At 61.9% G+C, this 56,580-nt stretch carries 52 protein-coding genes and 2 tRNA genes (2 of these 54 cut by a window edge); 40 read left to right on the forward strand and 14 right to left on the reverse strand.

Annotated features, from left to right (window positions below; genetic code table 11):
• Both ACZ3GY_RS15650 and ACZ3GY_RS15655 read right to left on the reverse strand, forming a co-directional pair.
• Positions 1-174 carry the start of a circularly permuted type 2 ATP-grasp protein gene (locus ACZ3GY_RS15650; RefSeq protein ID WP_463562136.1) on the reverse strand. It extends 2,319 nt beyond the left edge of the window, so 174 of the gene's 2,493 nt are visible here — the first part of the coding sequence; its start codon is at positions 172-174; its stop codon lies beyond the left edge, outside the window.
• 133 nt (positions 175-307) lie between these two features.
• On the reverse strand, positions 308-3,598 hold the full coding sequence (locus tag ACZ3GY_RS15655) for a transglutaminase family protein (protein WP_465910915.1): 3,291 nt from the start codon (positions 3,596-3,598) through the stop codon (positions 308-310).
• Between the two features lie 210 nt (positions 3,599-3,808).
• Here ACZ3GY_RS15655 and ACZ3GY_RS15660 point away from each other — a divergent pair, with 210 nt between their 5' ends.
• The 14 genes from ACZ3GY_RS15660 (at position 3,809) to ACZ3GY_RS15725 (ending at position 22,572) form a co-directional block, all read left to right on the forward strand.
• A complete protein-coding gene (locus ACZ3GY_RS15660; protein WP_042556252.1) occupies positions 3,809-3,985 on the forward strand; it encodes a hypothetical protein in 177 nt (58 codons plus the stop codon).
• Positions 3,969-6,923: a sensor histidine kinase gene (locus tag ACZ3GY_RS15665; protein WP_465910916.1), complete on the forward strand. Its 2,955-nt coding sequence runs from the start codon at positions 3,969-3,971 to the stop codon at positions 6,921-6,923. The genes ACZ3GY_RS15660 and ACZ3GY_RS15665 overlap by 17 nt, the downstream gene beginning before the upstream one ends.
• Positions 6,924-7,019: 96 nt before the next feature.
• Positions 7,020-8,444 (forward strand): sigma-54-dependent transcriptional regulator, encoded by a 1,425-nt coding sequence (locus ACZ3GY_RS15670; protein ID WP_463562139.1) that lies wholly within the window; start codon positions 7,020-7,022, stop codon positions 8,442-8,444.
• A gap of 660 nt (positions 8,445-9,104) precedes the next feature.
• A complete protein-coding gene (locus tag ACZ3GY_RS15675; protein ID WP_465910917.1) occupies positions 9,105-10,502 on the forward strand; it encodes a polynucleotide adenylyltransferase PcnB in 1,398 nt (465 codons plus the stop codon).
• A gap of 2 nt (positions 10,503-10,504) precedes the next feature.
• Positions 10,505-10,984, forward strand: a complete 480-nt coding sequence (gene folK / locus ACZ3GY_RS15680; protein ID WP_465910919.1) for a 2-amino-4-hydroxy-6-hydroxymethyldihydropteridine diphosphokinase — start codon at positions 10,505-10,507, stop codon at positions 10,982-10,984.
• Positions 10,985-11,217: 233 nt separating this feature from the next.
• Entirely contained in the window at positions 11,218-12,018 is an 801-nt protein-coding gene (panB, locus tag ACZ3GY_RS15685) for a 3-methyl-2-oxobutanoate hydroxymethyltransferase (protein WP_225838728.1), read from the forward strand.
• On the forward strand, positions 12,015-12,875 hold the full coding sequence (panC, locus tag ACZ3GY_RS15690; protein ID WP_465910920.1) for a pantoate--beta-alanine ligase: 861 nt from the start codon (positions 12,015-12,017) through the stop codon (positions 12,873-12,875). The genes panB and panC overlap by 4 nt, the downstream gene beginning before the upstream one ends.
• 121 nt (positions 12,876-12,996) lie before the next feature.
• Positions 12,997-14,661 (forward strand): glucose-6-phosphate isomerase, encoded by a 1,665-nt coding sequence (pgi, locus tag ACZ3GY_RS15695; RefSeq protein WP_465910922.1) that lies wholly within the window; start codon positions 12,997-12,999, stop codon positions 14,659-14,661.
• A 279-nt stretch (positions 14,662-14,940) separates the two neighbouring features.
• Positions 14,941-16,878: an acetate--CoA ligase gene (acs, locus tag ACZ3GY_RS15700; RefSeq protein ID WP_463562144.1), complete on the forward strand. Its 1,938-nt coding sequence runs from the start codon at positions 14,941-14,943 to the stop codon at positions 16,876-16,878.
• Between the two features lie 141 nt (positions 16,879-17,019).
• Positions 17,020-17,895 carry an oxygenase MpaB family protein gene (locus ACZ3GY_RS15705; RefSeq protein WP_465910923.1) on the forward strand — a complete coding sequence of 292 codons (876 nt, stop codon included), beginning with the start codon at positions 17,020-17,022 and terminating at the stop codon, positions 17,893-17,895.
• Between the two features lie 40 nt (positions 17,896-17,935).
• Positions 17,936-18,952 (forward strand): class I SAM-dependent rRNA methyltransferase, encoded by a 1,017-nt coding sequence (locus ACZ3GY_RS15710; protein WP_465910925.1) that lies wholly within the window; start codon positions 17,936-17,938, stop codon positions 18,950-18,952.
• 77 nt (positions 18,953-19,029) lie between these two features.
• Positions 19,030-21,972, forward strand: a complete 2,943-nt coding sequence (locus ACZ3GY_RS15715; protein ID WP_465910926.1) for a DUF748 domain-containing protein — start codon at positions 19,030-19,032, stop codon at positions 21,970-21,972.
• Positions 21,973-21,976: 4 nt separating this feature from the next.
• Positions 21,977-22,267, forward strand: coding sequence for a DUF2845 domain-containing protein (locus tag ACZ3GY_RS15720; protein ID WP_042556240.1), 291 nt, complete (start codon positions 21,977-21,979; stop codon positions 22,265-22,267).
• Positions 22,268-22,272: 5 nt separating this feature from the next.
• Positions 22,273-22,572: a DUF2845 domain-containing protein gene (locus ACZ3GY_RS15725; RefSeq protein WP_465910927.1), complete on the forward strand. Its 300-nt coding sequence runs from the start codon at positions 22,273-22,275 to the stop codon at positions 22,570-22,572.
• Between the two features lie 51 nt (positions 22,573-22,623).
• Here the strand turns inward: ACZ3GY_RS15725 and ACZ3GY_RS15730 are convergent, their stop codons facing one another.
• Complete coding sequence (locus ACZ3GY_RS15730) at positions 22,624-22,911, reverse strand: PA4642 family protein (protein WP_465910929.1); 288 nt, start codon at positions 22,909-22,911, stop codon at positions 22,624-22,626.
• Between the two features lie 196 nt (positions 22,912-23,107).
• Here ACZ3GY_RS15730 and dauA point away from each other — a divergent pair, with 196 nt between their 5' ends.
• Entirely contained in the window at positions 23,108-24,829 is a 1,722-nt protein-coding gene (gene dauA, locus ACZ3GY_RS15735) for a C4-dicarboxylic acid transporter DauA (RefSeq protein WP_465910930.1), read from the forward strand.
• On the opposite strand, the gene ACZ3GY_RS15740 is transcribed toward dauA, so the two are convergent.
• Positions 24,826-25,383 (reverse strand): hypoxanthine-guanine phosphoribosyltransferase, encoded by a 558-nt coding sequence (locus ACZ3GY_RS15740; protein WP_465910932.1) that lies wholly within the window; start codon positions 25,381-25,383, stop codon positions 24,826-24,828. The genes dauA and ACZ3GY_RS15740 overlap by 4 nt on opposite strands.
• Positions 25,384-25,663: 280 nt before the next feature.
• Between ACZ3GY_RS15740 and upp the strand changes: the two genes are divergently transcribed.
• Together upp and ACZ3GY_RS15750 are read left to right on the forward strand one after the other, a co-directional pair.
• On the forward strand, positions 25,664-26,302 hold the full coding sequence (gene upp, locus ACZ3GY_RS15745; RefSeq protein ID WP_225838701.1) for a uracil phosphoribosyltransferase: 639 nt from the start codon (positions 25,664-25,666) through the stop codon (positions 26,300-26,302).
• Positions 26,303-26,305: 3 nt separating this feature from the next.
• Positions 26,306-27,583: a uracil-xanthine permease family protein gene (locus tag ACZ3GY_RS15750; RefSeq protein WP_463562151.1), complete on the forward strand. Its 1,278-nt coding sequence runs from the start codon at positions 26,306-26,308 to the stop codon at positions 27,581-27,583.
• A 57-nt stretch (positions 27,584-27,640) separates the two neighbouring features.
• Here the strand turns inward: ACZ3GY_RS15750 and hemH are convergent, their stop codons facing one another.
• Together hemH and ACZ3GY_RS15760 are read right to left on the reverse strand one after the other, a co-directional pair.
• Entirely contained in the window at positions 27,641-28,666 is a 1,026-nt protein-coding gene (gene hemH / locus ACZ3GY_RS15755) for a ferrochelatase (RefSeq protein WP_465910934.1), read from the reverse strand.
• A gap of 14 nt (positions 28,667-28,680) precedes the next feature.
• On the reverse strand, positions 28,681-29,580 hold the full coding sequence (locus tag ACZ3GY_RS15760; protein ID WP_463570011.1) for a TIGR01777 family oxidoreductase: 900 nt from the start codon (positions 29,578-29,580) through the stop codon (positions 28,681-28,683).
• Between the two features lie 283 nt (positions 29,581-29,863).
• On the opposite strand from ACZ3GY_RS15760, the gene ACZ3GY_RS15765 reads away from it, so the two are divergent.
• The 12 genes from ACZ3GY_RS15765 (at position 29,864) to ACZ3GY_RS15820 (ending at position 39,926) form a co-directional block, all read left to right on the forward strand.
• Positions 29,864-30,856 carry an NAD(P)/FAD-dependent oxidoreductase gene (locus ACZ3GY_RS15765; RefSeq protein WP_465910936.1) on the forward strand — a complete coding sequence of 331 codons (993 nt, stop codon included), beginning with the start codon at positions 29,864-29,866 and terminating at the stop codon, positions 30,854-30,856.
• Positions 30,853-31,080: a TIGR02450 family Trp-rich protein gene (locus tag ACZ3GY_RS15770; protein WP_465910937.1), complete on the forward strand. Its 228-nt coding sequence runs from the start codon at positions 30,853-30,855 to the stop codon at positions 31,078-31,080. The genes ACZ3GY_RS15765 and ACZ3GY_RS15770 overlap by 4 nt, the downstream gene beginning before the upstream one ends.
• A gap of 131 nt (positions 31,081-31,211) precedes the next feature.
• Complete coding sequence (locus ACZ3GY_RS15775) at positions 31,212-32,180, forward strand: YbgA family protein (RefSeq protein WP_465910939.1); 969 nt, start codon at positions 31,212-31,214, stop codon at positions 32,178-32,180.
• Positions 32,177-33,121 carry a MerR family transcriptional regulator gene (locus ACZ3GY_RS15780; protein ID WP_465910940.1) on the forward strand — a complete coding sequence of 315 codons (945 nt, stop codon included), beginning with the start codon at positions 32,177-32,179 and terminating at the stop codon, positions 33,119-33,121. The genes ACZ3GY_RS15775 and ACZ3GY_RS15780 overlap by 4 nt, the downstream gene beginning before the upstream one ends.
• A gap of 8 nt (positions 33,122-33,129) precedes the next feature.
• Complete coding sequence (gene phrB / locus ACZ3GY_RS15785) at positions 33,130-34,581, forward strand: deoxyribodipyrimidine photo-lyase (RefSeq protein ID WP_465910942.1); 1,452 nt, start codon at positions 33,130-33,132, stop codon at positions 34,579-34,581.
• Positions 34,578-35,003: a nuclear transport factor 2 family protein gene (locus tag ACZ3GY_RS15790; protein ID WP_465910943.1), complete on the forward strand. Its 426-nt coding sequence runs from the start codon at positions 34,578-34,580 to the stop codon at positions 35,001-35,003. Before phrB ends, ACZ3GY_RS15790 begins: the two co-directional genes overlap by 4 nt.
• The gene (locus ACZ3GY_RS15795; protein WP_465910944.1) at positions 35,000-35,770 is read left to right on the forward strand and encodes an SDR family NAD(P)-dependent oxidoreductase; all 771 of its coding nucleotides are present in this window, start codon (positions 35,000-35,002) and stop codon (positions 35,768-35,770) included. The genes ACZ3GY_RS15790 and ACZ3GY_RS15795 overlap by 4 nt, the downstream gene beginning before the upstream one ends.
• Positions 35,767-37,014 carry an NAD(P)/FAD-dependent oxidoreductase gene (locus ACZ3GY_RS15800; RefSeq protein WP_465910945.1) on the forward strand — a complete coding sequence of 416 codons (1,248 nt, stop codon included), beginning with the start codon at positions 35,767-35,769 and terminating at the stop codon, positions 37,012-37,014. Before ACZ3GY_RS15795 ends, ACZ3GY_RS15800 begins: the two co-directional genes overlap by 4 nt.
• On the forward strand, positions 37,014-37,811 hold the full coding sequence (locus tag ACZ3GY_RS15805) for a DUF1365 domain-containing protein (protein WP_465910947.1): 798 nt from the start codon (positions 37,014-37,016) through the stop codon (positions 37,809-37,811). The genes ACZ3GY_RS15800 and ACZ3GY_RS15805 overlap by 1 nt, the downstream gene beginning before the upstream one ends.
• Positions 37,798-39,072 (forward strand): class I SAM-dependent methyltransferase, encoded by a 1,275-nt coding sequence (locus tag ACZ3GY_RS15810; protein WP_463562161.1) that lies wholly within the window; start codon positions 37,798-37,800, stop codon positions 39,070-39,072. Before ACZ3GY_RS15805 ends, ACZ3GY_RS15810 begins: the two co-directional genes overlap by 14 nt.
• On the forward strand, positions 39,065-39,568 hold the full coding sequence (locus ACZ3GY_RS15815) for a DUF2878 domain-containing protein (RefSeq protein ID WP_465910949.1): 504 nt from the start codon (positions 39,065-39,067) through the stop codon (positions 39,566-39,568). The genes ACZ3GY_RS15810 and ACZ3GY_RS15815 overlap by 8 nt, the downstream gene beginning before the upstream one ends.
• 40 nt (positions 39,569-39,608) lie before the next feature.
• On the forward strand, positions 39,609-39,926 hold the full coding sequence (locus tag ACZ3GY_RS15820) for a YkgJ family cysteine cluster protein (RefSeq protein ID WP_465910951.1): 318 nt from the start codon (positions 39,609-39,611) through the stop codon (positions 39,924-39,926).
• An 87-nt stretch (positions 39,927-40,013) separates the two neighbouring features.
• Here ACZ3GY_RS15820 and ACZ3GY_RS15825 read toward each other — a convergent pair whose 3' ends face one another.
• From ACZ3GY_RS15825 to hemA, 6 genes are all read right to left on the reverse strand, one after another.
• Positions 40,014-40,532 carry an acyloxyacyl hydrolase gene (locus ACZ3GY_RS15825; protein ID WP_465910952.1) on the reverse strand — a complete coding sequence of 173 codons (519 nt, stop codon included), beginning with the start codon at positions 40,530-40,532 and terminating at the stop codon, positions 40,014-40,016.
• A gap of 118 nt (positions 40,533-40,650) precedes the next feature.
• Positions 40,651-41,448 carry a glutamate racemase gene (murI, locus tag ACZ3GY_RS15830; protein WP_465910953.1) on the reverse strand — a complete coding sequence of 266 codons (798 nt, stop codon included), beginning with the start codon at positions 41,446-41,448 and terminating at the stop codon, positions 40,651-40,653.
• Positions 41,441-42,208 (reverse strand): molybdopterin-synthase adenylyltransferase MoeB, encoded by a 768-nt coding sequence (locus ACZ3GY_RS15835; RefSeq protein ID WP_465910954.1) that lies wholly within the window; start codon positions 42,206-42,208, stop codon positions 41,441-41,443. The genes murI and ACZ3GY_RS15835 overlap by 8 nt, the downstream gene beginning before the upstream one ends.
• Positions 42,201-43,034 (reverse strand): peptide chain release factor N(5)-glutamine methyltransferase, encoded by an 834-nt coding sequence (gene prmC, locus ACZ3GY_RS15840; protein WP_465911054.1) that lies wholly within the window; start codon positions 43,032-43,034, stop codon positions 42,201-42,203. The genes ACZ3GY_RS15835 and prmC overlap by 8 nt, the downstream gene beginning before the upstream one ends.
• Before the next feature lie 166 nt (positions 43,035-43,200).
• Complete coding sequence (gene prfA / locus ACZ3GY_RS15845) at positions 43,201-44,283, reverse strand: peptide chain release factor 1 (RefSeq protein WP_465910955.1); 1,083 nt, start codon at positions 44,281-44,283, stop codon at positions 43,201-43,203.
• A 10-nt stretch (positions 44,284-44,293) separates the two neighbouring features.
• Positions 44,294-45,574 (reverse strand): glutamyl-tRNA reductase, encoded by a 1,281-nt coding sequence (gene hemA / locus ACZ3GY_RS15850; RefSeq protein WP_463562167.1) that lies wholly within the window; start codon positions 45,572-45,574, stop codon positions 44,294-44,296.
• A 296-nt stretch (positions 45,575-45,870) separates the two neighbouring features.
• On the opposite strand from hemA, the gene ACZ3GY_RS15855 reads away from it, so the two are divergent.
• The 10 genes from ACZ3GY_RS15855 to ACZ3GY_RS15900 all read left to right on the forward strand — a co-directional run bounded on the left by ACZ3GY_RS15855 (position 45,871) and on the right by ACZ3GY_RS15900 (position 55,043).
• Positions 45,871-47,601 carry a tetratricopeptide repeat protein gene (locus tag ACZ3GY_RS15855; RefSeq protein WP_465910956.1) on the forward strand — a complete coding sequence of 577 codons (1,731 nt, stop codon included), beginning with the start codon at positions 45,871-45,873 and terminating at the stop codon, positions 47,599-47,601.
• Positions 47,601-48,221, forward strand: a complete 621-nt coding sequence (gene lolB / locus ACZ3GY_RS15860; protein WP_463562169.1) for a lipoprotein insertase outer membrane protein LolB — start codon at positions 47,601-47,603, stop codon at positions 48,219-48,221. Before ACZ3GY_RS15855 ends, lolB begins: the two co-directional genes overlap by 1 nt.
• Positions 48,222-48,369: 148 nt before the next feature.
• Positions 48,370-49,245 (forward strand): 4-(cytidine 5'-diphospho)-2-C-methyl-D-erythritol kinase, encoded by an 876-nt coding sequence (ispE, locus tag ACZ3GY_RS15865; protein ID WP_463565932.1) that lies wholly within the window; start codon positions 48,370-48,372, stop codon positions 49,243-49,245.
• Between the two features lie 25 nt (positions 49,246-49,270).
• Positions 49,271-49,345: transfer RNA gene (locus tag ACZ3GY_RS15870), tRNA-Gln, on the forward strand.
• Positions 49,346-49,387: 42 nt separating this feature from the next.
• Complete coding sequence (locus ACZ3GY_RS15875) at positions 49,388-50,329, forward strand: ribose-phosphate pyrophosphokinase (RefSeq protein WP_463562170.1); 942 nt, start codon at positions 49,388-49,390, stop codon at positions 50,327-50,329.
• Between the two features lie 112 nt (positions 50,330-50,441).
• A complete protein-coding gene (locus ACZ3GY_RS15880; RefSeq protein ID WP_463562171.1) occupies positions 50,442-51,062 on the forward strand; it encodes a 50S ribosomal protein L25/general stress protein Ctc in 621 nt (206 codons plus the stop codon).
• A 53-nt stretch (positions 51,063-51,115) separates the two neighbouring features.
• Entirely contained in the window at positions 51,116-51,706 is a 591-nt protein-coding gene (pth, locus tag ACZ3GY_RS15885; protein WP_465910957.1) for an aminoacyl-tRNA hydrolase, read from the forward strand.
• A 34-nt stretch (positions 51,707-51,740) separates the two neighbouring features.
• On the forward strand, positions 51,741-52,841 hold the full coding sequence (gene ychF / locus ACZ3GY_RS15890; RefSeq protein ID WP_463562173.1) for a redox-regulated ATPase YchF: 1,101 nt from the start codon (positions 51,741-51,743) through the stop codon (positions 52,839-52,841).
• A 243-nt stretch (positions 52,842-53,084) separates the two neighbouring features.
• Complete coding sequence (locus tag ACZ3GY_RS15895) at positions 53,085-54,839, forward strand: sensor domain-containing diguanylate cyclase (protein WP_465910958.1); 1,755 nt, start codon at positions 53,085-53,087, stop codon at positions 54,837-54,839.
• A 127-nt stretch (positions 54,840-54,966) separates the two neighbouring features.
• Positions 54,967-55,043, forward strand: a tRNA-Met gene (locus tag ACZ3GY_RS15900).
• Positions 55,044-55,117: 74 nt separating this feature from the next.
• On the opposite strand, the gene ACZ3GY_RS15905 is transcribed toward ACZ3GY_RS15900, so the two are convergent.
• Both ACZ3GY_RS15905 and ACZ3GY_RS15910 read right to left on the reverse strand, forming a co-directional pair.
• Positions 55,118-55,510, reverse strand: coding sequence for a hypothetical protein (locus ACZ3GY_RS15905; protein WP_465910959.1), 393 nt, complete (start codon positions 55,508-55,510; stop codon positions 55,118-55,120).
• A gap of 128 nt (positions 55,511-55,638) precedes the next feature.
• Positions 55,639-56,010: an excalibur calcium-binding domain-containing protein gene (locus ACZ3GY_RS15910; protein WP_465910961.1), complete on the reverse strand. Its 372-nt coding sequence runs from the start codon at positions 56,008-56,010 to the stop codon at positions 55,639-55,641.
• Between the two features lie 384 nt (positions 56,011-56,394).
• Here ACZ3GY_RS15910 and ACZ3GY_RS15915 point away from each other — a divergent pair, with 384 nt between their 5' ends.
• Positions 56,395-56,580, forward strand: the beginning of a protein-coding gene (locus ACZ3GY_RS15915) for a DUF6864 domain-containing function (RefSeq protein WP_465910964.1). It continues 189 nt past the right edge of the window; only the first 186 of its 375 coding nucleotides appear in the window; its start codon is at positions 56,395-56,397; its stop codon lies off the right edge, out of view.

Here is a 56,580-nt window from a genome sequence, read left to right on the forward strand (position 1 = left end):
GTTTTCCTGGATCTGCCGGGTCAGCATGGCCTGGCGCTGCTGCAGCTGCGCCGGGCGGCTGCGTTGCAGTTGGGCCAGCAGTTTGCGCCAGTGCGGACGCACCTCTCCCTTGGCATCGAGCAGCTCATGGTAAGCCGCATCAGTCAGCGGATAATCGGCAAGCAGGTCTGGCATCAAGATCTCGACAGTGTCTTCTCATACCCACAGGCCAGGGGCTGTTCCCGTTTCCAGCTCAGTCATGCCGAAACGGGAACACACCTTAGGCATCGCGGCGTTACAGAATAGCCGCTGCCAACCCGCGCTGTCGTCAGACTCGACGCAAATCCAGAGTCATGGGCAGTTCGTTATTACTGATGGGTACCAGCAGCGGTCTTTTACCCGGGCTGTGGCCCAGGCGGAAGAAGCGTGCCAGGCGCCGACTTTCAGCTTCATAGGCATTCACCGGCAGGCTTTCATAGCTGCGCCCGCCCGGGTGGGTGACATGATACTGGCATCCGCCGATGGAGCGATTCATCCAGGTATCCACCAAGTCGAATATCAAAGGCGCGTGTACGCCTATCGTTGGCTGCAGGCAGGCCGCCGGCTGCCAGGCACGAAAGCGTACACCGGCAACGAACTCGCCGACCTTGCCCGTACTGCGCAATGGTACCGGCACACCATTGCAGGTCAGTACGTAGCGATCCGGTGTCAGGCCATTGAGCTTGACCTGCATGCGTTCGAGAGACGAATCGACATAACGCACCGCGCCGCCAGCCGCGCCCTCCTCACCCAGTACATGCCAGGGCTCCAGCGCCTGACGCAGCTCCAGTTCGATGCCTTTGACGTTGAGATCCCCGGCACGCGGGAAGCGAAACTCGAAGTGCGCGGCAAACCATTCAGCACCCAGGCGGTAGCCGCTCTGCGCCAGTTCCTGAAGCACGTCGGCGAAATCCTGCTCGACAAAATGCGCCAGCAAAAACCGGTCATGCAACTCGGTGCCCCAGCGCACCAGGCGCGCCGGCTTGTAGGGTTCTTTCCAGAAACGCGCGATCAGCGCCCGCAACAGCAGTTGCTGGGCAAGGCTCATGCGCGCATTGGGCGGCATCTCGAAAGCACGCAACTCGAGCAGACCAAGGCGCCCCGAGGCCGAATCCGGCGAATACAGTTTGTCGATACAGAACTCGGCGCGGTGGGTATTGCCGGTGACATCGATCAGCAGGTTGCGCAACAACCGGTCAACCAGCCAGGGCGGACACTCGCGCCCCGCTTCGGGCATCTGCGCGAAGGCGATTTCCAGCTCGTAGAGCGAATCGTTACGGGCCTCGTCGACCCTCGGCGCCTGGGAAGTCGGGCCGATAAACAGACCGGAGAACAGATAGGACAATGAGGGGTGGTTGTGCCAATAGCTGATCAGGCTACGCAGCAGATCCGGACGGCGCAGAAACGGTGAGTCGGCCGGCGTGGCCCCGCCAAGGACGAAGTGGTTACCGCCCCCCGTGCCGGTGTGACGGCCGTCGATCATGAACTTCTCGCTGCTCAGGCGACACTGGCGGGCCTGCTCATAAAGGAACTCGGTGCGTTCGACCAACTCGTCCCAACTCGCTGCCGGGTGGATGTTCACCTCAATCACACCGGGATCCGGGGTGACGCGAAAGAATTGCAGGCGCGGGTCATTCGGCGGCTCGCAGCCTTCAAGCAGCACCGGGCACTGCAACTCGGCAGCGGTTTCCTCGATGGCGGCGGCCAGTGCCAGGTAGTCTTCGAGATCGCTCAGCGGCGGCATGAACACGTAAAGGCGACCGCCACGAGGCTCAGCGCACAGCGCCGTGCGCACGACATCCACAGCTGACTGACCACGCTTGGGTTTGCCTGATCCATTCCCCCGGCCACCATTCCAAACGCCACGTTCCTGGTACTGAAGCTCAGCAGAGGACGGTAGCGGCGCGAATACCTGAGAAGGGTCTGCCGGTGTCACGTAGGGGTATTCCTCAGCCTTGACCCAGGGCAACGAATCCAGTGGCAAGCGGTAACCCAGCGCCGAGTCGCCAGGCACCAGGCGGCAATATTCATCGCGCAGGTACCAGGAACCACTGCGCCAGCCGGCCCGGCGCGTATCGCGCGCCAACGGTAGAACATGCCCGATCACTCGGTCCAGCCCCTGATCGAACACCTGGCGCAGGCGTTCACGCTCAAGCGGGTCTTTCAGCCGCGCATCTTCAGGCGAGACGTTGTCGGGCAAACGCCCTTCGCGCCACAGGTAGTAGAGACCGTCCTCATAAGCCGGGAAGCAGTGTTGAGCCTCCACACCCAGGCGCTCGGCCAGGTTGGCGAGAAAACGTGCGGCCATTTCCGCATCGGCGCCGTAGTCGCGCCCTTCGTCAGCCAGTAGCTCGGCGTTGCGCCAGACCGGCTGGCCATCGCGGCGCCAGAAGGCATTCAGCGACCAGCGTGGCAACTGCTCACCCGGGTACCACTTGCCCTGGCCGAAATGCACCAGAGCAGCCGGCGCATAATGCTCACGCAGGCGCAGGAACAGATCCGTGGCCAAGCGGCGCTTGTTGGGCCCGAGGGCCGCGGTGTTCCATTCGGCGTCATCGGGGTAATCAAGGGCGACGAAGGTCGGCTCACCGCCCATCGTCAGGCGCACGTCAGCGGCCTGCAGGTCTTGATCTACGCGCTGGCCCAATGCGACGATATCGCGCCACTGGTCGTCGCTGTAGGGTTTGGTCACTCGCGGCGCTTCCCAAATGCGCTCCACACGCATTTCGTGGCTGAACTCGCTTTCGCAATCCTCCACCGCCCCGCTGATCGGCGCGGCTGAGGAAGGTTCCGGGCTACAGGCCAAAGGGATGTGGCCCTCGCCGGCGAACAGCCCGCTGGTAGGGTCAAGCCCGATCCAGCCCGCGCCCGGCAGGTAAACCTCGCACCAGGCGTGCAGGTCGGTGAAATCCACCTCGGTACCCGAAGGCCCATCCAGGGATTTGACGTCGGCACTGAGCTGGATCAAGTACCCGGAGACAAACCGTGCGGCCAGCCCCAAATGACGGAACAGTTGTACCAGCAGCCAGGATGAATCGCGGCACGAGCCGGAGGCATTGAGCAGGGTTTGCTCGGGCGTCTGCACGCCCGGCTCCATACGAATCAAGTAATTGATATCGGCAGCCAAGCGCTGATTCAGGGCCACGAGGAAATCCACACTGGGCCGTGGCGTGCGATCAATGCTCGCCAGGTACTCGGCAAAACGCGGTTCGCTCGGCAGTTTGACCAGATAGGGCGCCAGCTCGCGCTGCTCGCCTGCCGTATAGGTCAGGGGGATTTGCTCGGCATAGGGTTCCAGGAAGAAGTCGAACGGGTTGAACACCGCCATCTCGGCGACCAGATCCACCTCGACGCGCAACTCGCGGGTCTTCTCCGGGAATACCAGGCGCGCCAGGTAGTTGCCCTGGGGATCCTGCTGCCAATTGATGAAGTGATCGCCCGGTTCGACGCTCAAAGAGTAGGAAAGAATCCGTGTGCGACTGTGCGGTGCCGGGCGCAAGCGAATGATCTGCGGCCCCAGATTGATGGCACGGTCATAGCGATAATGGGTGACATGGTGCAGCGCGACATGAATCGACACGGCGGCCTCCTACAAGCCTGGGCGATAGAGATGCAAGCGCAAGACTTGTGCCAGCGCCAGCCTGCAGCAGCGAGCCGAACGCTTTGACGAAGACCCTGCCCCAGCAAAGGGCAGGTCATGCCCCACGACGAACATCACGCACCATAACAGCACCTTAGCCAGCGCACTGCGCTTCCGTTACCATCGCCATACTCAGTAGCGAGACGCGGCATGTATATCTATCGATTGGTTCTGATCCTGGTAGTGGGCATCTACCTGTTCTCGCCCGCCATCATGGACTGGTGGATCGACCCCAACGGCGCCTGGTATCGGCCTTATATGCTCTGGCTGATTCTCATCGTAGTGACCTTCATTCTGCAGAGTCAGCGTGATGCCGATGAGCTTTAGCCTTACCCAGCTGATGCTGGTCAGCGCCGCGTACCTGCTTGTCCTGTTCAGCGTCGCCTGGTGCGCTGACCGTGGCCTGATTCCGCGCCAACTCATTCGCCACCCACTGACCTACACCTTGTCGCTTGGCGTGTATGCCAGTGCCTGGGCCTTCTATGGCACTGTCGGCCTGGCTTACCAGTACGGCTACGGTTTTCTCGCCAGTTACCTGGGCGTGACAGGGGCATTTCTCCTTGCGCCGGTGCTGCTCTACCCGATTCTGCGCATCACCCGCACCTATCAGCTGTCGTCACTGGCCGATCTGTTCGCCTTTCGCTTTCGCAGTACCTGGGCCGGCGCGCTTAGCACAATTTGCATGCTCGTCGCGGTGCTGCCACTGCTGGCACTGCAAATCCAGGCCGTTACCGACGCCATCAGTATTCTCACCCGCGAACCGGTACAACCGCAGATCGCGCTGGCGTTTTGTGGCTTGTTCATCCTGATCACCATCCTGTTTGGCGCCCGCCACTTGGCCACACGGGAAAAGCACGAAGGGCTGGTGCTCGCTATCGCCTTTGAGTCGATGGTCAAGCTGCTTGCCATGGGCGCTATCGGCCTCTATGCGCTGTATGCGGTATTCGATGGCCCGCGCGATCTGGAACAGTGGCTGGTACTCAACCAGGCAGCCCTGGCCAGCCTGCATACACCGCTACAGGAAGGCCCGTGGCGCACCTTGCTGCTGGTGTTCTTCGCCTCGGCTATTGTCATGCCGCACATGTACCACATGACCTTCACCGAGAACCTCAATCCCCGCGCCCTGGTCAGCGCCAGTTGGGGCCTGCCGCTGTTCCTACTGTTGATGAGCCTGGCGGTACCGCTGATTCTCTGGGCCGGCCTGCGCCTGGGCTCGACCACCAGCCCGGAGTATTTCACCCTGGGCCTGGGTATTGCGGTGGACAGCCCCACGTTGGCACTGATCGCTTACGTCGGCGGGCTTTCGGCCTCCAGCGGTTTGATCATCGTCACCACCCTGGCACTGTCTGGCATGCTGCTCAACCACGTGGTGCTGCCGCTGTACCAGCCACCGGCCGAGGGTAACATCTACCGCTGGTTGAAATGGACGCGCCGCGCACTGATCGTCGCCATCATCCTCGCCAGCTACGCGTTCTATACCCTGCTCGACGCCGAGCAGAACCTGGCCAACCTGGGCATCGTCTCCTTCGTCGCCACCCTGCAGTTTCTTCCGGGCGTGCTATCGGTACTGTACTGGCCGACCGCTAACCGGCGCGGCTTTATCGCCGGGTTGCTGGCCGGTATCGCAGTGTGGGCCGTGAGCATGCTGCTGCCACTGCTGGGCACCCTGCCTGGCCTTTATGTACCGATCCTCGATCTGGTCTACGTACTGGATGACAGCAGCTGGCACCTGGCGGCCATCGCTTCCCTGGCAACCAACGTGCTGGTGTTCACCCTGGTCTCGGTATTCACCGACTCAAGCCCAGAAGAAGACAGCGCCGCCGAAGCCTGCGCCGTGGACAACGTGCGCCGCCCGCAGCGCCGTGAATTGCTGGCCCTGTCGCCCCAGGAGTTCGCCACTCAACTGGCCAAGCCACTGGGCGCCAAGACCGCCCAGCGTGAGATCGAGCAAGCCCTGCGCGATCTGCAACTGCCGTTCGACGAGAGACGCCCTTACGCTCTACGCCGTCTGCGCGACCGCCTGGAGGCCAACCTCTCCGGCCTGATGGGCCCGAGCGTTGCCCAGGACATCGTGGAATCCTTCCTGCCTTATAAGTCCGGCAGCGAGAGCTACGTGGCCGAAGATATCCACTTCATCGAGAGCCGCCTGGAGGACTATCACTCGCGCCTCACCGGCCTTGCCGCCGAACTCGACACCCTGCGCCGCTACCACCGCCAAACGCTGCAGGAATTGCCCATGGGCGTCTGCTCCCTGGCCAAGGACCACGAGATCCTGATGTGGAACAAGGCCATGGAAGAACTTACCGAAATCCCAGCGCAGCATATCGTCGGCTCACGCCTGTCGACCCTCGGCGAGCCCTGGCGTGACCTGCTACAGCGCTTCATCGAGATACCCGACGAACATTTGCACAAACAACGTCTGCCGCTGGACGGCCAGATCCGCTGGCTCAATCTGCACAAGGCAGCGATCGCCGAACCCCTTGCACCGGGCAACAGCGGGCTGGTGCTGCTGGTCGAAGACCTGACCGAAACGCAGATGCTCGAAGACAAACTGGTGCACTCCGAGCGCCTGGCCAGCATCGGCCGTCTCGCCGCTGGCGTCGCTCACGAAATCGGCAACCCGATCACCGGCATCGCCTGCCTGGCGCAGAACCTTCGCGAAGAGCGCGAAGGTGATCCCGAACTGACCGAAATCAGCGGACAGATTCTCGAACAGACCAAACGGGTGACGCGCATCGTCCACTCGCTGATGAACTTTGCTCACTCAGGCAGTCATCAACAGGCCGACGAGCCGGTATGCCTGGCCGAGGTGGCCCAGGAAGCCATTGGTCTGCTGGCGCTTAACCGGCGCAGTGTGGACGTGCAATTCTTCAACCTGTGCAGCCCTGAACACTGGGCAGAAGGCGACCCACAGCGCCTCGCACAAGTGCTGATCAACCTGCTGAGCAACGCTCGCGACGCCTCGCCAGACGGCGGCGCCATTCGGGTGCGCAGCGAAGTCTCGGAGCACACCGTCGACCTGATTGTCGAGGACGAAGGCAGCGGAATCCCCAAGGGCGTGATGGATCAGCTCTTCGAACCGTTCTTCACCACCAAGGATCCCGGTAAAGGAACCGGACTCGGCCTCGCGCTGGTCTATTCCATCGTGGAAGAGCATTATGGCCAGATAATAATCGACAGCCCGATTGACCTTGAGCAGCAACGTGGCACCCGTATCAGGGTGACGCTGCCCAGGCATATCGAGGCAATGCCACTGGCAACCTAAACACCGAAGAACCGCATTCCCGACGACGCGCGTGGCCCGGCTTGGCTGCAGGCACCGTGGAAGCAGGTTCCGAGACCGTCGAGAGAATTCGATTAAATGCCTCATATCCTGATCGTCGAAGACGAAACCATCATCCGCTCTGCTCTGCGTCGCCTGTTAGAACGCAACCAGTACCAGGTCAGCGAGGCCGGTTCGGTGCAGGAAGCCCAGGAGCGTTTCGATATCCCTGGGTTCGACCTGGTGGTCAGTGACCTGCGCCTGCCTGGCGCACCGGGCACCGAGCTGATCAAACTGGCCCAAGGCGCTCCGGTGCTGATCATGACCAGCTACGCCAGCCTGCGCTCGGCGGTCGACTCGATGAAAATGGGCGCGGTGGATTACATCGCCAAACCCTTCGATCATGACGAAATGTTGCAAGCCGTGGCGCGCATCCTGCGTGACCGCCAGGCGGTGCGCAGCCACTCGGGCGACGCCCCCGCAGCAGCCCGTGCGGCGGAAAAAAGCGACAAAGCTGCCAACGGAGAAATCGGCATTATCGGAACCAGCCCTGCGATGCTGGAGCTGTACAGCAAGATCCGCAAAGTCGCCCCGACCGACTCCAACGTACTGGTGCAAGGCGAGTCCGGCACCGGCAAGGAACTGGTCGCACGTGCACTGCACAACCTGTCGAAGCGCGCCAAGGCGCCGATGATTTCAGTCAACTGTGCGGCAATCCCGGAATCGCTGATCGAGTCGGAACTGTTCGGCCATGAAAAGGGCGCCTTCACCGGCGCCAGCGCGAGCCGCGCCGGTCTGGTGGAAGCCGCGGACGGCGGCACGCTGTTTCTCGATGAAATCGGCGAACTGCCCCTCGAAGCCCAAGCGCGTCTATTGCGGGTACTGCAGGAAGGTGAAATCCGCAGAGTTGGCTCGGTGCAATCGCAGAAGGTCGACGTACGCCTGATCGCGGCCACCCACCGCGACCTGAAAACCCTGTCGAAAATAGGCCAGTTCCGCGAAGACCTTTACTACCGCTTGCATGTCATCGCTCTGAAATTACCACCACTGCGTGAGCGCGACGGCGATGTGCTGGAAATTGCCCGCGCCTTCCTACTGCGTCAATCCACACGCATGGGCCGTACTGACCTGCGTTTCGCCCCAGACGCCGAGCAAGCGATCCATCATTACAGCTGGCCGGGCAACGTGCGGGAGCTGGAGAACGCCATCGAGCGTTCGGTAATCCTTTGCGAAGGCAGCGTCATCAATGCCGAACTGCTCGGCATCGACATCGAACTGGAAGATCTGGACGACCACGCCTTTATCGGCCTGCCGCCGCATAGCGGGACAGTCAACGCTACCAGCCAGGATCCCAGTGAAGATCTGTCACTGGAGGACTACTTCCAGCACTTCGTACTCGAGCACCAGGATCACATGACCGAGACCGAGCTGGCCCGCAAGCTGGGCATCAGCCGCAAGTGCCTGTGGGAACGCCGCCAGCGCCTGGGCATTCCACGCCGCAAATCGAGTGTCACCAGCGAATAGTGTGCGAAGGCTCTAGGGCGGCTGTTACCGCACCGAGCGAAGCACGTAACAAAGCCGGGGTTTACGGTAACGTAACCCCGGCTTTTTTCTGCTCATAACAAATACTAAAATCACCAAGCCCTTGTTTTTAAAGTAAAAATAAAAACTGGCACGCAGAATGCTTTATCTCTTGCACAACAACAATAACAAGCATGACCAAAGACAATAAAAATAAGACGAAGCGACTCCAGCACAATAAGAACAAGACGGCAGGAGACGTAGCTAACTGATTCTTTTGGAGAGGATTTCCTCATAGGGCCTTGCCCTGTAACCAGATAGAGAACAATAAAACTGTCGATAGACAGCACCGGTTCTGGTTGGGTCGAAGACCCGAGGTAGCGTCAGCATCCAAAGTAATCCGTTTGCTCTTGCTCCCGATGACGGGAGGTTTTCCGGACAGCTGGATTCCGGGACGGGTGATCAAACAAAAACAACAAGCCCGCATAACAAGAAAAACGCATAGCAACATTTATGGGGGAGCTTCGGCTCCCCCAGTAGCTTGTGCCCCGATCTGCCTTCCCCTCCCCCGCTTACACCCATCTGCGACTCAATGCTAGAATCCGCGCTATTTCTGCGCCTTTACATTATTCTGGCCATTCATTTCGTCATACAGTGCCCTCCATGCTGAAAAAGCTGTTCAAGTCCCTTCGTTCGCCGTTGCGCCGCGCTCACCAGCCTCACAGTACGCCGCACGTGCTGAACAACAACCAGCACCCCATCCAGCGCGGGCAGATAAGCCGCTACGCCATCAGCGTGGTCGAGCGTTTGCAGAACGCCGGCTACGAGGCCTATCTGGTCGGTGGCTGTGTACGCGATCTGCTGCTGGGCATCGAGCCCAAGGACTTCGACGTCGCCACCAGTGCCACACCCGAGCAGGTCAGGGGCGAGTTCCGCAATGCCCGGGTAATCGGTCGCCGCTTCAAGCTGGTTCACGTGCACTTCGGCCGCGAGATCATCGAGACCGCCACCTTCCGCGCCAATCACCCGCAAGGTGAAGAGGAGGAGGACACCAATCAGTCCTCGCGCAACGAGAGCGGCCGCATTCTGCGTGACAACGTGTACGGAACGCTGGAAGACGACGCCCAGCGCCGCGACTTCACCATCAATGCGCTGTACTACGATCCTGTATCCGAGCGGATTCTCGACTACGCCAATGGCATGCACGACATCCGCAACAACCTGGTGCGACTGATCGGCAATCCCACGCAGCGTTATCAGGAAGATCCGGTGCGCATGCTGCGTGCCGTGCGCTTCGCCGCCAAGCTGGACTTCGATATCGAGAAGCACAGCGCCGATCCTATCTTCGACCTGGCCCCTCTGCTCGGCGGCATTCCTGCGGCGCGTCTGTTCGATGAAGTGCTCAAGCTGTTTCTCAGCGGCTACGCCATCTACACCTATGACCTGCTGGTGGACTACGGCCTGTTCGGCCAACTGTTCCCGGCCAGCGCCGCAGCGCTGAGACAGAACCCGGAATACACCGACACGCTGATCCGCAACGCCCTGGACAACACCGATCTGCGCATTCACCAAGGCAAGCCGGTCACCCCCGCTTTCCTGTTCGCGGCGCTGCTCTGGCCAGCGCTGCCGGCTCGGGTGATCCGCCTCCAGGAACGCGGCATGCCGGCCATTCCGGCCATGCAGGAAGCGGCTCACGAACTGATCGCCGAACAGTGCCAGCGCATCGCCGTGCCGAAACGCTTCACCCTGCCGATCCGCGAGATCTGGGACATGCAGGAGCGCCTGCCACGGCGCAGCGGCAAGCGCGCCGATTTGCTGCTGGAAAACCCACGCTTCCGTGCCGGTTACGACTTCCTGCTGCTGCGCGAGAGCGCGGGCGAGGAAACTGGCGGCCTCGGCGACTGGTGGACGGATTACCAGGACGCCAGCGACAGCGACCGCCGGGTGATGATCCGCGACCTGTCCAGCAAGGACGACGTACCTGGCGCCCCCCGCAAGCGCCGCCGCAGTGGCGGCAGCAAGCGCAAGCGTAGCCCTCAGGGCGGCGGCACAGCCGAGTAAGCATGGAACGCGTCCACATTGGCCTGGGCAGCAACCTCGCCGAGCCGGCCGAGCAACTGCGCCAGGCGCTCGCCGCGCTCCAGCACCTGCCAGGCACTCGTCTCGCGGCAGTTTCCTCCTTCTATGTCAGCGATTCGCTGTTGCCAGGCCAGCCGCGCTACACCAATGCGGTCGCGGCTCTGGAGACCGATCTGCAACCGCTGCAGCTGCTCGATGCGCTGCAGGCCATCGAACGGGGTCAGGGCCGCGAACGCCACGAACGCTGGGGCCCGCGTACGCTCGACCTGGATATCCTGCTGTTCGGCGAACGCCTGATCGACGAGCCACGACTGCGCGTCCCGCACTACCACATGCACGCGCGAGCCTTCGTGCTCTACCCGCTCGCGGAAATCGCTGCTGGCCTGGAGTTGCCCGATGGACGCAGCCTCGGCGCACTGCTGGCGGCCTGCCCGTTCGAGGGCCTGGAACGCCTGACACCCTGAAGCGGGTGGTTCTGCCGCTGGCGGTAACGACGTAACAGCGCGGTAACACATTCGATTGACTTGCCCCCCCGCCATCGGGACTATAGCCACCCATTGCCCCATGCCGGAGCAAAAAGGGCCGCTAAACAGGCCGAATCGAGGTAGCCCCGCTGCCTCTTGAATGCCAGAAAGAACCTGCTCCACGAGAGCCTGCATTCAACAGGCCCGCACAGGTTCCGAGTGAGGATACGTTCATGCCTGATGTAACCCTGACCACCCTGCGAGCGCTCAAGCAGAAGGGTGAGAAGATCACCATGCTGACCTGCTACGACGCCACTTTTGCCAGCGCCTGCTGCAAAGCCGGTGTGGAAGTGCTGCTGATTGGCGATTCGCTGGGCATGGTGCTACAGGGGCATGACAGCACCCTGCCGGTAAGCATGGCCGACACGGTCTATCACACTGCCAGCGTGAAGCGCGGCAACGAGGGTGCGCTGATCGTCGCCGACCTGCCATTCATGGCCAACGCCACGCTCGAGCTAACGCTGCACAACGCCGGCCTGCTGATGCAGGCGGGTGCGCATATGATCAAGGTCGAAGGCACTGCCTGGCTGGCCGAATCCATCACTCGCCTGGCCGAGCGCGGTGTACCGGTGTGTGCGCACATGGGGCTGACCCCGCAGGCAGTGAACATTCTCGGCGGTTATAAAGTGCAGGGCCGTGAACAGGCCCAGGCCCGCCAGATGGTGGCGGACGCTATCGCCCTGGAGCAGGCCGGCGCAGCCATGCTGTTGCTCGAATGCGTTCCGAGCGAACTGGCTGGGGAAATCAGCCGCGCGGTGAAGGTTCCAGTGATCGGCATTGGTGCCGGCCCGCAAACCGACGGCCAGGTGCTTGTGCTGCATGACATGCTGGGCCTGTCGCTGAGCGGCCGCGTGCCCAAGTTCGTGAAGAACTTCCTGGCCGGCCAGGCCAGCATTCAGGACGCCCTCGCCGCCTATGTGAGTGAGGTCAAGGCTGTCAGCTTCCCGGCCGCCGAACACGGATTCTCCGCATGAACACCGTGAAGACCGTGCGCGAGCTGCGCGCTGCTGTTGCTCAGGCCCGTGCCGAAGGCAAGCAGATCGGCCTGGTGCCGACCATGGGTAACCTGCACGCCGGCCACGCCGCACTGGTGGAAAAGGCCGCGCAACGCAGCGACTTCGTGGTCGCCAGCATCTTCGTCAACCCGATGCAGTTCGGGCCCTCCGAAGATCTCGACAAGTACCCTCGCACCCTCCAGGCAGACCAGCAGCGCCTGGTCGACGCAGGCTGCCATCTGCTTTTCCACCCGGACGCCCTCGAGATGTACCCGGGCGGCATGGGCGAGCAGACTCGCATCAGCGTGCCTGGCGTGTCCGAGGGGCTTTGCGGTGCCAGCCGTCCTGGTCACTTCGAAGGCGTCGCCACCGTGGTGACCAAACTGTTCAACATGGTGCAGCCTGATCTGGCGGTGTTCGGCCAGAAGGACTTCCAGCAACTGGCGGTGATCCGCACCATGGTGCGCGACCTCAACATGCCGATCCAGATCATCGGCGAGCCCACCGTGCGCGCCGAGAGCGGCCTGGCCCTGTCGTCGCGCAACGGTTACCTGAGCGATGAGCAGCGCGACACCGCCACGGTTCTCTACCGCTCGCTGCAGCAGATTGCCCAGGCTATCCAGACTGGCGAACGCGACCTGCCCGCCCTGATTGCCCAGGCGCAGCGCCAGCATGCCGATGCCGGTCTGCGCGCCGACTACCTGGAAGTGCGCGAAGCACAGAGCCTGCGCCAACTCAGCCCGGGCGACCGCGAGTTGGTGGTGCTGGTAGCGGCCTATCTAGGTAACACCAGGCTGATCGACAACCTGAGTTTCACCCTCGACCAGGGATACTGACGGCCACCTCCACCGGGTACAAAAACCCGGATACACTCGAAAGCCCGGACGATCAGCCGGGCTTTTTGGTATGTAATCATCGCTGAAGCCTGCCAACCGAATGCCTCAACAAGGAAGCCCCATGGCGTATTACCAACAGCCGCTCGATGTTCTCGCCCTCCCCACTTGGCAGGCGCTGCAGCAGCATCGCCAGGCCATGCAGAACTTCAGCATGCGCGACGCCTTCGCTGGCAACCCGCAACGTTTCGAGCAGTTTTCCCTGAGCAGCTGCGGCCTGTTTCTCGACTATTCGAAGAACCTGGCCAGCGACGAGACCATCTCACTGTTGATGGCGCTGGCTCGCGAAGCCGGTCTGGAGCAGTCGATCCGCGCCATGTTCGACGGCGAGAAGCTCAATGCTTCGGAAGGCCGCCCGGCGCTGCACACCGCACTGCGCCGGCCGCTCGGCGACAAGGTATTGGTCGACGGCGTCGACGTGATGCCCCATGTCCAGCGTGTACTGCAGCAAATGACCGAACTGGTCGGGCGCATCCACAACGGCCTGTGGCGCGGCTACACCGAGAAGCCCATCACCGACGTGGTGAACATCGGCATCGGCGGCTCCTTCCTCGGCCCGCAACTGGTTTCCGAGGCGCTGCTGCCATTTGCCCAGCGCGGTGTGCGCTGCCATTACCTGGCCAATATCGACGGCAGCGAGTTCCACGAGCTGTCGGCCAAGCTGCAGGCCGAAACCACCCTGTTCATCGTTTCGTCGAAATCCTTCGGCACCTTGGAAACCCTGAAGAACGCCCAGGCCGCTCGTGGCTGGTACCTGGCTCAGGGCGGCTCCGAGGCCGAGCTGTATCGCCATTTCATTGCCGTATCGAGTAACCGCGAAGCCGCAGTGGCGTTCGGTATCCGTGAAGAGAACATCTTCCCGATGTGGGACTGGGTTGGCGGGCGTTATTCGCTGTGGTCGGCCATCGGCCTGCCGATTGCCCTGTCCATCGGCATGTCCAACTTCAAGGAACTGCTGGCCGGCGCCTACAGCATGGACATGCATTTCAAGACCGCGCCGTTCGAGCAGAACATGCCGATCCTGCTGGCGCTGCTGGGCATCTGGTACGGCAATTTCTGGGACGCCCAGAGCCAGGCCATCCTGCCGTACGACCACTACCTGCGTAACATCACCCGGCACCTGCAGCAGTTGGACATGGAGTCCAACGGCAAGAGCGTGCGCCAGGACGGCAGCCAGGTCAGTGGTTCGACCGGGCCGGTGATCTGGGGCGGCGTGGGCTGTAACGGCCAGCACGCCTATCACCAGTTGCTGCATCAGGGTACCCAGCTTATTCCGGCGGACTTCATCGTCCCGGTGGTCAGTTACAACCCGGTTGCCGACCACCACCAGTGGCTCTACGCCAACTGCCTGTCGCAGAGCCAGGCACTGATGCTCGGCAAATCCCGCGAAGAAGCCGAGGCGGAACTGCGCGGCAAGGGCCTGAGCGAAGACGATATCGCGCGCCTCGCACCGCACAAGGTGATCCCCGGCAACCGGCCGAGCAACACTCTGGTGCTGGAGCGCATCAGCCCCCGCCGCCTTGGCGCGCTGGTGGCCCTGTACGAGCACAAGGTGTTCGCCCAGAGCGCCATCTGGGGCATCAACGCCTTCGACCAGTGGGGCGTGGAACTCGGCAAGGAGCTGGGCAAGGGCGTCTATTCGCGCATGGTCGGCAGCGAGCCAAGCACTGCCGAAGACGGCTCCACTCAAGGGCTGATCAACTACTTCCGCAGTCGCCATCGCGGTTGATCGATTGCGGGCGCTCGCTCATCGGCGAGCGCCCGCAACACTTTGCGTCACTCCCAGGCTCGTCCGAGTCGACCAATAAAACTTGGCTGCTACCCTTAGTGTCTATTGGATACCTCTAAAAACGTCGGCGAGGCAGGCAGCGCAAGGCAAAAACAGGCGAAAAAGCGCAGTTTACTGATGTAAATGAGCATTTTTAGCCTGTTTTTAACGCCGCGATGGCAACGCAGGTAGTTTTTAGAGGTGTCCATTGCGGACATATAACAACAAAGGTGCCCCGCCATGTTCACGATCAGCCGTCACCCCGTCAGCGACGAAACACGCCAACGTGCCCACATCGACGACGCCGCCTACCAGCGCCTCTACCGCCAATCGGTCGACGACCCCCAGACGTTCTGGGGCGAACAGGCCAAGGCCTTTCTCGACTGGTTCAAACCCTGGGACGAAGTCTCCAGCGGCAGCCTGAGCAAGGGCGACATTCGCTGGTTTTCCGGCGGCCAGTTGAACATTAGCCACAATTGCATCGACCGCCACCTGGCCAAGCGTGGCGATCAGGTAGCGCTGATCTGGGAAGGCGACGACCCCAAGGACTCGGCCAGCATCACCTACCGGCAGTTGCACGAGCAGGTCTGCCGGCTGGCCAACGTGCTCAAACAACGCGGCGTGAAGAAAGGCGATCGCGTGTGCATCTACATGCCGATGATCCCGGAAGCCGCATACGCGATGCTCGCCTGCACCCGCATCGGCGCCGTGCACTCGGTGGTGTTCGGCGGCTTCTCGCCGGATGCCCTGCGAGACCGCATTCTCGATGCCGACTGCCGCACCGTGATCACCGCCGATGAGGCCGTGCGTGGTGGCAAGTACATTCCCCTCAAGAGCAATGTCGACAAGGCCCTGAAGAGCTGCCCCAACGTGTCCACCGTGCTGGTGGTCGAGCGCACCCACAACAAGGTCGACTGGGACGAGAAGCGCGACCTCTGGTACCACGAGGCTGTGCAGCAGGTGAACGCCGACTGCCCCGCCGAGGCCATGGATGCCGAAGACCCGCTGTTCATCCTCTACACCTCCGGCAGCACCGGCAAACCCAAGGGCGTGCTGCACAGCACCGCCGGCTACCTGCTGCAGGCGGCGATGACCCACAAGTACGTGTTCGACTATCACGATGGCGATATCTACTGGTGCACCGCGGATGTCGGCTGGGTCACCGGGCACAGCTACATCGTCTACGGCCCGCTGGCCAATGGCGCCACCAGCCTGATCTTCGAAGGCGTGCCCAACTACCCCGACACGTCGCGCTTCTGGCAGGTGATCGACAAGCACAAGGTGAACATCTTCTACACCGCGCCGACGGCTCTGCGTGCGCTGATGCGCGAAGGCGAAGCACCGGTGAAGAAAACCTCGCGCAGCAGCCTGCGCCTGCTCGGCAGCGTCGGCGAGCCGATCAACCCGGAAGCCTGGGAGTGGTACTTCAACGTGGTCGGCGAAAAGCGCTGTCCCATCGTCGACACCTGGTGGCAGACCGAGACTGGCGCCATCATGATCACCCCACTGCCGGGTGCCACCGACCTCAAGCCCGGCTCGGCGACTCGCCCGTTCTTCGGCGTACAACCGGTGCTGCTGGACGAGCAAGGCAAGGAAATCGATGGCCCCGGTGCCGGCGTACTGGCGATCAAGGCCAGTTGGCCAAGCCAGATTCGCAGTATCTACGGCGATCACCAGCGCATGCTCGAGACCTACTTCACCGCCTACCCCGGTTACTACTTCTGCGGTGACGGCGCACGCCGCGACGAGGACGGCTACTGGTGGATCACCGGTCGCATCGACGACGTGATCAACGTTTCCGGCCACCGTATCGGCACAGCAGAAGTGGAAAGCGCACTGGTGCTGCACGACGCCGTAGCCGAAGCGGCAGTGGTCGGCTACCCCCATGACGTCAAGGGCCAGGGCATCTACGCCTTCGTCACCACCATGAATGGTATCGAGCCGAGCGACGAGTTGAAGAAGGAGTTGCTAAGCCTGGTCGGCAAGGAAATCGGCAGCTTCGCCAAACCGGAGCTGATCCAGTGGGCGCCGGGCCTGCCGAAGACCCGTTCGGGCAAGATCATGCGTCGCATCCTGCGCAAGATCGCCTGCAACGAGCTGGACACTCTGGGCGACACCTCGACCCTGGCCGACCCGGCGGTGGTCGACAGCCTGGTCGCCGAGCGGCTGAATTCCTGACGCAGGCTCCCTGGGTATCGCTACGCTCAACCGCAGGCTACGCAAGGTTCGGTAGCCCGGCGTTGAGCGCAGCGATACCCGGGACGATCTCAAGCCGGCCGCTGACTTGTGGCATGCAGCGGGGCACATTAACCTCGCGCCATGGAAGTCATCCGCCGTCGTATAGAAAGCCAGGTACTCAGCCTCAGCGGCATCGCGCTGGGGCAGATCGATTTCGAGAACCCCAAGGGCGATCCCGGCCTGTTCGGCCCGGATTCGGTGTGCTGGCGCATCCATGGCGACTTCACCAGCATGCTCATCGGCGGGGTCAGTGCCTTGCTGCTGCAGGCCCTGCATCCACTGGCACTGGCTGGCGTGTGGGATCACTCGAATTTCCGCGATGACTTACTGGGTCGCCTGCGCCGTACCGGCCAGTTCGTCTCCGGCACCACTTTCGCCAGTAGCAAAGATGCCGACTGGCTGATCGACAAGGTCAAACGCATTCACCTGCACGTGGTTGGCACCGCGCCGGACGGTCGCCCCTATGCCGCCAGTGACCCGCACCTGCTGACCTGGGTGCATGTGGCAGAGGTGTACAGCTTTCTGCAGGCGCACCTGCGCTACCTGAATCCGCACATGAGCGAAGCCGATCAGGATCGTTACTACGCAGAAATCGCCCTGGTCGCCGAGCGCCTGGGTGCATCCGAAGTGCCGCGCAACCGAGCGCAGATAACGGCCTATCTCGAGCGCATGCGCGGCCAATTGCTGTGCAACGAGCGTTCCCACGAGATATTGCGCATCCTGCTCGCCGCGCCAGCACCAAGCAGACTGGCCGCCCCGGTTGGTCAACTGTTCCTGCAGGCAGGCATCGACCTGCTCCCGGACTGGGCGCAGAGCATGCTCGACCAGCGCATGACACCGCTGCGCAGCCGCCTGACCCGCAGCGGCGTGCGCGCCATCGCACCGCTCATCCGCTGGGCGGTACGCAGTGGCTCATTGCACAAGTCGCGGATACGCATGGGCCTGCCGCCCAATTGAGGGTGATAAACTGCGCGCCCCTTATCATGAGTCGCCGCACATGCCGTCTCTCGACCAGGCAGTGCGCAGCGCGCTTGCCAATCGCCACGCCCTGATCGCCGAGCTGCATGGGCAGCAGACCGACTGCTACCGCCTGTTCCATGGCAGCCAGGAAGGTGCTGGCGGTCTGACCGTCGACCGCTACGGCCAGCAGTTGATGGTGCAGAGTTTCCACCAGACACTGGCTCGTGACGAATTGCTGGCTCTGCATGAGCAGGTCAACGAAGCGCTCGGGCTACACACGCTGCTGGTCTACAACGACCGTTCCCGGGGCAACTCGCGCGTCGACCGCAGCGACCCCGTCTATACCGCGAGTGATGAGGCCCTGGCCGATCAGACGGGTCAGGAGTGGGGCCTCGATTACCGCGTCCGCGGCCGCCACGCTGGGCAGGATCCACTGCTGTTTCTCGACCTGCGCAACGTCCGTGGCTGGATTCAGCATCACAGCGCCGGGAAAAGTGTGCTCAATCTGTTCGCCTACACTTGTGGCGTTGGCCTCAATGCGGCGGCCGGTGGTGCGCATGAAGTGGTCAACCTCGATTTCGCCGAGGGCAACCTCGCGGTCGGCCGCGAAAACGGTGCGCTCAATCCGCATCTGCAGCCCATGCAATTCGTCCAGTCGGACTACTTTCCAGCGATCCGCCAGTGGGCAGGGCTGCCCATCGCTGCGCGGCGCGGGCAGAAGCTGCCGAGTTATCCACGCCTCGAGCAGCGCCAGTTCGACCTGGTGTTTCTCGACCCGCCAGCCTGGGCCAAGAGCGCCTTCGGCACCGTCGATCTCTTGCGTGATTACCAGAGCCTGCTGAAACCAGCGATTCTCGCTACCGCCGAGCACGGCACCTTGGTGTGCTGCAACAACCTGGCGAAAGTACCCATGGCCGACTGGCGCGAACAGGTGCTGCGTTGCGCCAGCAAGCTGGGGCGCCCGGTGCGCGAGCATGAACAACTGCTGCCGGCCGCGGACTTCCCCTCCACCGATGGCAACCCGCCGCTGAAAACCCTCGTCCTGCATTTTTGAACGGGCGCAGCGTCTCGCGGAACCCAGGGCTCATGCCATAATCCAAGGCACTCTCGCCAGGAAGATGAAGCAAGACCATGCCCAAAGGATTGCGACGCGCCACCACCGCCTTATTGGTTACCCTCGGCCTTTACAGCCTGATCGGGTTCCTCATCTTGCCCGGCATTGCGCTGCGCATCGCCAATCAGCAGTTGGAGCAATACGCGAACGAGCCGGCGCGGCTGGATCGCCTGCAACTCAACCCCTTCACCCTCGAGCTGGATCTATGGGGCTTGCATCTCGGTGAGGCAGGCAAGGAACAGGTAGCCTTCGAGCACCTGGCCGTGAATCTGCAACTGGACAGTCTGTGGAGCGGCGCCCTGCACCTGGCCGACGTAACGCTGGTGAAGCCCCACACCGAAGTGCGCTTCGACAAGGACGGCACCCTCAACCTGGCGCAATTGTTCAAGCTGCCGGCCAGCGAGCAGCAGCCGGAAGAAGCCAGCGAACCGTTCCCTCTGCGCATCGACCGCATCGAACTGCTGGGTGGCAATCTGCACTTCCAGGATCTGCGCCCGCAGGAGCCGATCGACATCCACTACGACGATCTCAACCTGGAACTGCACAACCTCAGCACCCTGCCCGACGACAACGCCGATATGACGCTCGTCGCTACCGGTCCGGCTGGTGGGCGTATCGACTGGAGCAGCGAACTGAGCCTGAGTCCGATCAGCTCCAGCGGCACCCTGAAGATTACCGACGAACCCATGAAAGCGTTCTGGCCCTACGTGCGTGACGCCCTCCCGCTGGCGCTTGAGAAAGGCGTAGTGAGCCTGTCGACTGACTATCAGTTGAACCTGCGCGACGGCACCGAGTTGCTGCTCAGCAACGCCCGCATCAAGGTCGCGCCATTCGCCATGCAGGCACCGGACGGCAAGCCGCTGGTGAAGCTGGATTCCCTCGAGGTCAGCGAAACGTCTCTGGATCTGGCCAAACAGCAGGTGGTGATCGGCAAGGTACGCGGGCAGAAACTGGAAGCCTGGGCGGCCCGCGAGGCCGATGGCGAACTCGACTGGCAGAAGCTCCTGACCGGCAAACCGCAGCAAGCCGCGAAGCAGGCGCCAGCGGCAGATGCGCCAGAGCCCGAAGCCACCGCCCCTGCCGGCGACGCTACACAACCAGCTGCGAAAGAGCCTGGCAAACCCTGGCAAGTGCAGGTCAAGGACGTGCAGTTGCGCGACTATCACGCCCACCTGGTCGACCGTGTGCCGAGCGAGGCAGTCACCGTAGAGCTTGGTCCGCTCGATCTGGACATGCAGAACTTCGACAGCCTCGGCACCTCGCCCTTCGCGCTCAAGCTGGATACCGGCGTCGGCAAACAGGGCAAGCTGCAGGCCGAGGGCCAGGTACAACTGAGCCCGACCACCGCCAACCTGAAGGTGGCCACCCGCAATATCGACCTGCGTGTAGCACAGGCCTACCTCAGCCCCTTTGTGCACCTGGAGCTGCGCAGCGGCCTGCTGAGCAGCGATCTTGGCGTTGAACTCACGGCAATCGAGCCACTGGCGCTGCGTGTTCAAGGCAAGGCCCAGATCACTCAGTTGCACACCCTCGACACCCTCAAGGATCGCGACCTGCTGCGCTGGAAGCAGTTGGATCTGGGCGGCATAGACTATCGACACGGCGACCGCCTGGACATCGAGCGAGTCGACCTGGAACAGCCCTACGTACGCTTCATCATCAACGAAGACCTGACCACCAACGTCAACGAGTTGATCATCAAGCAACCTGCCGGCAATGCCGCCCAGGCGCAGTCCTCGGCCACCGCCGACAAGCCGATGGCGATTCGCATCGGCGAGGTCAGCCTGAAGGATGGCTCGGCCAACTTCGCCGACTTCAGCCTCAGGCCCAACTTCGCCACCGCCGTGCAGCAGCTCAATGGCCGCATCGGCACTCTCGACAGCACCAGCAGCAAACCGGCGCCTGTGGATATCAGCGGCAAGGTCGACCGCTACGCACCGGTCAGCATCAAGGGCAGCCTGACGCCTTTCGACCCGATGCAGAGCCTGGATATCGCCACCCAGTTCAAGCAGGTCGAGCTGACCACCCTGACGCCTTACTCTGGCAAGTTCGCCGGCTACCGCATCCGCAAGGGCCGCCTCAACCTGGACCTGCACTACCGCATCAACGACGGCAAGCTGAACGCCGAGAACAAGGTGCTGGTCGAGCAATTGCAGCTTGGCGAGAAGGTCGACAGCCCGGATGCGGTGGATCTGCCGATCCGCCTGGCCGTGGCCCTGCTCAAGGACACCCAGGGGCGCATTTCTATCGAGCTGCCATTGGAGGGGGATCTCAACAACCCGCAGTTCAGCGTCATGCCGATCGTCTGGCAAACCCTGCGCAACCTGGTGTTGCGTGCCGCCCAGGCACCCTTCAAATTCATTGGTGGTTTGGTGAGTGGCGGCACCGACATGGATCTGAGCACCGTCGCCTTCGCAGCAGGCAGCGACGAACTGGACGGCCAGGCGAAGAAGTCTCTCGACGTACTCTCCAGCGCCCTGCAGGAGCGTCCTACCCTGCGCCTGGAAATCGAAGGCGCCAGCGCACAGAGCAGCGACGGCCCACTGCTGGCCGCGCAGCGCCTCGAGCGCGAGTATCAGGATTATCTATATCGCATCATGCAACGCCGCGGTGATCAGGTGCCGGCCAGCGCCGAGTTGCTGGTAGTGCCTGAGGACGAAAAAGCCCCACTGCTGGAAGGCATCTACCGTGCGCGCCTGAAACAGCAGCCGCCTGCCGAGTGGGCCGACCTGGACAGTGACGAACGCACGCAGCGCCTGCGCGATGCCGTGGTCGAATCCTGGACTGACAGCCGTGGCCTGCTGCGCCAGCTGGCCCAAGATCGTGCGGCAGCGATCAAGGCCTATCTGGTAGATAGCGGCAAACTGGCGGCCGAGCGCGTCTATCTACTCGACGTCAGCTTCGGCGAGGCCACCAGCGACGGCCGTGTGGCCACCCCCCTTCATCTGGGCAGCGAGTGACGACATGAAACGACTGGGTCTGATGCTGGCGCTTTGCGCCGCCCCACTGCTGAGCCAGGCCGATACCCTACGCTGCGGCAGCAAGCTGGTGAACCTCGGCGATCGCACCTTCGAGGTGATGCAGAAATGCGGCGAGCCGGCGTTCCGCGACCCTGTCGGCTACACCCTGGGCGGCTACGACAGGCGCGAAACGAATATCGAGGAATGGGCCTACGAGCCCAGCAACGGTATGTTCACCATCCTGACTTTCGAGGGCAATCGGCTGACGCGCATCGAGCGCAAACGCCAGCAATGACGACCATGAAGACACTCATCTCTTGCACCCTGCTCATGCTCCTGGCCGGCACCGCCAACGCAGCGACCTGGCGCTGTGGCAGCGCTCTGGCAAGCAGCGGCGACAGCACCGCCGAAGTCCTGTCCAAATGTGGCGAACCAAACAACCGCGCATTCATCGGCTACAAGGATCAGACCGACAGCTACGGCTTCACCCATGAAGTGCAGATAGAGGAATGGAATTACGGCCCGCGCAACGGCATGAACTACTTTCTGCGTTTCGAGGGCAATCGTCTGAACAGGATCGACAGTAAACGCGGCGATTAGCCGTCAGACGATCAGAGCGGGCGACGACAGGACGCCGTCACCCGCTGGCGATCAACCGCGCGCGGCGTTGATTGCCTGGATGTAAGCCTCGGACTGACGCTGATCCTTGATCAGGGCGACGAAGTCATTACCGTCGGCATCCTTGGCATCGAGGTCATAACCGGCTTCGACGAAGAAACCCACGAAACGCTCGAAGTCGTGGTCACGCAGACCGCGATAGGCCTTGACCAGCTTGTGCAGCGAGGGCGGCGTGGCGTCAGCCGGTTCCACGGCGAGAAACAGCTTGATCTGCTCATCGCTCACTTCGTCGCCAATCACCTGCTTCTTGTCTTTACGCATCGCTCACTCCAGCAAACCAGACCACACGGGGCGGGCAGTGTAACCCCGGCGTCGCGACCGCTCAACGCAGGGCGCGTGACTCAGACGCAGCCGACCTTTCTAGCACCAGCGCGACCCAAGCGGTACGCGACCTAAGTCAACCACCACGCCCTCTACCCGCTCCTATACTGGCGGCAATCTCCCAGGAAGTGCCACGATGCCTACCCTGTTCGCCGCTTGTCGCCAGAGCCTGCGCGGTTACTCCTGGGCCAGCCTGCGTGGCGACCTGAGCGCCGGCCTCACGGTGGGCATCATCGCCATCCCGCTGGCCATGGCCCTGGCGATCGCCGTCGGCGTGGCGCCGCAACATGGCCTCTACACCGTGCTGGTTGCAGCGCCGCTGATCGCCCTGTGCGGCGGTTCGCGCTTCAACATTTCCGGCCCCACCGCAGCCTTCGTGGTGATTCTGCTGCCGATCACTCAGCAGTTCGGCATCGGCGGCCTGCTGCTATGCACCATGCTGGCCGGACTGATCCTGATCGCCCTGGGCCTTCTCAAGGCGGGTCGCCTGATCGAGTTCGTGCCCTACCCGGTCACGCTTGGCTTCACCGCGGGTATCGGCATCGTCATCGCCACGCTGCAGATCAAGGACTTGCTCGGCCTGCAACTGGCCGGACAACCGAGCCATTACGTGGAGCAATTGCAGTTGCTGTTCCAGGCCCTGCCCGGCATCCATCTGGGCGACAGCCTGGTAGCACTGGCCTGCTTTGCTATGCTGCTGCTGTGGCCGCGGCTGGTACCGCGCATCCCCGGGCATCTGGTGGCACTGACGGTCGGTGCGCTGCTGGGCCTGCTGCTGGAGCGAGGCGGCCTGCCGGTAGCGACTCTGGGCGAGCGCTTCAGCTACGTCGTCGACGGCGTCAGTTACCCGGGCATTCCGCCCTTTCTGCCGACCTTCGCCTGGCCCTGGCATCTGCCGGGCGCCGATGGCCAGCCCCTGATTCTGTCCTTCGAGCTGATCCGCCAGTTGCTGGCACCAGCCTTTGCCATCGCCATGCTCGGCGCCATCGAATCGCTGCTCTGCGCGGTGGTCGCCGATGGCATGACCGGCAGCAAACACGACCCCAATGCCGAATTGCTCGGCCAGGGCATCGGCAATCTGGTCGCGCCGCTGTTTGGCGGTATCACCGCAACCGCTGCCATCGCCCGTAGCGCCGCCAACGTGAGAGCCGGTGCCCGCTCGCCCCTGGCAGCCATCATCCACGCTGCCGTGGTGCTGGCGGCGATCCTGTTTCTCGCCCCGCTGTTCAGCTACCTGCCGATGGCCGCGCTGGCCGCCCTGCTGCTGATGGTCGCCTGGAACATGAGCGAAGCCCACCATGTAGCGCATACCCTGCGCATCGCTCCACGCAGCGACGTGCTGGTATTGCTGACCTGCCTGCTGCTCACGGTGCTGTTCGACATGGTGCTGGCGGTTGGCGTCGGCCTGTTGCTGGCCGCCGGGCTGTTCATCAAACGCATGAGCGAACTGACCGACACGCGCAGCCTGCCACGGCACAGCCACCAGGCCCTGAATGACCTGCCGGAGCATGTGCAGGCCCTGGCCATTCGCGGCCCGCTGTTCTTCGGTGCAGCGGAGCGCACGCTGGGCGCCCTGCGTCGCCTCGATCCGCATATCCGGGTGGTGATTCTCGACGTCAGCGCCGTGCCGATGCTCGACATGACCGCCCTCGCGGCACTGCACAGCATCGTGCTGGAGTACCGCAAGCACGGCATTTCACTGATCGTCAGCGGCGCCTCGCCGTCGCTGCGCCTGAAGCTGCGCCGTGCCGGCCTGCAGAGTGCCCACGGCCGCCTGAGCTATGCCCGAGATCTACCCCGCGCCCGGGCGATCTGCGAGAGCTGGCGATCAGAGTCCGACGAATCGACGAACCTTTAGAGCCCTTTCACCGCATAAATCCCCGGCGCATTGCGCCAGTAGCCCTTGTAGTCCATGCCGTAACCGAAAATGTAGCGGTCGACGCACGGCAGGCCCACGTAGTCGGCCTTGAGATCCGGACGCGCCTTGCGGTCGTGATCCTTGTCGATCAGCACGGCGGTATGCACTTTGGCGGCGCCGGCGTGGTGGCAGAAGTCGATGATCGCGCCCAGGGTGTGCCCTTCGTCGAGGATGTCGTCGATGATCAGCACATCGCGGTCGATGAACGAGACTTCCGGCTTGGCTTTCCAGAACAGCTCACCGCCACTGGTCTGGTTGCGGTAGCGGCTGGCATGCAGGTAGGAGGCTTCCAAGGGGAAGTCGAGCTTGGTCAGCAGCTTGCCGGAGAAGATCAGCCCGCCATTCATCACGCAGAACACCACCGGGTTGCGGTCGGCCAGTTCGGCGTTGATGGCAACGGCGACGCGAGCGATGGCGGCTTCCACTTCGGCTTCGCTGTACAGACAGTCGGCTTCGGTCATTACCTGGCGGATGTGGGCGAGATCGGCGGGCATGTCATGTCCTCATTGGCGGCGACTGTGAGCAGAAGCGTGGCTCTGCGGGCGTCGGTTCGCACGGTATGAATGGCTCCGGCGTAAGAGCTGATCACCGGGTCAGAAAAAGGCGGCACGTTACCCATCCGCTAGATGAGGCGCAAGCGTCCACGGATGCGCTCGACAAGTGGCATGGCCGTTGCGAGCGGTTTTTAAAAAGTTCCACATGCGCAGCGCCCACAGCGCTACGCAATGCTTTAATCTAGCGTGTTTTTTGCCCATTTTTGCCGGAGACCCCGCAATGCCAGTCCTCGAGATCCGCCATCCGCTGATTCGCCACAAGATCGGCCTCATGCGCCGCGCGGATATCAGTACCAAGAACTTCCGCGAACTGGCCCAGGAAGTGGGCGCCCTGCTCACTTACGAGGCGACCAAGGATCTGCCGCTGGAAAACTACGAAATCGCCGGCTGGGCAGGCCCCGTGCAGGTCGAGAAGATCTCCGGCAAGAAGATCACCGTGGTGCCGATCCTGCGTGCTGGCATCGGCATGCTCGACGGCGTGCTCAGCCTGATTCCGGGTGCCAAGGTCAGCGCTGTCGGCGTGGCCCGCAACGAAGAAACCCTGAAGGCGCACACCTACCTGGAGAAGCTGGTACCGGAGATCAACGAGCGCCTGGCGATGATCATCGACCCGATGCTGGCCACCGGTGCTTCCATGGTCGCTACCATCGACCTGCTCAAGAAGGCCGGCTGCAAGGAAATCCGCGCCATGGTGCTCGTCGCTGCCCCCGAGGGCATCAAAGCGGTCAACGAAGCCCACCCGGACGTGAAGATCTACACCGCGTCCATCGACCAGCGTCTCAACGAACACGGCTACATCATCCCCGGGCTGGGCGATGCCGGCGACAAGATCTTCGGCACCAAGCAGAAGGACGCCTGATCGATGCGCGACGAATTCAACGATCCGTTGTGGCGTCAGGTGCTGTCCGGCGCGCAGATGCTCTTCGTGGCCTTCGGCGCCCTGGTGCTGATGCCGCTGATCACCGGCCTCGACCCTAACGTGGCATTGTTCACGGCGGGTCTGGGCACCCTGCTGTTCCAGATCGTCACGGGCCGTCAGGTACCGGTGTTCCTGGCCTCGAGCTTCGCGTTCATCACCCCGATCATTCTCGCCAAGGGCCAGTTCGGCCTGGCGGAAACCATGGGCGGCGTGGTTGCAGCCGGTTTCGTCTACACCTTTCTCGGCCTGGCCGTGAAGATCAAGGGCACAGGCTTCATCGACCGCCTGCTGCCACCGGTGGTAATCGGCCCGGTGATCATTTCCATCGGCCTGGCCATGGCTCCGATCGCCGCCAACATGGCGATGGGCAAAGCCGGTGACGGCAGCGTACTGCTGCCCTACAGCACGGCGATGTGGATTTCCATGCCGACCCTGCTGACCACCCTGATCGTCGCCGTTTTCGGGCGCGGCATCTTCCGCCTGGTGCCGATCATCTCGGGCATTCTGGTGGGTTTCGCACTGTCGATCTATTTCGGCGCCCTCGACCTCAGCCATGTTGCCGACGCGCCCTGGCTGGCAGTGCCGGCCTTCACCGCACCAGCGTTCAACTGGCAGGCGATTCTGTTCATCGTACCGGTGGCGTTGGCTCCGGCCATCGAGCACATCGGTGGCGTGATCGCCGTGGGCAGCGTCACCGGCAAGAACTACCTGAAGAAGCCAGGCCTGCACCGCACACTACTCGGTGACGGCCTGGCTACATCTGCAGCCGGTATGTTCGGCGGCCCGCCCAACACGACTTACGCGGAGGTCACTGGCGCGGTGATGCTGACCAAGGCCTACAACCCGAAGATCATGACCTGGGCGGCGATCTTCGCCGTCACCCTGGCTTTCATTGGTAAGTTCGGCGCTATCTTGCAGAGCATTCCGGTGCCGGTAATGGGCGGTATTCTCTGCCTGCTGTTCGGCTCCATCGCCGCGGTAGGCATGAACACCCTGATCCGCCACAGCGTCGACCTCAGCGAAGCGCGCAACCTGGTGATCGTTTCGGTAACCCTGGTGTTCGGGATCGGTGGCGTGCTGATCGGTACCGGCGACGGCCCGGACGACTTCGGCCTCAAGGGCATCGCCCTGTGCGCCATCGTCGCCATCGTGCTGAACCTGATCCTGCCGGGCAACGACGGCTGGAAGAAGAAATCTGCCGACGACGCGCCAGACATTTAAGAGATGAAAAAGCCCTGAGATAAGTCGCGCCCAGCTCCAGTAGCTGGGCGCTCGGTCTTAGCCCAGACTTTGCGGCGCCCGCTCGCAAAGTCGCTTGAGCGCTGCCGCCCAGCCTGGGTGGTCGTTCAGGCAAGGCACCAGCTCCAGGCTCTCGCCCCCGGCCTCCACGAACTGCTCGCGACCGCGATCACCGATCTCTTCCAGCGTCTCGATGCAATCGGCAACGAAGGCCGGGCACATCACCAGCAGCTTTTTCACGCCCTGAGCCGCCAATTCGTCAAGGCGCGCTTCGGTGTAGGGCTCGATCCACTTGTCCTTGCCGAGGCGCGACTGGAACGACACCGACCACTGCTCCGGCCGCAAGCCCATGCGCGTCGCGAAGGCCTCGGCTGTGCGCATGCACTGGGCGCGGTAGCAGGTGGACAGCACCTGCGGCGGCGCCGTGCGGCAACAGTCGGCCCCGCGCAGGCAGTGATTGGTCGGGTCGAGCTTGCGCAGGTGACGCTCCGGCAAGCCGTGGAAGCTCAGCAGCAGGTGATCGAAGTCCTTCTCCAGGTAAGGCCTGGCGCTGTCGGCCAGGGCGTCGATGTAATCGGGATCCTGGAAGAATGGTGGGAGGATGGCGAAGCGGATCGGCAGCTGGCGCTCACGCACCACGCGCTTGGCTTCTTCGATCACGGTGGTGGTGGTGCTGTCGGCGAACTGCGGATACAGCGGCGCAAGGGTGACCTGTTCGATGCCCTGGCTGGCGAGACGGGTCAGCACGGTTTCCAGCGAGGGCTCGCCGTAGCGCATGGCCAGTTCGACCGGCCCCTGGGTCCACTGGATTTTCATCGCCTCCTGCAAACGCTTGCTGAGCACGATCAGCGGCGAACCATCAGGCCACCAGATCGAGGCATAAGCATGGGCCGATTGCGCCGGGCGGCGTATCAGAATCAGCGACACCAGTAACCGCCTTAGCGGCCACGGCAGATCGACCACATAGGGATCCATCAAAAACTGGTTGAGATAACTCCTGACATCCGCGACTTCCGTGGAGGCGGGCGAGCCGAGATTGACCAGTAGTAAGGCGTGATCGGTCATGCAATATCATCCTGTTAATGAAGGCTCAGCAAATCCACCAAAGCCACGTCGAGATGCGTGAAACGAAATTCGAAGCCGGCCTCCTGCGCCCTGACCGGCAGAGCATGCTGGCCACCCAGCAGGAGCAACGACATCTCGCCCAGACCGGCACGCAGCGCAAAGGCCGGTAACGGCACGATGGCAGGCCTGTGCACGGCATGGCCGAGTTCGCTGGCGAATTCACGGTTGCGTACCGGGTGCGGTGAGCAGGCATTATAGGGACCGCGCGCCTGCTCCTGCTGCAAGAGAAAATCAATCAGGGCAATTTGGTCAGCGATATGAATCCACGGCATCCACTGGCGGCCATTGCCTATGCGGCCACCCAACCCAAACCGGAACGGCGTGACCATACGCTTGAGGATGCCACCCTCTTTCGCCAACACCAGACCGGTACGCAGCAGGATCACGCGAATGCCAAAAGCCTCCGCCTGCTGCGCGGTGTCTTCCCAGGCCACACAAAGCTGCGCGGCAAAATCCACTCCAGGCGAAGCCTGCTCATCAATCAGGCGCTCACCACTATCGCCGTACCAGCCGACTGCCGACCCCGACAGCAGTACCGTGGGTTTCTGTTCACGGCTCTGTAGCCAGGCCAGCAATTGCTCGGTCATGTGGATGCGGCTTTCACACAGGAGCTGCTTGCGCGCTTTGCTCCAGGGGCGGTCAGCGATGGGCGCACCGGCCAGGTTGACGACGGCATCCAGCGGCTCGGCACCGATATCCTCCAGCCGCCCGACACCGCGTACACGAGTACCGCAGAGCGCTGCCACCTGCTCCGGGCGGCGACTCCATACCGTCAACTGGTGCCCCTGCTCGAGCCAGTAACGACAAAGCGCGCGGCCAATCAGGCCAGTACCGCCGGTGATCAGGATATGCATGGCAGATTCCTCACTGTGGTGTGCTCACAAGGCCCGACGCTGTTGCAGGACGATGCTCAACAACAATAGCCCGGCAGCACAGGCAGCCGACATAAACAGGGAAACTATTGCCACCCGCACCTATTCTGAAGAATAGATGCCCTGACTGCAGGTACGGTGCCGCTGCGGACATAAGCTTATACAGAAACTGTACATTGTACGACCTATGTCCAAGGCGTAGCCTTGGGGCCCAGTGGACTGACGACCTTACGGTCGCAACAGCCCGATAGCACACGAGGTAAACATGACCAGTACCGCTCCCATCGCCATCATCGGCACCGGTATCGCCGGATTGTCCGCGGCCGAGGCACTGCATGCCGCCGGATACCCGGTGCAATTGTTCGACAAGAGCCGTGGCAGCGGCGGTCGCATGTCCAGTAAGCGCAGCGACGCTGGAACCCTTGATTTGGGTGCTCAATATTTCACCGCCCGCGACCGCCGCTTCGCTGCCGCCGTCCAGCAATGGCAGGCGCGTGGCTGGGTAGAGGAATGGACGCCCAGCATCTATCAATTCGCCAACGGCACACTTAGCCCATCAGCCGATGAACAGGTTCGCTGGGTCGGCAAACCACGCATGAGCGCTATTACCCGCGCCATGCTCGGTGCCCTGCCGGTGAAGTTCTCCTGCCGCATCACCGAAGTATTTCGCGGTGAGCAACACTGGCATCTGCTCGATGCGGATGGAGAAAGCCACGGGCCGTTCAGCCACGTCATCATCGCCACTCCGGCGCCCCAGGCCAGCGCCCTGCTGGCTGCAGCACCGAAACTCGCCGCCACGGTGGCCGGCGTAACGATGGAGCCCACCTGGGCAGTGGCACTGGCTTTCGAAGAGCCGCTGAAGACGCCCCTGGAAGGCTGCTTCGTGCAGGACGAGGTGCTCGACTGGACGGCGCGCAACCGCAGCAAGCCGGGCCGCGATACCACCCTGGACACCTGGGTGCTGCACGCCAGTAGCAGTTGGAGTCGCCAGCACCTGGATCTTTCCAAGGAGCAGGTGATCGAGCATCTGCATGGCGCCTTTGCGGAAATGATCGGCTGCGCAGTACCGGCCCCTGTATTCAGCCTCGCCCACCGCTGGCTGTACGCCCGCCCCACGGCAGCGCATCAACTGGGCGCCCTGGCTGACGCCGACCTGGGCCTCTACGCCTGCGGTGACTGGTGCCTGTCCGGCCGGGTCGAAGGTGCTTGGCTCAGCGGTCAGGAAGCGGCCCGCAAACTCATAGCGCATAACCAATGAATACCGCGAAGCATCGCCTGACCCCGCGCAAGCTGCTGCTCTCCAAATGGACGGCAGCCATGCCACAGAACCGCGAAAAGCACTTTCTGGTCACCGAACTGTTCTGTGATGAAGAAGGCAGCGTGCTGGAAGTGGAGCTGCAGGCCATACTCAGCAAGCGTGCCCAGCGCATCGACTGGCGCGTTCTTCAGGATGCCGACAACTGGAAGATGGGCTGGCGTTGAGACGTCGCTTATTGCACCTGATGCGGACAGAAGCTGTACACAGCATTTGACTTGTACAAGATCGCGCTTAAGATGAAATGAAACTTGTACAAAAATAAATCCTTGTACAAGAACATTCTCGAAGGTGCGCCATGCCAGCCAGCCCGCTCCACCGCGAAAAACCCAAGCTTGGCGTCAGCGCCTGCCTGCTCGGCGCCGAAGTGCGCTACAACGGCGGCCACAAGGCCTCCCGGCTATGCCTGGATCAGTTGAGCGACTATTTCGAGTTCGTGCCCTTCTGCCCCGAAGTCGCCATTGGCCTCGGCACACCGCGCGAGCCGATCCGCCTGGTCGGTGATCCGACAGCACCACGTGCCGTGGGCACCGTACACCCCGACAAGGATCACACCGACGCCCTGACCGCCTATGGCGAGCAGGTGGCTGCCGATTTGCCGCCGATCTGCGGCTATATCGTCATGCAGCAGTCACCGTCCTGTGGGCTGGAACGGGTCAAGGTCTATCAGGACAACGGCCACCCCAGCGAGCCGAAAGGTCGCGGCCTGTACACCGCTGTACTGTGCGAACGCCACCCCAACCTGCCCATCGAGGAGGATGGTCGGCTCAACGACCCGGTGCTGCGTGAGAACTTCCTGACCCGGGTATTCACCTACGCGCAGTGGCAGGCGCTGTGCCAATCCGGCCTGAGCCGCGGCAAGCTGATCGCATTCCATGCCCGCCACAAATACCTGCTGATGGCCACCGACCCACTGCGCTACAAACGCCTCGGTCGCCTACTCAGCGATTTGTCCGGGCAGGATCTACACAGCCTGGCCGAGCACTACATCGGCGAACTGATGACCGCGCTGAAACGCTGCGCGACGCGCGGCACGCATGCCAACGTGCTGCAACACCTGAGCGGCTACCTGAAAAGCTCCCTGAGCGCCGCGGAAAAGCAGGAAATGCAGCAGCTCATCGAGCAGTACCGGCAGGGCATCGTGCCACTGGTGGTGCCGCTGACCCTGCTCAAGCACCACTTCCGCCAGCACCCCGACAGCTACATCGAGCAGCAGGTCTACCTGCAACCGCACCCGGAAAACCTAAGCCTGCGGAACGCCCTATGAACCAACCAATCTCTCCCGAGTCGAGCGCCGAGGCTTACCGCGATGCCATTGCCGACGGCTACCTGCCGATCCGCGACGTGGCCAGCCTGACTGGCGTGAATCCGGTCACCCTGCGCGCCTGGGAGCGCCGTTACGGCCTGATCGTGCCGCACCGTACCGCCAAGGGCCACCGCCTGTACTCCCCGGAGCAGGTGCAGACCATCCACGCCGTGCTCGGCTGGCTCAATCGCGGCGTATCGGTCGGCCAGGTCAAGGGCCTGCTGCGCGCCGATCAGCCGCTGCCTGCCGACCAGGCCTCGCAGTGGCAGGAAAAACGTGAGCAGCTGTGCCATGCCATCCACTTGCTCGACGAACGCCAGCTGGACGAACGCTTCAATGCCGAACTGGCTCTCTACCCGCCACAGATTCTTTGCCAGCACCTGCTCCTGCCGCTGCTGGCAACCCTGGAGGAGCGCTGGCCACAGCGCGCCGGCGCGAAGACCGAGCGGCTGTTCCTGCACAGCTGGTTGCGCAGCAAGCTCGGCGCACGGGTCTACCACGACAACCGCCAGCACAGTGGCAAGCCGCTGCTGCTGATCAATCTCTGCCAGGTACCGATGTCGCCGCAGCTGTGGCTGTGCGCCTGGCTGATCGGCACCGCTGGCTGCCCAGTCGACGCCTTCGACGGGCCGATTCCGCCCAACGAATTACCGCTGGCCATCGCCCGCCTGCAACCCCGCGCCCTGCTGCTGTTCTGCGAAGCGGACTCCAACCCCGATGCCGAGTCGTCGCTACATGAGTGGCTGGGCGACCACGGCATTCCCTGCCTGCTGATCGGGGTTCAAGACCAGGCGCGTGGTGAGCAACTGATCGCCAATGCACCAGAGGGCGCAGACATCACTTTCATGGCCGATCCCCTGACAGCGTTGCAAACGCTCGCTGATCGCCATCTGCTCGAATAGGACGACTCATGTTGCAACTGATGTGGTTTCGAACCGACCTGCGCGTCACCGACAACAGCGCGCTGGCTGCGGCCATGCAGGCCGGGCCTACCGTCGCCGTATTCCTGCTCAGCCCGGCTCAGTGGCGCAAGCACGACGATGCACCGAGCAAGGTGGATTTCTGGCTGCGCAACCTGGCGGAATTGAGTGTGGAACTGCAGCGCCTCAACGTACCGCTGCTGATTCGCGAGGCGGATGAGTGGAGCGCAGCGCCCAGAGTTCTCGGCAAGCTGGCCCAGGAACTGGAAGCCACTGCACTGCACGTCAACGAGGAGTACGGCGTCAACGAAACCCGCCGCGACCGTGATGTCGCCGCCGCACTGGACGAACGTGGCGTCAACTTCAACAGCCACCTCGACCGCCTGCTGTTCAAGCCCGGCAGCGTGCTGACTCGCACGGGCACCTACTTCAAGGTTTACAGCCAGTTCCGTGGTGTCTGCTATCAGCGCCTGCACAGCGCGCTGCCGCCTCTGGTGGCACTGCCCAAGGCACAAGCCAAGCTGAAGATCGACGCCGATCAGGTGCCGAGCAACGTCGCCGGCTTCGAAACGCCAAGCCAGGCGCTGCGCGATACCTGGCAGGCCGGCGAGCAGGTTGCTCGCGAACGGCTGCAGCGCTTCGCTGATGAATGGATCGAGGATTATCACGACAACCGCGACTTTCCCGCACGCCCCGGCACCAGCCAGCTGTCCGCTTACCTGGCGGCGGGTGTGGTATCGCCTCGTCAGTGCCTGCACACGGCGCTGAACATCAATCAGGGTGAGTTCGAAAGCGGCAATCAGGGCGCCGTCACCTGGGTCAACGAGCTGATCTGGCGAGAGTTTTACACCCATATTCTGGTCGGCTATCCACGGGTATCCATGCACCGCGCCTTCCGCCCAGACACCGAGGCCCTGCCGTGGCGCAACGCCGGCAAGGAACTGCAGGCCTGGCAGGAAGGGCGCACCGGCATCCCGATCATCGACGCGGCGATGCGCCAGTTGCTGGAAACCGGCTGGATGCACAACCGTCTGCGCATGGTGGTGGCGATGTTCCTGACCAAGAACCTGCTGATCGACTGGCGCGAGGGCGAGCGCTTCTTCATGCGCCACCTGATCGACGGCGACCTTGCCGCCAACAACGGTGGCTGGCAGTGGAGCGCGTCGACCGGCACCGACTCGGTGCCCTACTTCCGCATCTTCAATCCGGTCAGCCAGTCACAGCGTTTCGATCCGGATGGCCGCTTCATCCGCCAGTGGCTGCCGGAACTGGCCAAGCTCAGCGACAAGGCGATTCACGACCCGCACGCCGGTAGCAAGGGGCAGAAGGGTCTGTTCGGAAGCAGCCCGGACTACCCGCTGCCCATCGTCGATCTGCGCGCCAGCCGCCAGCGTGCCCTGGATGCGTTCAAGAACCTGCCCTCGGCAAGCGAGCCCTCATGAGCGAATTTCTGCAGCGTTTCGCCAGTGGCTTCGCCGCCCTGGACAAGCACAACCTGGATCGTCTCGGCGAGCTGTACAGCGACGACATTCAGTTTCGCGACCCGCTGCATGAGATTCATGGGTTGGCCGAGCTGCGGCGCTACTTCGAGCAGCTGTACGCCAACGTTCGCGAACTGCACTTCGACTTTCAGGGTTATGACCAGGTTACCGAGGGTGAGGGCTATTTGCGCTGGACGATGCGCTATCGCCATCCGCGCCTCAGTGGGGGTGAGGCGATCTGCGTACCCGGTTGTTCCCACCTGCGCTGGCGCGATGGCCGCGTATACAGCCATCGCGATTTCTTCGACGCGGGCAACCTGCTTTACGAACACCTGCCTGTATTCGGCTCGGTCATTCGCTGGCTGAAAGGCAGGCTGGCATGAGCGCCTTCAGCAAACGCATCTGGCTGACCGGCGCCAGCAGCGGCATCGGCAACGCCCTGGCCGAGCGCCTGCTGCGCGATGGCCATCACCTGGCCCTGAGCGCGCGCCGGGTAGAACCACTGCAAACGCTGGCCGAGCGCTTCCCCGGCCAGGTACTGGTGCTGCCGGGCGACCTCAGTGAGGCCGCCGAGGTCAACGCCATTGCCGAGCGTCTTACCGAACAGTGGGGCGCCCTTGACTGCGCGATTCTCAACGCCGGCACCTGTGAATACATCGACGCCAGTCATTTCGAGGCGGACATGGTCGAGCGCGTGATGCGCGCCAACCTGTTCTCGGCCAGCCACTGCATCGTCGCGGCGCTGCCGCTGCTGCGCCAGGCGAAGTCGGCGCATCTAGTCGGCGTTGCCAGCGCGGTCACCTACCTGCCACTGCCGCGTGCAGGTGCCTATGGCGCATCGAAGGCAGCGCTACGTTACCTGCTGGAGTCCCTGCGCGTGGATCTCGCCCACGAGGGCATCGCCGTCACCGTGGTCAGCCCAGGCTTCGTCGATACACCGCTGACCGAGAACAACGACTTTCCCATGCCCATGCGCTGGTCCGTGAGCAAAGCGGCCAACCATATCGCCAACAAACTTGACGCACGCCCGCTGGAAATTGCCTTTCCCGGCCCGTTCATCGCCGCACTGTGCCTGCTTGGCCGGCTGCCTGCGCGCCTGCAACTGGCGCTGGGTAAACGCCTGGCCCGCACTGACAAGGACGCTTCATGAAGATTGCCATCATCGGCAGCGGTATCTCCGGTCTCACTAGCGCGTATTTACTCGCGCGGCGTCACGACATCAGCGTGTTCGAGGCCAGCGACTGGGTCGGTGGTCATACCCACACCGTGAAGGTCGAAGTAGCGGGCAAACCCTATGCTATCGATACCGGTTTCATTGTTTTCAACGACTGGACGTACCCCAACTTCATCCGCCTGCTGGATCAGTTGGGCGTCGGCTACAAAGCCACCGAGATGAGCTTCTCGGTCAGCGACCCGGTCAGCGGCGTCGAATACAACGGTAACAACCTCAACACGCTGTTCGCCCAGCGCCGTAACCTGTTTTCACCCGCGTTCATCGGCATGGTGCGCGACATCCTGCGCTTCAACCGCGAAGCCCTCGACGACCTGCAGCACAACCGCCTGGCAGCAGATACCACGCTGGGCGATTACCTGAAACGCGGCGGCTACAGCCAGCGCTTCATCCATCACTACATCGTGCCGATGGGCGCTGCTATCTGGTCGACCTCACTGAGCGATATGCAGGCTTTCCCCCTGCAGTTCTTCGTGCGCTTCTTCAAGAACCACGGCCTGCTTTCGGTCAGCAACCGGCCTCAGTGGTGCGTGGTCGACGGCGGCTCAAGCAGTTACGTGGCGCCGCTCAGCGAATCCTTCAAGGAGCGTATCCGCCTCAATTGCCCAGTGCAGCGAGTGGAGCGCGACAGCGAGGGCGTGACCTTGCACAGCAGCGCTGGTGTGGAGCGTTTCGACAAGGTGATCTTCGCCTGCCACAGCGACCAGGCACTGGCGTTGCTGGCACAACCCACTGCGGCCGAACAGGCGATCCTGGCTGACCTGCCCTATTCCACCAATGATGTGGTACTGCACACCGATACGCGCCTGCTGCCCAAGCGTCGCCTGGCCTGGGCTAGCTGGAACTACCGGCTGGGCGGCAGCGAACAGCGCCCGGCAGCGGTGACGTATGACATGAACATCCTGCAAGGCATCGTGAGCGACACCACGTTCTGCGTCAGCCTCAACCAGACCGAGACCATCGACCCAAGCACGATTCTGGCCCGTTACAGCTATGCCCACCCGCAATACAGCCTTGCCGGCATCGCCGCGCAAGCACGCTGGGAAGAACTGCAGGACAGCCAGCACAGCTACTTCTGCGGTGCTTACTGGGCCAACGGTTTCCACGAAGACGGCGTGGTCAGCGCGCTGCGCGTGGCCAGCGCATTTGGCGAGAGCCTCTGATGAACAGCGCGCTGTACAGCGGCTGGGTGCAGCACCGGCGTTTCTCGCCGCGCGCGCACCAGTTTCGTTATCGCATGGGCCTGCTGTACGTGGATCTGGATGAGCTCGACCAGGTGCTGGCGTTATCGCCCCTGTCCGGTCATGGCCGCTGGGCGCCATTTTCCCTGCGCGAACACGACTTCCTACCGGGGCATATCGACCAGGGCGTACGCCTGATCGAAGCCGTACGCCAACTGGTGGAAAAGGCTCTGGGCAAACGTCCGAACGGGTCGATCTGCCTGTTGGCGCAGCCTCGTAGCTGGGGCCTGGCGTTCAACCCGGCGAGTTTCTTCTACTGCCACGATGAAGCCGGCAGGCTAGTGGCGATTTTGGTCGAGGTGCGCAATACGCCCTGGCGCGAGCGCTACCACTATGTGCTGCCGGTCTCGGGTGATGGTCATCAGCATGTGCGTGTCGATAAAGCATTCCACGTTTCGCCATTTCTGCCTCGCGATCTCGAATACCGCATGGCGTTCAGCCCGGTAGGCGAGCGTTTGGGCATTCACATGGCGGACTGGCAGGCTGACGAAAAACTCTTCGACGCCACCTTGAGTCTGCACCGCCAGCCGCTGCACCGGACAGGCATACACCGCCATCTGGTGAATTTTCCCTGGATGACCGGCAAGACCCTGGCCGCTATCTATTGGCAGGCTTTGCGCCTGCTGTGCAAACGCATCCCCCTATTCAATCACCAAGCTGCCAACGGCAACTTCCAGATAGCCCGCCCAGCCGAGGACGCGCACCATGAAAAGCCCTGATCTGACGAGCGCCAAACGGTCGGTGCGCGCCAGCGCGGGCATCGGCGCCAGCCTGTTGCGCGGCGCAGTGCTTCGCCAGTTACGCGGTTTGCGCCACGGTTCGCTGCACATCACCGAGAGCGGCGAACACCTGCAGTTCGGTGATTCGCACGCCAGCATGAGCGCGCATATCGATGTGCACGACAGTGCGATCTGGGGCATGGTCGCCAGCAATGGCTCGATCGGCGCCGGCGAGGCGTATATCCACGGTTACTGGAGTAGCCCGGATCTAACCGCTGTGATTCGCATATTCGCCAGCAACCTCGACCTGCTCGACGCCTTGGAAGGCGGCCTGGCACGCCTCGGCCGGCCGCTGCTGCACGGCCTGCACTGGCTCAATCGCAATACCCGGCAAGGGTCGCGTGACAACATTGCCGCCCATTACGACCTGGGCAATAGCCTGTTCGAACAGTTTCTCGACCCGACCATGATGTACTCCGCCGCCCAATTCCTGAGTGCAGACGACAGCCTGGAACAGGCTCAGTTGAACAAGCTGGAGCGCATTTGCCAGAAACTGGCGCTGACCGCGGATGACCATCTGCTAGAAATCGGTACCGGTTGGGGCAGCATGGCAATCTACGCCGCGCAGCATTACGGCTGCCGTGTGACCACTACCACCCTGTCGCGCGAACAGCACGCCCACACCGCGCAACGTATCGCAGAACTGGGCTTGCAGGATCGCATCACCCTGCTGCTGGAGGATTACCGCGACCTCAGCGGGCAGTTCGACAAGCTGGTGTCGATCGAGATGATCGAGGCAGTCGGCCACCGCTTTCTGCCCACCTACTTCGACAAATGCGCCAGCCTGCTAAAGCCCAACGGCTTGATGCTGCTGCAGGCCATCACCATTCGCGACCAGCGCTACCAGCAGACGAAACGCAGCGTCGACTTCATCCAGCGCTACATATTCCCCGGTGGTGCCCTGCCATCGCTGCACACCATGCTGCAGATCGTCACAGACAAGACCGACCTGAACCTGCACCACATGGAAGACTTCGGCCTGCACTACGCGCGCACCTTGCGGTTGTGGCACGAAAATCTGCAGCAGGCACGACACAAACTGGAGCACCTGGGTTACGACGAATTCTTCTTCCGCCTGTGGGAGTTCTATCTCTGCTATTGCGAGGGCGGCTTTATCGAGCGCACCATCGGCACCGCTCAACTGCTGCTGGCCAAACCGGCGGCGCGCCCACAACCGCTACTTGGACGATTCGGTGCCTAAAAACCTGCTCAACGCCATCCTCTTTCAAATCGGCTGGTTCGCCTGTGTACTCGGCGGCGGCCCCTGGTTGTGGCTGGTGGCGGTGATCATGCTGGTGCACCTGTTTTACATCGGCAGTTGGCAACGCGAAGGCAAACTGCTGGTGAGCGTGTTTCTGGCTGGCAGCGCGATGGACAGCTTTCTGCTGCAACTCGGCGTATTCGATTTTGGCGAACCTCGCCAGCTCGTTCCGCTGTGGTTGGGTCTACTGTGGCTGCTACTTGGTACCACGCTGTGCCACTGCCTGGCCTGGACCGCGCGGCCCTGGTGGCGCGCCAGCCTGCTTGGTGCCGTCTTCGCGCCGCTGTCTTACTACGCCGGCGCCGCCTTGAGCGGAGTGAGTTTCCCTTACGGCAGCACGATCACCCTGGCTGTGCTGGCGCTAATCTGGGCGGCGGTGCTGCCCGTGCTACATGGTTTCGCCAGGCTTTACGCGGTGGACAACCGCCCGGCTTGAATCCACTCCCGTACAGCCGCACCTGGCGTAAACTAGCGCGATGAGCATCGACCACTACATCCCCCATACGCAGATCCCCGAAAGCACCGAGGTCAGCTGTAGCAGCTGTGCGGCCTGCTGCTGCCAACTGGAAGTGATACTGATCACCGATACCGGTGTGCCGCAGCGCTTTATCGACAACGATGAGTGGGGCGGCGAGGTGATGCTCCGGCTGGATGACGGCTGGTGCGCGGCACTGGATCGCGACACCATGCGCTGCACGATCTACTCGGTGCGCCCACTGCTTTGCCGCGAATACGAGATGGGCGCCCCCGAGTGCCTGGAAGAGCGCCAAGGCATCGTCAATGCCTATCGCTGAGCGCGCTTGCACGGCTCAGCCACGCACTTATTGCGCGCATAAAAAACCGGGCGCGAGGCCCGGTTCAGGTGCAGTGAAGAAAGGTGCTTAGAAATTCAGACGATAGTGCAGCGAGTAGGCCTCGACGCCATCGTTGGGGCTTTTGATGCCAGCGTTCGAGTAGTGAATCGCCCGAATACCAACTTCATGACCACCGGCAAAACGCAGGCCGGCACCAATGCGGTCTTCGAACTGGAACGAAGACCCCAGATCGTTGGACTCAAGCTTGGTATTGGAGAACGCCGCTACGCCGATACCCGCTTCCAGGTAGGGTTTGACGTTCTGCCCGGCAAACTCGTAAACGAATACTGGCGCAAAGGAAATGCTGTGGTTGGTGGACGTATCATCACCTTCCCAATAGGTGTAGCCCGCATCCCAGTAGCCACTCAGATGGCCGACACTGCTTTCAAACCAGCGGCTGTTGAAATCGAACTGGGCACCGAGACGGTAGACCATCGTGGAGTCGCCAGACTGACCTACCGAAAAGGTCACTCCCGCAGCATGAACCGCTGTAACCGACCCAAGAGACAACGCAACTGCAGCGGCCAAGCCAACCAGTTTCTTCATTGGAAACACCCTTCTTATAGAGATCACGGACTGTTTTAAGTGAGGCACGGGAAAACTATAGTTACAGAGTTGAGCTAAGTTCCATTTGTTCTAAAAATATTTAATGGCCAATGGCCCATTAGCTCGTTTGGATAAAATCACTCACCTGCTCGGCGCTGCCCCATAGCTGCGGCATGACTCTCTGCATGGCAGACGGTTCACCACTGCACCAGAACCGGTCTGGCGCTGCCGGCCCGCCAGCCAGCAACTCTCTCTCTCCCAGCAAGCGCTGCAGTTGTCGGGCCACTGCGGCGCCGGTGTCGATCAGACTGATCGACGGCCCCAACCATTGGCTTAGCAACGGTTTGAGAAACGGGTAATGGGTGCAGCCGAGAATCAGCGTATCGCAGCCCTCGGCGAGCAGTGGCTCGACATAACCGCGCAGTAACTGGTGCAGTCGCGGATCGTCCAGATCACCCGCCTCGATCAGTTCCACCAATCCAGGACACGGCTGAGTAACCACCCGCACATCGCTGGCGAACTGGTCGAGCAGCGCGGCAAAGCGGGCGCTTTTCAAAGTGCCGGTAGTGGCCAACACCCCAACCACGCCGGAGCGGGTTGCAGCCGCAGCCGGCTTGACCGCAGGCTCCATGGCGACGATGGGCAACTGAGGGTATAGCGCCCGCAGCTCAGCCACGCCGGCCACTGTGGCAGTGTTGCAGGCCAGTACCAGCGCCTTGGCACCTCGAGCCAGGAGGAATTCGGCGATTGCGCGGCAACGCGCGCGGATGTACTCGGCGCTTTTCTCGCCATAAGGCACGTGCCCGCTGTCGGCCACATAGAGCAGCGACTCGTTCGGCAGCAGCGCACGTATCTCACGCAGCACCGTCAGGCCGCCGACACCGGAATCGAACACGCCAATAGGGGCTTCACTCATGGACGCGGCTTGCGCATACGGTACAGCCGGGATCACGCTTGACCCGTAGCTCGCGGAATCGCGAGCCAAAGGCATCGATCAGCAGCAGGCGCCCCACCAGCGGCTCACCAAAACCGACCAGCACTTTCAAAGCCTCCAGCGCTTGCAGGCTACCGACCAGCCCAACCAGCGGCCCTGCCACCCCGGCTTCGCTACAGGTCAGTTCGGCTTCGCTGCCATGGCCGTACAGGCAGTGGTAACAAGGGCTGTCATCACGACGCGGATCAAAAACGCAAAGCTGCCCCTCCAGACGGATCGCGGCGCCACTGACCAAGGGCCGGCGTGCGGCAACACACGCTGCGTTGACCGCCTCGCGGGTACTGAAGTTATCCGAGCAATCGAGCACCAGGTCGACCGCAGCGACCGCAGCGGCCAAGGAGTCCGCATCCATTGCCTGCCGATGCGCACGTAAATGAACACCGGGGTTGATGGCCGCCAGCCGCGCCAGCGCCGAATCCACCTTGCTCTGGCCAATGCTCGCGGTGTCATGGGCAATCTGGCGCTGCAGATTACTCAGATCGACGGTATCGAAATCGGCCAGATGCAGCTCACCCACCCCGGCCGCCGCCAGATACAAGGCCACCGGTGAGCCGAGCCCACCGAGGCCGACGATCAGCACGCGGCTGCTCTTGAGGCGCAATTGGCCCTCGATATCGATCTGCGCTAACAGAATCTGCCGGCTGTAGCGCAGCAGTTCCTCGTCACTCAATTGTTCACTCATGCGGCCACCGCCCCAGGCTGATGCGCTCATGATTGGCCAGATCGCGTCGGCTGTGAACCTCTGCGAAGCCACGGATCATCAGTAAATCGCGTACTGCCTCGGCCTGATCGAAACCATGCTCCAGCAACAGCCAGCCGGGTGCTGCCAGATAGTCCGGCGCCTGCTCGATGATCAGTCGGATATCGTCCAGGCCGTCGACGCCCGAAACCAGCGCACTGCTTGGTTCGAAGCGCACATCGCCCTCCTCCAGATGATGATCATCACTGGCTATATAAGGAGGGTTGCTGACGATAAGCCCATAACACTCGCCGTCCAGCCCGGCGAACCAATGGCTCGATCTGAACGCGGCATTGTCCAGCCCCAGACGCGTACGATTACTTTCCGCCAGAGCCACGGCTTCTTCGACCCGGTCGACACCCATCAATTGCCAAGCCGGGCGTTCACTCGCCAACGCGAGGGCGATGGCGCCCGTGCCGGTACCAAGATCGAGCACCCGCGCCGCGCTGCCAGGCAGCAATGTCAAAGCGGTTTCCACCAGCAGCTCGGTATCCGGGCGCGGAATCAGAGTATGCGGCGCGACGTCCAGATCCAGGCTCCAGAAGCCCTGGCGCCCGAGAATGTACGCCACCGGCTCGCCGTTACGCCGGCGCGCCAGGCTGGCCGCAAAACGTACCGTAGACTCGGCCTCGACCTCGCGGTCGGCCCAGGTGCGCAGGTAGCTGCGCGGTTTGCCCAGCGCGTGAGCCAGCAACAGCTCGGCGTCCAAACGGGCGCTGGGCGAGTCCGGCAGTTCAGCGGCATTCAATAAAGACTCAATGGAAGCGATGACACACCACCTTTCGAGGGAGCTGAGGGGGACGCCGAGTGCTTGCCAGCGATGCCGTCTTCGCGATGCTCGCCGGCAAGCCGGCTCCTACAGGAGATTTATCGATCACAGTACGAACTGTCGGGTAGATGAGCAGCACGACATCCTTCCTGAACCGACTCAGGGCTTAATCGCTCAGCGCGGCCAACTGGTCGGCCTGGTATTCGGCGAGCAGCGGTTCGATCACCGCATCCACGCCACCGGCGATCACTTCGTTGAGCGAATACAGGGTCAGGTTGATACGGTGATCGGTGACCCGGCCCTGGGGGAAATTGTAGGTACGGATACGCTCGGAGCGGTCACCGGAGCCGACCAATAGCTTGCGCGTGTCGGAGATTTCCTTGTGCGCGGCAGCGTCCTGTTGATCCTTGAGCTTGGCACCCAGCCAGGCCATGGCCTTGGCGCGGTTCTTGTGCTGCGAGCGCTCTTCCTGACACTCGACCACCGTACCGGTGGGAATGTGGGTGATGCGGATCGCCGAGTCGGTGGTGTTGACGTGCTGGCCGCCAGCGCCCGAGGAGCGATAGGTGTCGACGCGCAGATCGGCCGGGTTGATCTCGATTGCCATCTGTTCGTCCGGCTCGGGCAACACCGCCACGGTGCAGGCCGAGGTATGGATACGGCCCTGGGATTCGGTCTCCGGGACGCGCTGCACACGGTGCGCGCCGGATTCGAACTTGAGCTTGGCGAACACATTGTCGCCCTCGACACGGGCAATCACCTCCTTGAAACCGCCGTGCTCGCCTTCGCTGGCAGACAGCACTTCGACGCGCCAGCCCTGCTTCTCGGCATAGCGCGAATACATGCGAAACAGGTCGCCGGAGAAAATTGCCGCCTCGTCGCCGCCGGTACCGGCACGCACCTCGAGAAACACGTTGCGCCCATCGTTGGGGTCTTTGGGCAGCAGCATGCGCTGAAGGCTGTCTTCCAGCTCGATAAGACGAGCCTTGGCAGTATCGACTTCTTCCAAGGCCATTTCGCGCATGTCCGGATCGCTGTCCTTGAGCAGCGCCTGGGCGCCCTCCAGGTCAGCCTGCACCTTGCGGAACTCGCGGAAGGCCATGTTCACCGGCTCGATTTCAGCATATTCCTTGGAATAGGCGCGAAACTGGTTCTGGTTGCCGATCACCTCGGCATCGCCGAGCAGGGCCGTGACCTCTTCGAAACGATCCTGCAGCATGTCGAGTTTGTTGATCAGCGAAGCTTTCATTGCATGCCTTCTATTTATTGACCAAGCCGGACGATGCGCCTTCTTCGAGGGCAAAGAGCTCCTGGGCCACACCCAGTGCGTCGGAGCGCCCGTCGGCGGAGAATTTTTTCAGTTGCACGCTGGGTGCATGGAGCAATTTATTGGTCAGACCACGGGCCAGTTGCGCCAACACATCTTCCGCGGCGGCGCCATTGGCGAGCATGCGTTGGGCGCGGGCCAGTTCATCGTCACGCAGGCGCTCGGCCTGTTGCCGGTAAGCCCTAAGCACGTCCACCACGGCCAGCTCACGCAGGCGCAGCATGAAATCATCGGCACCTGTGGCGACCAGTTGCTCGGCGGCCTGGGCAGCGCCTTGGCGGCTCTTGAGGTTTTCTTCGATGACTTCGTGCAGGTCATCGACGGTATACAGGTAGACGTCGTCCAGCTCACCGACCTGAGCTTCGATGTCCCGCGGCACGGCGATATCGACCATAAAGATCGGCTTGTGCTTGCGCTGCTTCAGAGCGCTTTCCACCGCGCCCTTGCCGAGAATCGGCAACTGGCTGGCAGTAGAGCTGATGACGATATCGCTGTGCACCAGTTCCTGCGGGATATCGGAAAGTAGCACGGCGTGCGCGCCAAACTGCTCAGCCAGGCTGCTGGCACGCTCCAGGGTACGGTTAGCCACGACGATTCGCTTGACCCCTTGATCGTGAAGGTGGCGGGCGACCAGGCTGATGGTCTCGCCCGCGCCGATCAGCAGTGCCTGGCTGCAATGCAGGTCGGCGAAGATCTGCTTGGCCAGGCTGACGGCTGCGAAGGCCACCGATACCGGATTCTCGCCGATGGCGGTATCGGTTCGCACCTGCTTGGCGGTGCTGAAGGTCGCCTGAAACAACCGCCCGAGCAACGGCCCCAGGGTGCCGGCTTCGCGAGCCACGGCAAAAGCGGACTTCATCTGGCCAAGGATCTGCGGTTCGCCCAACACCATCGAGTCGAGGCCCGAGGCGACGCGCATCATGTGACGAACTGCCGCATCATCTTCATGGACGTAAGCACAGGCGCGCAGCTCTTCGAGGCTCAAATGGTGATAATCGGCCAGCCAACCGAGCACAGCATCGACGCTCAGCCCCTCCTGCTCCAGATACAATTCACTGCGGTTACAGGTCGACAGGATCGCCGCCTCACGGCTTGGCGTATGCCGACAAAGCAGCTGCAAGGCCTCCACTAGCTGCTCTGGGGTAAATGCCACGCGCTCGCGGACATCCACCGAAGCGGTCTTGTGGTTGATACCGAGGGCGATAAAGGCCATGCACGTCGCTGACAGGGGGGTGGAAGCCGACAATTGTCCTACTTCGATCAGTGCAGGACAACCATTGCCCAATGCATGCCGACGATAGTCTGCCTTGATCACAGGCAATGAGAATTACTCAGCCCAACTGATCACGGCAGCGCGCCGTCCAATAAATAAGCCGCCCTGATCAGATGCAACACTGCCTGCGTTCGGCAGTCCAAGCTCACATCGCCAGGACACACGGCCAGCCCATGGGCTTGCCCAACGGCTTGTGTCATGATGGCCAAAACCGCAGGTTAGTCGCATTCTCCCTTATGAATAGACCCATCGCATTGCTGACCGCCCTTGCCTTTTTGGGTGGTTGCCAGACTTTTTCGCCGTCCGCTCCGGACGGTAACGTGCCCGTGGAAGAACCAGGCAACGAAGCGCAGGCCTTGGCGCCAGAGGTTTACGGCTCATTCAGCCAGGAAACCCTGCTGGCACTACTCACCGCCGAACTGGCGGGGCAGCGCAATCGCTTCGACATCGCGCTGAGCAATTACGTCCAGCAGGCCAATTCGACTCAAGATGCAGGCGTCGCCGAGCGCGGTTTCCGTATCGCCGAATACCTGGGGGCTGACGAAGAGGCACTGAACCTTTCGCTGGTCTGGGCCAAGAACGCTCCCAACGATGTCGACGCGCAGCGCGGTGCTGCCGTGCAGTTGGCGCGCGCTGGTCGCTATGACGAATCCATGACGTACATGGAGCGTGTGTTGCAGCGTCAGGGCAACACCCATTTCGACTTCCTCGCTTTGTCGGCGGCGGACTCCGATCCGGACACCCGCGCTGGCCTACTGCAGAGCTTCGACCGCCTGCTCGGCAAGTACCCGAACGACGGCCAACTGCTGTTCGGCAAGGCACTGCTCCTGCAGCAGGACGACCGCCCCGAAGAAGCCCTGAAATTGCTCGAAAACAGCGATGCCAAGCATGACCAGTCGGCTCCCCTGCTGCTACGTGCACGCCTGCTGCAGAGCCTGGGTCGTGGCGAAGAAGCCCTGCCGCTGCTCAAGAAAGGCATGGAGCAGACCCCCAACGACAAGCGCCTGCGCCTCACCTATGCCCGCCAACTGGTCGAATTAGGCCGCATGGATGAGGCACGCAGCGAGTTTTCTTCGCTGCTGCAGCAGTTCCCTGAAGACGACGACCTGCGCTTCTCCCTGGCACTGGTCTGCCTGGAAGCCGAAGCCTGGCGTGAAGCCATCGTTTACCTGGAAGAGTTGGTCGCGCGCGACGCCCACGTCGACCCGGCACAGTACAACCTGGGGCGCGCTCATGAAGCCTTGGGCGAAGTGGACGAAGCCCTGCTCGCCTACTCCATGGTCGGTGGCGGCAACGATTACCTGCCAGCGCAGGCACGCATGACCGACCTGCTGATCGCCAATGGCCGCGGTGCCGAAGCCTCTAAACATCTGGCCGAAGCACGCGACAGTGAGCCGGATTACGCGCTGCAGCTGTACCTGATCGAAGCCGAGTCGCTGTCCAAACAGAACGAGCCGGACAAAGCCTGGGCGCTGATCCAGCAGGCACTGGGGCAATACCCTGGCGATATCAACCTGCTCTACACCCGCGCCATGCTTGCCGAGCCGCGCAACGACCTGAAGCAACTGGAACAGGATCTGCGCACCATTCTCGACCGCGAGCCGGACAACGCCATGGCGCTCAACGCCCTCGGCTACACCTTGGTCGACCGCACCGATCGCCACCAAGAAGGCCTGGAGCTGATCCAGCAGGCTCACGACCTCAACCCCGAAGATCCGGCGATTCTCGACAGCCTGGGCTGGGCGAACTTCCGCCTGGGCAATCTCGCGGAAGCGGAAAAGCTGCTGCGCCAGGCGTTCGAACGCTTCCCGGATCACGAAGTCGCCGCTCACCTGGGCGAAGCACTGTGGGCTCAGAACAAGCAACGCGAGGCCAGAAAGATCTGGCGCGAAGCGCTCAAGGAACAGCCCGAGAGTGAAATCCTGCGCAGCACCGTACAGCGCCTAACCGGATCAGAGAGGCCTTGATGTCGTTTCGCCCCCTACTCGCACTCGCATTGGCAACCCTGCTCGCCGGCTGCTCCGGCCTGTCCACCCGTGAAGCGGTGGAACAGGGCCTCGGCGACCCGGCGCGCTGGCAGGCGCACAAGCAACAGATCAGCACCCTCGATGGCTGGCAGATCAACGGCAAGGTCGGCATCCGCGCACCACGCGATTCCGGCAGCGGCACGCTGTTCTGGCTGCAACGCCAGGACTATGCCGACATCCGCCTATCTGGCCCCCTGGGCCGCGGCGCCGCACGCCTCACCGGGCGCCCTGGCGACGTACAGCTGGAAGTCGCCAACCAGGGACGCTACCAGGCCGAATCGCCCGAAGAACTGCTGCAACAGCAACTGGGCCTCAACCTGCCGGTCTCCCATCTGCTGTGGTGGATTCGTGGCCTGCCTGCGCCGGACAGCAAAAGCCGCCTGACCCTGGACGCCGACAGCCGCCTGGCACAATTAAGCCAGGATGGCTGGGAAGTAAGCTACACGAGCTACGCCGAGCAGAACGGCTACTGGCTGCCCGAGCGCCTGCGCCTCGAAGGCCACGACATTCAGGTGACCCTGGTGATCAAGGACTGGCAACCGCGCCAGCTCGGCCAGTAACCCATCCCAGTGCGTCAGCGTGCGATGCATTCCCGTATCGCGCGCTGACACTGATCGCCGGCAAGCCAGCTCCTACAGTTGGGTGCGGTATTTGGCCGCAACCGTAGCCTGCGGTAATCTCTCATCCCCTCTCGCCAGCCATCGCCCCATGACGACTCACGCCATCCCTGCTCACGCCGAACTGATTCTGCCGGCTCCGGCCAAGCTCAATCTGATGCTGCACATCCTTGGCCGCCGTGCAGACGGTTATCACGAACTGCAGACCCTGTTTCAGTTCCTCGATCACGGTGACGAGCTCGGCTTCAGCTTGCGCGAAGATGGCGTCATCCGCCTGCATACCGAGATTGACGGCGTGCCCCACGACAGCAACCTGATCGTGCGCGCCGCGCGGCAGTTGCAGGAGCAAAGCAGCACGGACCTGGGGGCGGACATCTGGCTGAACAAGCAGCTGCCCATGGGCGGTGGCATAGGCGGCGGCAGCTCGGATGCGGCGACCACCCTGCTCGGCCTCGCTCATCTCTGGAAGCTGGACTGGAGCGAAGATCGCCTGGCAGCACTGGGCCTGGGCCTGGGCGCCGACGTGCCGGTATTCGTGCGCGGCCGTGCGGCATTCGCCGAAGGCGTCGGCGAGAAACTCACGCCGGTGGCGCTACCGGAACCCTGGTTTCTCGTCGCTGTACCGCAAGTGCTTGTCAGCACAGCAGAAGTTTTCTCCGACCCTGAGTTGACACGCGATACGCCGCCCATTAAAGTTCGCAGCCTTCTTGAGGGGGGTGGTCGTAATGACTGCCAGCCGGTCGTTGAGAAGCGTTACTCAGCTGTTCGTAACGCGCTGATCTTGCTGAACAAATTTGTTCCAACAAGATTGACCGGTACTGGAGCTTGTGTGTTTGGGAGCTTCCCAAACAGGGACGATGCTGATAAAGTCGCCCGCCAACTTCCAGCCACACTGCCAAGTTTTGTTGCACAAGGTGCCAACGTTTCGATGTTGCATCGCAGGCTACAAGAACTGGTCAGGAAGTGAATGCGTAGCATCGGTTATACGTTACAGGGGCGTCGCCAAGCGGTAAGGCACCAGGTTTTGATCCTGGCATGCGTTGGTTCGAATCCAGCCGCCCCTGCCATTTTTACTCATCCAGGTTACCCTCAGCCGACAGGTACTGCGCGTGTCCAAGATGATGGTCTTTACGGGGAACGCTAACCCCGATCTGGCGCGACGTATCGTTCGTCAGCTGCACATCCCCCTCGGTGATGCTTCGGTCGGAAAATTCTCCGACGGCGAAATCATGATTGAAATCAACGAAAACGTCCGCGGTAAAGACGTGTTCCTGATTCAACCGACGTGCGCGCCAACCAATGACAACCTGATGGAACTGGTCGTGATGGCAGACGCCTTCCGCCGCTCCTCAGCCACCCGAATCACGGCTGTCATCCCCTACTTCGGCTATGCACGCCAGGATCGCCGTCCGCGCTCCGCCCGCGTGGCAATCAGCGCCAAAGTTGTGGCCGACATGCTGACCGTCGTAGGCATCGATCGTGTTCTCACCGTCGACCTGCACGCGGATCAGATTCAAGGCTTCTTCGATATCCCGGTAGATAACATCTACGGTTCGCCAGTACTGGTGGACGATATCGAAGATCAGCGCTTCGAAAACCTGATGATCGTCTCCCCGGATATTGGCGGCGTGGTGCGTGCTCGCGCCGTGGCCAAGTCGCTGGGTGTGGATCTGGCGATCATCGACAAGCGTCGTGAGAAAGCCAACCACTCCGAAGTGATGCATATCATCGGTGACGTGGAAGGCCGTACCTGCATCCTGGTCGACGATATGGTCGATACCGCCGGCACCTTGTGCCACGCGGCCAAGGCGCTGAAGGAACACGGTGCTGCCAAAGTGTTCGCCTATGCGACGCACCCGGTGTTGTCGGGCCGCGCCATCGAGAACATCGAGAACTCGGTGCTGGACGAACTGGTGGTGACCAACACCATCCCGTTGTCCGCTGCCGCGCAATCCTGTTCGCGTATTCGTCAACTGGACATCGCGCCGGTTGTCGCTGAAGCGGTACGCCGCATCAGCAATGAAGAATCTATCAGCGCGATGTTCCGCTAACCCGGAACGCCGTTGAGAAAACATGCCTGGCCATTTGGCCAGGTCTTTCACTGAACCGCCCCGTCGCTGGTCGCAAGCGTAACGGGCGGTTTGGTTATTTTGGAGAAGTGAAATGACTGCTGAATTTACTGTGAATGCCGAAGCGCGTTCCGACCTGGGGAAAGGTGCGAGCCGCCGCCTGCGTCGTAACGCCAGCCTGGTTCCTGCCGTAGTTTACGGTGGCGACAAAGCGCCTCTGTCCATCAGCCTGGTTGCTAAAGATTTCGCCAAGCTGCTGGAAAACGAAGCTGCGTTCAGCCACGTGCTGAACCTGACCGTTGATGGCAAGAAAGAAAACGTTCTGATCAAAGCCCTGCAACGCCATCCGGCCAAAGGCTTCGTTCTGCACGCTGACTTCATCCGCGTCGTTGCCGGCCAGAAACTGACCGCCCACGTACCGTTGCACTTCATCAACGAAGCCACTTCGGTTGGCGTCAAGAAAGGCGGCGGTGAAGTGCTGCACAGCACCAACGAAGTCGAAGTTTCCTGCCTGCCGAAAGACCTGCCGGAGTTCATCGAAGTCGACATGGCCAACGTTGAAGTCGACCAGACCGTTCACCTGTCCGACATCAAACTGCCGAAAGGCGTTGAGCTGGTTGCTCTGGCCCACGGTAGCGATCTGCCGGTTGCCAGCATCCACCTGCCGCGCGTTCGTGTAGAAGAAGACAGCGAAGGCGAAAGCACCGCCGAGTAATATCGACGGGCTGTGCACTTAGGTGCACGCCAGCTTCAAGAAAGGGCTCCTGTATGACTGCCGTACAACTGATCGTTGGCCTGGGTAACCCGGGCCCCGAATACGACCAGACCCGGCACAATGCAGGGGCCTTTTTCGTTGAGCGCCTGGCGGATAGCCAGCGCGTCAACCTCAGCGTAGATCGCAAGTATTTCGGCCTGGTGGGCAAGTTCAATCACCAGGGCCGCGAAGTTCGTCTGCTCATCCCCACCACCTTCATGAACCGCAGCGGCCAGTCCGTGGCGGCGTTGGCGAATTTCTTCAAGCTCAAGCCCGAAGAAATCCTGGTGGCCCACGACGAACTCGACATGCCTCCCGGCGTCGCCAAACTCAAACAGGGTGGCGGGCACGGTGGGCATAACGGGTTGCGCGACATCATCGCGCAACTCGGCAACCAGAATACGTTTCACCGCCTGCGGCTCGGCATCGGTCACCCCGGGCACGCCAGCATGGTCTCCAACTTCGTGCTCGGCCGCGCCCCGCGTGGCGAGCAGGAACTGCTGGATACCAGCATCGGCTTCGCCCTCGACGTCCTCCCGGAAATACTCGCCGGTGACTGGACGGTAGCGATGCGCAAGCTGCACAGCCAGAAAGCCACTCTCTAATTTTATCTACCGCCTTTGGCGCGAGGGACACACCATGGGATTCAATTGCGGCATCGTCGGCCTACCCAACGTCGGCAAGTCCACCCTGTTCAATGCCCTCACCAAATCCGGTATCGCGGCCGAGAACTTCCCGTTCTGCACCATCGAGCCGAACAGCGGCATCGTACCGATGCCCGACCCGCGTCTCGACGCCCTGGCGGAGATCGTCAAGCCCGAGCGCGTGATCCCCACCACCATGGAATTCGTCGATATCGCCGGCCTGGTAGCAGGCGCGTCCAAAGGTGAAGGCCTGGGCAACAAGTTCCTCGCCAACATCCGCGAGACCGACGCCATCGCCCACGTAGTGCGCTGCTTCGAAGACGACAACGTCATCCACGTCGCCAACAGCGTCGACCCCAAGCGTGACATCGAGATTATCGACCTCGAACTGATCATGGCCGACCTCGACAGCTGCGAGAAACAACTGCAGCGCGTCACCCGCACCGCCAAGGGCGGCGACAAGGAAGCCGTAGCGCAGAAAGCGCTGCTGGAAAAACTCATCCCCCACTTCACCGAAGCCAAGCCGGCCCGTAGCCTGCTCAAGACCCTGGGTGACGACGAGAAGCGTCTGGCCAAGACCTTCCACCTGCTGACCACCAAGCCGGTGATGTACATCGCCAACGTCGCCGAAGACGGCTTCGAGAACAATCCGCTGCTCGACGTGGTGCAAGCCATCGCCGACGCCGAAGGCGCTATCGTGGTACCGGTGTGCAACAAGATCGAGGCCGAGATCGCCGAGCTGGACGATCTGGAAGAAATGCAGATGTTCCTCGAGACCATGGGCATGACCGAGCCAGGCCTGAACCGCGTGATCCGCGCCGGTTACTCGATGCTCAACCTGCAGACCTACTTCACCGCTGGCGTGAAGGAAGTACGCGCCTGGACCGTCAAGGTCGGCGCCACCGCGCCGCAGTCCGCTGCCGCGATCCACACCGACTTCGAGAAAGGCTTCATCCGCGCTGAAGTCGTCGCCTATGACGACTTCATCCAGTTCAAGGGCGAAGCCGGTGCCAAGGAAGCGGGCAAATGGCGCCTGGAAGGCAAGGAATACATCGTCAAGGATGGCGACGTGATGCACTTCCGCTTTAACGTCTAAGCCGCCCCCGTGACCAGACGAAGCCGCGTAGAAACGCGGCTTCGTCGTTTCTGCATGACCTCGCCTAGCCTGCCGCACCCGCCTGAAAAGCCCTGAAAGCCTGAAACCACGGCACCTGCAGGCATTCCATCACTGCCAAGCAGACGAAAGGCGGTAAAATGGCGGCATTTAGCCATCACCCACCATCGCTTTGCTCTAGCGCCGCAGTATACTGGCCCTGCCCTCACCAGCAGGCGCAGTACCTTGAAACCTGACGATGAGCTGCAGGAATCGTCGAACGCCGCCCCCGCGGAAGCCCGTTTCGACGCTTTGTTCCGGCTCGCAAAACGCCTCAGTGGCGTAACCCTCGCAAGGATCGCAACCGACACCCTCCTCAGCGGCTCTACAGAGCCCGAGCAACGCCTGCCCGATACATTCAGCGCCTACTTGCAGGAACTGGTCATACGCACCAGCTTCGGCCACTCGCCCCTGCTGCTGCCCGACACCCGACTCGACACCGCGCCACAGGCTGCACCACCGCCCGGCTTTTTCGCCGGATATCCACTGCGCAGCAGTGAGGGTGGCTACCTGGGCGTGTTCTACCTGGCCGACACCAAGCCCCAGCGGCTCAGTGAAGAGCAGCTCCTGGCCCTGCACGATATCGCCGAAAGCGCCGCCAACCTGCTCGAACAGATTCGCCGTGAAGCCGCTGCCTGCCAGGCCAGCGAAACCCTGCTCGCCGAGGAAAGCCGCATGGCCCTGGCCATTCAGGGCAGCGGTACGGCCATCTGGGATCGCGACGTGGTCACCGGCGAGATCCACTACTCCACCGCCTGGAAAGCGCTGCTCGGCTACGCCGAAGATGAAGTCAGCAACCGCATCACGGACAGCTACGAACGCGTCCATCCCGATGACCTCAGCTACGTGCAGCAGGCCCTGCAAGCGCACCTGCGAGGCCACACCGAGAGCTACGAGGTGGAACACCGCCTGCGTTGCCGCGACGGCAACTACAAATGGGTGTGCAGCCGCGGCAAGGTGGTTACCCGTGACGAGTCAGGCAATGCCCTGCGCATGCTCGGCACCACCACCGACATCACCGCTCTGCGCGAGCTCTCCGAGCGCCTGCAGCGCAGTGTCGAGCTGATCACTCGGCTGACCGACCAGGTGCCCGGCATGGTCTTCCAGTTCCGCAGCCTGCCGAACGGTAAAGGCCACATCACTTATGCCAGCGCTGGCGTCTACGACATGTTCGAAGTAACCCGCGAGCAGATACAGCAAGACCCGGAAATCCTCCATGCGCTGGTACACCCGGACGACGTTGCTATCTACCAGAAGGCCCGGAAGCAGGCGGAGCACGAGCTCAGCACTTGGCACATCGAATACCGCGTGCTGCTCCCGCGCCAGGGCCTACGCTGGCGTCTGGGCGAAGCACGGCCGCAGCGCGAAGCAGACGGCAGCATCTTCTGGCACGGCGTGGTCACCGACATCACCGAACGCAAGCGTATCGAAAGCGAACTGCAGGAATTCGCCTCCCTCGACGGCCTCACTCAGCTGGCCAACCGTCGGGTATTCATGGGCTACCTGGAAACCGAACTGGCCCGTATCCAGCGCGGCGACGTGGGCGTTTCCAGCTTGCTGATGTGCGACCTGGATCACTTCAAGCGCGTCAACGACAAATGGGGCCACGCGATCGGCGACCAGGCACTACGCCATTTCAGCCGCATCCTCCGCGAGCAGCTGCGCAAGAGTGACCTGGCCGGGCGTGTCGGCGGAGAAGAGTTTGCCGTGGTACTCAGCGGCGCCGGCCTCATCCAGGCCCGCGACTTCGCCTGCCGCGTGCAGCACTGCCTGAAGGACGAGCCACTGTTCATCGGCGACCAACAGATCCGCCTGACCCTGAGCATCGGCATCGCCCTGCTCGACCGCCAGGACACCACCCCGGACACCGCCCTGTGCCGCAGCGACGCAGCCCTCTACCGTGCCAAAAAGAACGGCCGCAACCGCATCGAGGTCGGCTGAAGCCGTGCCACCACCCAACGCCCACGAAAAAACCGCAGCCGTTCGGCTAAGCAATTGAAAGTGCGTAAATTTATTCTGCCCCGGGGCTTGACACATCAGGGGCAGATGCGGAAAATGCGCGCCACTCGGCTACGTAGCTCAGCTGGTTAGAGCATAGCATTCATAATGCTGGGGTCCGGGGTTCAAGTCCCTGCGTAGCCACCAAACAAAACAAGGGTTTACCGAAAGGTAAGCCCTTTTTTGTGCGCGCTAGTCACTACAAAGTGACTACGGCGTGCCTACCCTTGCGGCTTTTCAAGCTGCGCAGATTCTGCAGCACTAACCACCGAAGCCTCCTTTACCTGCCATAGCTTCGGTGCTGCATAACCAACGACAAAAGACAGAGCCCATATTTTGGCGAATGTGGCGGGCGTTTCATGCAAGGCTCCAACAAAGTAGAGCCCAAAGACGAAACCTAAAACACCACCAACAAAAAGGCGCATGAAAAGCCAGTGGCTGCGAAGAGTTCTGACTTCGGCATCAGCCAAGCTAAACACAGACGTATCGTTAGGCGGCCCTTCAACAGAGATCGTCTGCATCATCGCGTGCGAAAGGCTTCCAAATATTGCCCCGCCTGTACATGCACCAACCAAATAGATGTCGTAAACAGAGAACCCTAAGCTAGCAAGCATCCTTACCTCCCATGAAATACTGGCCGAACGATATCAATCTTGGCTAGTAACGAGGCTGGAAGTCGACATAAATTTACCCTGCGAGACGAGCGAGAACCGAGGGCTGGCTGCTACAAGGGGAATGGCGCTCACCGATAACTGCACAGCTGCTCTTCACACGGCACGCCGTCATTGTCGCCGTCCATCTTCACACCGGGGCAGTTGCGCAGGAAGAATTTAGCTTCATCGCAGGAACGCATCTGCGAACAATGCTGACGACCGTCGCAACGAAAGTTCGATGCGGGCTGTGACTGGGGCTTTGGCTGAGCTTCTGTTCCCGTCCAGGCGAACGTGGGTATGAAGCGCTCGAAGGAAAAACCAGGGGCTGCCTGCTCGATCACCGGGTTGCTCAGTACCGAACCATCCGCTCCGATATTGGTGATCACCGGGCTGCTTGGCGGTTTCACATAGAAATGCCAGACCGCAAAGCCCAGAGCCAGTAAAACGATGATTTTCTTCATGCTGCACTCCTTTGCCTATGTGTTCTCCACTCGCATAGACACAGAGAATACAGCACCTTATCTAAGGCAGGGCTGGCCGGATCCTATCTATGGCTGCGTAACACGCTATGCCTAGCCTAGCTAGGTGGTGCCATTCACGGTTTACTAGGAGAAGGCGTGGTGGCACTATGCCAAAAATAAATTTGTCCCTTTATCTCCCTGTTACCAGAAAGGTGGCACCGGAAGCTGGCCAGATTTCGCCGGAATACGAAGAGGCGAACCCAAAATTGGAAGAACAAGAAGCGGGCAGCAGGTAACGGCGGAAGAGGCCCGGCGATGATTTTGGGGTAGACACTGATACTTTAACTAAAAATCTTTTGGTTCTGGAATATTAAGCGGGAATTCATGATTACTGTTGGCAAAAATAAAGTAATTAATTACACGTCCTTACTGGTCTTAGAAGATCAGAAAGCCTTAATTGAATTTGAGCATGGAGGTGATGTTCAAAGATTTTCATTGGAGTTCAAAATAGATGATACGTTGAACGGCGATGGAAACAAAACTAGAGAACTACGATTTTCTGGTCAAGAA

The organism is Pseudomonas sp. PME37.24/006, from assembly GCF_055556635.1.

What these genes read in the sequence shown, in the direction of transcription:
- ACZ3GY_RS15795 (WP_465910944.1), top strand. Translation starts at nt 35,000, where the DNA reads ATGAGCGCCTTCAGCAAACGCATCTGGCTGACCGGCGCCAGCAGCGGC.
- hemA (WP_463562167.1), bottom strand. Translation starts at nt 45,574, where the DNA reads ATGGCCTTTATCGCCCTCGGTATCAACCACAAGACCGCTTCGGTGGAT.
- upp (WP_225838701.1), top strand. Translation starts at nt 25,664, where the DNA reads ATGCCAGTCCTCGAGATCCGCCATCCGCTGATTCGCCACAAGATCGGC.
- ACZ3GY_RS15720 (WP_042556240.1), top strand. Translation starts at nt 21,977, where the DNA reads ATGAAACGACTGGGTCTGATGCTGGCGCTTTGCGCCGCCCCACTGCTG.
- ACZ3GY_RS15670 (WP_463562139.1), top strand. Translation starts at nt 7,020, where the DNA reads ATGCCTCATATCCTGATCGTCGAAGACGAAACCATCATCCGCTCTGCT.
- ACZ3GY_RS15810 (WP_463562161.1), top strand. Translation starts at nt 37,798, where the DNA reads ATGAAAAGCCCTGATCTGACGAGCGCCAAACGGTCGGTGCGCGCCAGC.
- ACZ3GY_RS15675 (WP_465910917.1), top strand. Translation starts at nt 9,105, where the DNA reads ATGCTGAAAAAGCTGTTCAAGTCCCTTCGTTCGCCGTTGCGCCGCGCT.
- ACZ3GY_RS15825 (WP_465910952.1), bottom strand. Translation starts at nt 40,532, where the DNA reads ATGAAGAAACTGGTTGGCTTGGCCGCTGCAGTTGCGTTGTCTCTTGGG.
- ACZ3GY_RS15770 (WP_465910937.1), top strand. Translation starts at nt 30,853, where the DNA reads ATGAATACCGCGAAGCATCGCCTGACCCCGCGCAAGCTGCTGCTCTCC.
- ACZ3GY_RS15910 (WP_465910961.1), bottom strand. Translation starts at nt 56,010, where the DNA reads ATGAAGAAAATCATCGTTTTACTGGCTCTGGGCTTTGCGGTCTGGCAT.
- ACZ3GY_RS15775 (WP_465910939.1), top strand. Translation starts at nt 31,212, where the DNA reads ATGCCAGCCAGCCCGCTCCACCGCGAAAAACCCAAGCTTGGCGTCAGC.
- ACZ3GY_RS15725 (WP_465910927.1), top strand. Translation starts at nt 22,273, where the DNA reads ATGAAGACACTCATCTCTTGCACCCTGCTCATGCTCCTGGCCGGCACC.
- pgi (WP_465910922.1), top strand. Translation starts at nt 12,997, where the DNA reads ATGGCGTATTACCAACAGCCGCTCGATGTTCTCGCCCTCCCCACTTGG.
- ispE (WP_463565932.1), top strand. Translation starts at nt 48,370, where the DNA reads ATGACGACTCACGCCATCCCTGCTCACGCCGAACTGATTCTGCCGGCT.
- ACZ3GY_RS15710 (WP_465910925.1), top strand. Translation starts at nt 17,936, where the DNA reads ATGCCGTCTCTCGACCAGGCAGTGCGCAGCGCGCTTGCCAATCGCCAC.
- folK (WP_465910919.1), top strand. Translation starts at nt 10,505, where the DNA reads ATGGAACGCGTCCACATTGGCCTGGGCAGCAACCTCGCCGAGCCGGCC.
- ACZ3GY_RS15660 (WP_042556252.1), top strand. Translation starts at nt 3,809, where the DNA reads ATGTATATCTATCGATTGGTTCTGATCCTGGTAGTGGGCATCTACCTG.
- ACZ3GY_RS15705 (WP_465910923.1), top strand. Translation starts at nt 17,020, where the DNA reads ATGGAAGTCATCCGCCGTCGTATAGAAAGCCAGGTACTCAGCCTCAGC.
- ACZ3GY_RS15765 (WP_465910936.1), top strand. Translation starts at nt 29,864, where the DNA reads ATGACCAGTACCGCTCCCATCGCCATCATCGGCACCGGTATCGCCGGA.
- ACZ3GY_RS15820 (WP_465910951.1), top strand. Translation starts at nt 39,609, where the DNA reads ATGAGCATCGACCACTACATCCCCCATACGCAGATCCCCGAAAGCACC.
- ACZ3GY_RS15905 (WP_465910959.1), bottom strand. Translation starts at nt 55,510, where the DNA reads ATGCTTGCTAGCTTAGGGTTCTCTGTTTACGACATCTATTTGGTTGGT.
- ACZ3GY_RS15750 (WP_463562151.1), top strand. Translation starts at nt 26,306, where the DNA reads ATGCGCGACGAATTCAACGATCCGTTGTGGCGTCAGGTGCTGTCCGGC.
- lolB (WP_463562169.1), top strand. Translation starts at nt 47,601, where the DNA reads ATGTCGTTTCGCCCCCTACTCGCACTCGCATTGGCAACCCTGCTCGCC.
- panB (WP_225838728.1), top strand. Translation starts at nt 11,218, where the DNA reads ATGCCTGATGTAACCCTGACCACCCTGCGAGCGCTCAAGCAGAAGGGT.
- hemH (WP_465910934.1), bottom strand. Translation starts at nt 28,666, where the DNA reads ATGACCGATCACGCCTTACTACTGGTCAATCTCGGCTCGCCCGCCTCC.
- ACZ3GY_RS15880 (WP_463562171.1), top strand. Translation starts at nt 50,442, where the DNA reads ATGACTGCTGAATTTACTGTGAATGCCGAAGCGCGTTCCGACCTGGGG.
- ychF (WP_463562173.1), top strand. Translation starts at nt 51,741, where the DNA reads ATGGGATTCAATTGCGGCATCGTCGGCCTACCCAACGTCGGCAAGTCC.
- ACZ3GY_RS15835 (WP_465910954.1), bottom strand. Translation starts at nt 42,208, where the DNA reads ATGAGTGAACAATTGAGTGACGAGGAACTGCTGCGCTACAGCCGGCAG.
- murI (WP_465910953.1), bottom strand. Translation starts at nt 41,448, where the DNA reads ATGAGTGAAGCCCCTATTGGCGTGTTCGATTCCGGTGTCGGCGGCCTG.
- ACZ3GY_RS15760 (WP_463570011.1), bottom strand. Translation starts at nt 29,580, where the DNA reads ATGCATATCCTGATCACCGGCGGTACTGGCCTGATTGGCCGCGCGCTT.
- ACZ3GY_RS15740 (WP_465910932.1), bottom strand. Translation starts at nt 25,383, where the DNA reads ATGCCCGCCGATCTCGCCCACATCCGCCAGGTAATGACCGAAGCCGAC.
- ACZ3GY_RS15780 (WP_465910940.1), top strand. Translation starts at nt 32,177, where the DNA reads ATGAACCAACCAATCTCTCCCGAGTCGAGCGCCGAGGCTTACCGCGAT.
- ACZ3GY_RS15665 (WP_465910916.1), top strand. Translation starts at nt 3,969, where the DNA reads ATGCCGATGAGCTTTAGCCTTACCCAGCTGATGCTGGTCAGCGCCGCG.
- pth (WP_465910957.1), top strand. Translation starts at nt 51,116, where the DNA reads ATGACTGCCGTACAACTGATCGTTGGCCTGGGTAACCCGGGCCCCGAA.
- ACZ3GY_RS15715 (WP_465910926.1), top strand. Translation starts at nt 19,030, where the DNA reads ATGCCCAAAGGATTGCGACGCGCCACCACCGCCTTATTGGTTACCCTC.
- ACZ3GY_RS15790 (WP_465910943.1), top strand. Translation starts at nt 34,578, where the DNA reads ATGAGCGAATTTCTGCAGCGTTTCGCCAGTGGCTTCGCCGCCCTGGAC.
- phrB (WP_465910942.1), top strand. Translation starts at nt 33,130, where the DNA reads ATGTTGCAACTGATGTGGTTTCGAACCGACCTGCGCGTCACCGACAAC.
- ACZ3GY_RS15800 (WP_465910945.1), top strand. Translation starts at nt 35,767, where the DNA reads ATGAAGATTGCCATCATCGGCAGCGGTATCTCCGGTCTCACTAGCGCG.
- ACZ3GY_RS15805 (WP_465910947.1), top strand. Translation starts at nt 37,014, where the DNA reads ATGAACAGCGCGCTGTACAGCGGCTGGGTGCAGCACCGGCGTTTCTCG.
- prfA (WP_465910955.1), bottom strand. Translation starts at nt 44,283, where the DNA reads ATGAAAGCTTCGCTGATCAACAAACTCGACATGCTGCAGGATCGTTTC.
- dauA (WP_465910930.1), top strand. Translation starts at nt 23,108, where the DNA reads ATGCCTACCCTGTTCGCCGCTTGTCGCCAGAGCCTGCGCGGTTACTCC.
- acs (WP_463562144.1), top strand. Translation starts at nt 14,941, where the DNA reads ATGTTCACGATCAGCCGTCACCCCGTCAGCGACGAAACACGCCAACGT.
- ACZ3GY_RS15855 (WP_465910956.1), top strand. Translation starts at nt 45,871, where the DNA reads ATGAATAGACCCATCGCATTGCTGACCGCCCTTGCCTTTTTGGGTGGT.
- ACZ3GY_RS15730 (WP_465910929.1), bottom strand. Translation starts at nt 22,911, where the DNA reads ATGCGTAAAGACAAGAAGCAGGTGATTGGCGACGAAGTGAGCGATGAG.
- panC (WP_465910920.1), top strand. Translation starts at nt 12,015, where the DNA reads ATGAACACCGTGAAGACCGTGCGCGAGCTGCGCGCTGCTGTTGCTCAG.